Consider the following 57671-nt stretch of genomic DNA (forward strand, 5'->3'; position numbering starts at 1 on the left):
TTCATAAAAGCAAAAAATGGAACAGAATCGTCAAATTATGTCAAAATGCTGCATAATGGGAAATTTGTCGTACACCCGTTCGGAAACCCCGAGGTAGAACCGTCGGGGAATTATTTAGATTTACTTTTTAAGGAAATCCTAAAATAGAAAAGTGTAGGTTCAAGCAAAAAGCGAAACGGATTAATTCAAACTGCTCATAAAAAAATCCTAAAAATTTGAAACAGAGACTAGAATTGTTCCCCTCCAAGGAGGGGAAAGTTACCTAGGGTGTTTTAGTTAAAGAACTTACAACCTGAATTTTATAATTTTTTTTTGCTATTTTCTGGATTGTAAATTATAAAGTTTCTAATATAATTTATTCAACTGAAAACCGATATTCTGAAACCGTATGGTATTTTTCTCCAGGGTTTAAAGTAATTGACGGGAATCCAGGTTGATTGGGTGCATCAGGAAAATGTTGCGTTTCCAAACTAAAGGCTGTCCTGAAATCATCTTTAACGCCCAATTTAAGCGTGTTTTTACTTTGCATGAAATTACCGCTGTAAAATTGCAAACCGGGTTCTTGGGTATAAACATCCATTATTATTCCCGATTTATCGCCTACAACCGTTGCCGCATGATTCATACCATCTGCCTTTTTTCCATTCAGCACATAATCATGGTCGTAACCAAGACCGTTTTTTAATTGTATATTATCGTTCTCTATACGTTCACCTATGGTGTGTGGTTCCAGAAAATCAAACGGTGTGTTTGTTACGTTGTCAAATGTTCCAAACGGGATTAAAGTTTCATCTACAGGTGTATAGGTATCGGCATATATTTGTAACCTATGGTTTAAAATAGTGCCTTCACCATTCAAATTAAAAAAAGAATGGTTGGTTAGGTTTACCACGGTTGGTTGGTCTGTTTCAGCTTCATATTCCATTTTAACGGTTTTTGAATCGGTTAAAGAATAGGTTACTTTAACCTTTAAATTTCCTGGATAGCCCTCTTCCTTATCAGGCGACAAGTAGCTCAACACCAAAGTAGTATCGTTGGGTTGTACGGCGTCCCAAACAACATATTGAAACCCTTTAAAACCTCCGTGCAAGGTATTTTTTCCGTTGTTAAGTGGGATCGAGTATTTTTTACCATTTAAACTAAATTTACCTTTCGCAATACGATTTCCCACGCGACCAATGGTAGCGCCGAAATAAGGTTCAGAAGATTCAATAAAACCTTTCGCACTGTCCATGCCCATAATAACATCGGTCATCTTTCCATTTTTATCGGCTATCCAAAGTCCTACAAATCGACCGCCAAAATTGGTTATGGCCAATTGTATGTCTTTGTTTTTTAACCAATATAATTTTACAGCTTTGCCGTCAATGATGGTGTCAAAAGCAGCATTATTTATAGATGGGGTAAATTCAACGTGTTTAGCTACCGTTGTTTCTTCATTTTGCTGCTCTTTTTTAGTGTTTTGTTTGCAAGAATAAATACCGACTGTTAGTATTAGGATTAAAAATAGATACGACTTCTTCATGGGTTTTATTTTTCAATGTTAATAATTGAGACAACTACAAAACTAATTTTTTGCGATAAATTAGGGTTGTTTTTTCAAACGTTTATGCGAACTTATTAATCTTTGTGAAACTTCTTTATAATTTGTGTGTCTTTGTGTTATAGTTATTTCTCAGAGTTACACAAAGCAAACTCGGAGATGCACAAAGCAAAAAACAATATTAAATAAAAGAGTTTATTACAAATTATTTTAGTACATGACAAAAAAAGATATTTCATTAAAAAAATTATTTAAGTCGACCCCTCCGCCTATCGGCATACCGAAAAATCGGTACAGGCTCTACCCCTTGAAAAAAGGGGAGGAATTATTTAAGGAGTTTTTTTTAATAATTTGATGTTAATAAATTTTTGTCATGTACTTAAACAAATTATATAAAAACATTTTTAAAAAGCATTGCCCTGTTTTAGAATTACTTTGACAACGGATTTTTTATTGCCTCAGTAGTAGGTCCTTCAACTGTAAGAGTACCATCCTCCAATATTTTCATTTCATCAATAAACACCACCCGATTTTCTCCCGTTTTCTTGGTTCGTCCATGATATACACAAAGCATTTTATCGGGGTTTTTAAGAAACAATACCATATTATGCCCCGTACCGCTAACCTCGCCACCTTTGGTCGTGTTTTTTTCTAAGACAGGATTGTTACTAGCTTTTGTATATGGCCCTAGTGGCGATTTACTTGTTGCATACCCAACGGCATAATGTTCGCCACCAAAATGGTTTGCAGAGTACATAATATAATACGTATCGCCATGTTTAAACGTAAAAGAGCCTTCTGTCCATCGGCGGTTTACTTCTTTTGAAGTAACCGACCTGCTTTCCCATTCGGCATTTTTATCATCCATGCTTGTGGGAGGTCTGAGCAATAGAATAGGCTCCCCAATTACGCCTTTAAAATCTGGTTGTAATTTTACACCATATACCCAGCTCTCTTCTATGTCGTCATACAAACCCTCCTTTTTTGCCCAATCGGCAATATCGCTTTCTACGGGATGCTTATAACAGGCCCTGGAGTAATATAAATAATAGTGGCCATCATCATCTTTAAAAACATTGGCATCAATTATGGGATAACCGGGGTCAAAAAGCGGTTTGTTGGTTAAATCTACAAAAGGTCCGGTAGGTTGATCGGCAACCGCTACTCCAATCTTAAAATTTTCCAATTCATTGGTTGGATTTTCCTTCCAGTCTGCACTAAAAAAAAGATAATATTTATTGTTTATTTTATAAACTTCGGGCGCCCAAAAATTGGCTGTGTTCCAAGAGTTTTCGGTATTGCCATAATAAACCTGTCCGTTATATTCCCAGTCGTTAAGGTTGGTAGAAGAATAGGAAGAAAAACCATCTTTTGTACCGCCACCCGTGCCGTACATATAATAGGTGCCATCATTGTTATCTAAAATAAAAGGGTCGCCAAACTTTACATTTAAGGGGTTTTTATAAGCTAATTTATTAGAAGCAGGTACTTTATTTGCAACTTCATTGTTTTTAACCTCTTTACAAGTAGTAAAAAGTAGTGTTAGCATGAATCCAATTAAGACTTGAGTTTTAAAAAAGTGATGGTATTCCATGTTATAATGGTTAATAAAATTTAATGGTTAATTTTCCGAGGTTACTTTTTTTATTAAATTAACTTCGTCTTGTCTGTATGGGGTCCCATCCTTTCTAAAAATATCATGAAACCATTCTACAGGTTCTTCGCCAGATGGTATGGGTGTATCCCATTCATAAATAGTATTGGATTTACCGGCAACCAGCCCCCAATTGATTGCTCCAACATGTTCTTCTTTCAGCAATTGTAAGATGTTGGAAAACCTGCTATTTCTTGTTCGGGCCATATATTCTGTACAAACCAGTGGGCGGCCATGGGTTTTAAGTAAGTTGATGACTTTAAGATGGTCTTCAGGCTCTCCATAATGATGGTACGTGATAACATCGGAATTCAAGGCTTGAATCTCATTGACTTCCTGAAACTTTTTGCTCCACTGCCAAATCCCAGCAGTTAATGGTTGGCTTGGGTTCACTTCTCTTGCCCAGATAAATACTTTTTCCAATAAAGGCACCGAAGCACTGAATTTACCGGAGTTCCCTGGTTCATTATATAAGTCCCACATCAAGACCCTATTATCATTTTTAAATGTGTTGATAATATCTTTTACATACATTTCCAGCTCAGGAAAATTTTTCAACTCTTTTGATGCTGGATCTCCAGGGTCTTGTACCCAACCTGAATTATGGATACCAGGTTTTGGTTCTGGTTGTTTCCCTATTTTTGGCGTTTTACCCCATACATCATCAAAAATGACAAATATGGTTTTAATGCCATGCTTATCTGCTATTTCCAAATATCTGTCCACCCTAGTTTTAAAACCTTTTGGATCAGCCTTATATGCAAGGCTGTGAAGGTAAACACGCATGGTGTTAAATCCAATGCCTTCTGCATAGCCTAATTCCCTATCAATGGTTTCGGGATCAAAAGTGTCTGCCTGCCACATTTCCAATTGATTGATAGCTGTACTTGGATTAAAATTTGCACCTATTATCCAATCATGCATTCCATACCAAGTTTTTGCTTTTTCTAATGGCCACTTTTTGGCGACCAAACTATTGTTTCCTTGTGTGTAGCCAATAGTAAAAACCAGACTAAGTATTGCGGTTAATAATCTATTTTTCATTTTTTATGTTAATGATTAATAATTTGTTCCATTTTTTAACTTACTTATAAAAAACTACCAAGGCTTGTGAACACCTTGGTAGATTTCAACTAAACTAAACTAACTCAAACAATCAACTAAATTGTATCATCAATTATCTTCTTAAATTATATTATTCGCCACTTGGCTTCAATATATCCTTGTTTAAAGGTTCTGGGCTTCCTAAAAGGGGAAAGCCATTACTGTCCCACGAAAACTTTTGCATCCGAACAGATCTATTACCTCCACAACCTTGACCAGGTTGTGGGTTAGCATGATATAAAATCCAATCTTCCTGACCATCCAATGATTTAAAAAAAGAATTGTGCCCAGGACCAAAAGCATTTCCGGTATTATTAGAAACAAATAAGGGGTTATTTGGTAATCGTTTCCATGAATTTACCTCTTTTGGATTTGAGTTAATATCCATATAAATAGCGCCAATAGAATAGCCATCTTTCCAGCAGGCCCCAGCAGAATAGAATATAAACACCTTATCATTTTTTAAGAAAAATTCGGGGCCCTCTGTTACTTCTGGATTTGTGCCATTGGTTTCCCAAGCATTTTCCGGTTTTAAAATATTGACTCGTTGCCCAACAATACTTAATGGGTTTTCCATCTCAGCGATATATATATCCTGTCTTACATTGTTGTCGCCTTCCCAACCTGACCAAGCAAAATAGTACTTACCATTAAATTCAAAAGGCGATCCATCGATTGCCCATTTATCGTCTGGAAGTTTCAATTCACCTTTGTCCAACCAAACTCCTTGAAATGGATCGGTAGATGTGTTTTCCAGCACCCACATTCTGTGTGTATTATTATCGCCATTACTCGCTGCATAATATACATACCAAGCACCATTTATTTTATGTAATTCTGGTGCCCAAATTTCTTTAGAATTCATTCCACTAGCTGGAGGAATCCAAATGATTTTTTTGGTTTCATTTTTTAGATCAGACATTTTATTGGTCCTCACAAGTGTAATATTATTGCCTGTAGTAAAGGTTACAAAATACTCATCGCCGTTTTTAAAAACCCAAGGGTCTGGTCCGGAATCTAAAACAGGGTTTCTAAATGTTGTTGTTTTTATTGGAGGCTCAACATCAATCTGTTGTTCTTCTTTATCAACTGCGTCAGAACCGTTCCCGCATGAAATACACGAAGTTGATACTATACCCAATAAGGAAAAAACCAGATAATAATTAATACTAATCTTTTTTAATTTCTTTTTCATTTTTTAAATATTTAAGGAAAGTTAAAAAAAGTATATTACTCTACCAATTTGGATTTTGATCCATATTCGGGTTAATATCCAAATCACGCTGTGGTATAGGCAATAACTCATGCTTGCCAATTACAAAATTATTAAAGCCAGGATCTTTAACGCTCAATGATGGGCCCAAATCCCCCCATCTTTTTAAATCATTAAAGCGGTGCCCCTCGCCAGTTAATTCTAAAAGGCGCTCGTGTTTTATTTGCGTTAAAAATGCTTGTTGGGATAACCCTGTTGGTAGTGGTGCAAGACCAGCCCTGGATCGAACTCTGTTAACATATTTATAAGCGTCATTAGTGCTACCATTAGCATTTAAGCACTCTGCATACATTAAAAGTACATCTGCAAAACGAATAAACCTGTAATTGTTTATGCCTCTAAAACCTTCAAAATTTCTAGCATGATCGTGGAGGAACTTCCTAAAAAACACGCGATCATTATTGCCATATCTTTGTTGAAATGTTTGTCCATAAACCATAGTTGCCGAAGGACCTGCTTCATTTGTAAAATTATATAGAAATGTTACTGGTAGTCTTGGATCTCTTTGATTAGAAACAGTTCTTTCAATTTCAAACTCCCCTACTACCCATCTCAAGGCCTCGCCATCTGTAAAGCCTACACCTGGAGGTCCATAAAATTGACCTATTGATGTTCCATAGTTATGGTTGGCCGATGCAATGTCATTATCTGTTCCCTCAGTGGGGTTTTCAATATAGCTCCATTCAATAACTGACTCTTTATTAAATTCCGTGGTTATTTTGAAATTGTCATAATAGTCCGTAACCAAATCGTAAACATTAACACCTTCGCCTGTTATAAAATAGTCCAATGCCGTTTTAGCCGATGGATAATCCTGTATTTGCATATAGGCCTTACCTAACAAGGCAAAGGCGCCTCCTTTTGTTATTCTTCCTAAATCGTTGGCGTTAGCATAGTTTTTTGGCAATCTACTTGAAGCTTGGGTTAAATCACTAATAACTTGTGCCCAAACTTCAGGTTCCGGAGTTGTTGGATTGACGTCCGTCGGGCTTGATGGCTTTAATTGTAGCACAACATTACCCCATAAACTTGCTAAATGATAATAGTGCATCCCTCTAAAAAAATAAGCCTCACCCAGTATTCTGGATTTTAAACTTTCGTCCATAGCAATATTTGGCACATTGGCTATTACCTGATTGGCTCTAAAGATTCCAACATAGTTATCAAAGTAAACATCAACAACAGGGCCAAAATTAGAATTAGGCTGTATGAAATTATTTAATGCATTTGCCAATTCGTTCCATGGACTATAACTTGCTCCAACATCTGAACGAAGATCGTATAGCATAGGTTGCCATCTTGTAAATCCTCCACGGTGAAGTGTACTATAACATGAATTAATTCCTTTTATAGCATCTGCTTCATTTTGCCAAAAGCTCTCGTTTGTTACTTCATTTGGGTTTATTATGTCAAGCTCGTTTTCACAAGAGTAAAAACCAAATACGATTACTAATAATATTATTATTTTTTTCATGATATTTTAAATTTTAAAATTCTACGTTTAAACCAAGTGAAAATATTCTGCTTGAAGGCCAATTACCAGCATCTACACCTCTTTCCAATATTCCATTGCCTTGAACATCTGGATCCAACCCTGAATAATTGGTAATTGTAAATAGATTTTGACCACTTGCATATAGTCTTAATGCAGACATTCCTATTTTGTTTAAAAAAGTACCATCAAAATTATATCCTAATTGTATATTTCTTAACCTTACATACGAACCATCTTCTAACCATCTGTCTGAATTGAATCTAGCATTATCTACTAATCCTTGGTCTCCAGTGGCTACACCTATTCTTGGATCATTTGTGTTTGTATTTGTTGGCGTCCATGGACTTATACCACTTCTAAAGTTGGTATTTTGATAAGAGTCCAGTTCCCGTCTAACACTATTGAAAATTTCGTTTCCAAAGATGCCTATAAATTGTAAACTCAAATCGAAGTTTTTATAATTGGCTCCAAACTGTAATCCAGTTTGCAAAGTCGGCCATGGTGAAGAACCACTAAAGGCTCTGTCCTCATCCGTTATACTTCCATTTCCGTCTGTATCAATAAACTTAATATCTCCAGGTTTTGCAAATGGCTGAATAGGATTTCCATTTAATGCATGAGCATCAATTTCTGCCTGATTTTGAAAAATACCATCGGTTTTTAACAGATACCATTGTCCCAAAGACTGTCCCACTTTTGATCTTGTTAAACCTGTTTGTATGTAATCGATCCCCGCACCTCGATTTCCAACTTCTTCCACACGGTTTTTTATGGTTGTCAAATTGAAGGCAACATTCCATTTTACTTGATTATTGATATCCTTATAAGAGGCTTCTAGCTCAAACCCTGAGTTTCTTATCGATCCTGCGTTAACGGGAGGACTTCCTCCTAAATTACCTAAATATAAAGCAATGGGTAAATTGGTTACTAATGCATCTTCTGAAAGTGAACTATAATATGCAAGAGATAGCTTTAGGCTACTGTCAAGCAACGATGTTTCCAATCCGAAATTTTGAGTTTTACGGTTTTCCCATCTTAAATCTGGGTTAACCAGCGAAGCTTGGTAAGAACCTACTTGAGGCACGTTGCCTAAAATAGCTCTTGTATTATTGTTTATTGTGCCTTGCCAATCAAAAGACCCTAAAGTTACTATACCTAATTCTCCATAGGAAGCATTAACTTTTAAATCATTTATCCAAGGGACATTAAAAAAATCTTCTTTACTAATTCTCCAAGACCCAGCTATTGATGGAAAAAAGCCTGTTCTGTTGTCTTTGCTAAAACGGCTATCTTTATCTAACCTTCCTGTTAACGTTACATAATATTTACTATCATAATCGTAATTTATTCTTCCTAAATAACCAAATATTCTGTAATCATCCGTGATAGCCCCTTCACTAGTTGAAGTGCCTGTTGTTGAGTTTATTTCGGTAAAAATTTGATCGCCCAATTCAGTAATGTCACTTCTAATTGCCAGTGAAAAATCCCTTTTTGTTTGTTGGTCTGAAATACCTACAACCCCATTAATATTATGATTTCCAAATTTTTTATTGAAATTAAGGGTATGCTCCATTAAAAAACTTGCATATCTGGATCTATTATCTGCTATAAAACTAGGTCTTTCAGCGGCATTAAATTGTGTAATCCCAATACGTCTTATGCCTTTAGAAAAATCAAAACTGGCTTCAATTCCTGTGTTGAATTTATAGGTAAGCCCTTCTAAAAGATCAACCTTTACAAAAGCGTTACCAACAATTTTTGCGTAATTTATTTTTTCACGTAGCACATCAGTCACAGCTACTTGGTTTTTTGCATAAGTTATTGCATTTACACTCCCAATTCCCCAGCCTCCAGGATTTTGATCATTAATAAACTCGTCACCCCGTACTGGTATAACGGGCAACATGATTGCCATATCGAAAAACGGATTGCCCGTATCAAAAGAACCCAATGGCTGTTTTGTATTAGAATTTGAAAGCAGGATATTTTCTCCAATCGTTACTTTTCCTCTTTTAAATTCTGTATTGATTCTTAACGAGGATCTTTGAAACGAACGTCCAATCAACACGCCTTTATTTTCAAACTGGCTACCAGAAACAAAATATTTTGAATTATCGCCACCTCCAGAGGCTGAAACATTTAAGTCTATGGTATTACCGGTTCTAGTAATTTCATCTTGCCAATCGGTGTTTATATTAGGATTAAAATTTGAACCCACGGACGGAAGAGGTGTTAAACCTGAATTATTATAACTTGTTCTTTGCATTTCGGCAAAAGCGGTATTGTTCATTAAATCCCAAGTTTTTGGAATTTCCTGAATACCGGTTACAGCTGAAACAGACACTTTGAGCGGTCCGCTTTTACCGGATTTAGTGGTAATGATTATAACACCGTTTGCGGCTCTTGAACCATATATGGCAGCAGCAGAACCATCCTTTAAAATTTGTATAGATTCAATATCGTTATTGTTTATAGTTTGGTTGGCATCGGCAATCATGCCATCAATAACATACAAAGGGTTAGAGTTTACAAAACTTGCTGCTCCCCTAATTTCAATTTGGGAATTTTGACCTGGTTGTCCCCCGCTTCTAACTGTTACCCCCGAAGTTAATCCTTGAAGAGATTCGGCCAAAGAGTTGCTGATATTTTTATTGGATGTTTCAGGATCTATTAAAGAAGTTGCTCCAGTTAAATCCCTTTTCTTAATTGTTTGGTAACCAATAACAACAACTTCATCTAATGTAGAAATGTCTTCTGTTAGTACTACATCAATAATCTTTTGTCCGTTAACAGGCACTTCGCGGGGTGTATAACCTATGTAACTGTACACAAGTATGGCCTTAGAAGGCACAGTGATGCCATAAACGCCATTAAAATCGGTTACGGCTCCTGTCTGTGTCCCTTTTATAATAATGTTTACCCCAGGCAAGGGCAATCCGTCTGTAACTGAAGTAACAGTCCCTGTTACCGTTACTTGTTGTTGCGAATACACGCTTTGGAGCATGAAAACACTAAAAAATAAGGTAAATAATGTTAGGTTTGTGGTGTTCTTAAATAGTAGTTGTTTCATTGTTTTTCATATTTTAAGATTAAAAGTTAGTGAGTGGGAAGTTTGTTAAAACTTAAATTAAATTGTAACAAATAAAAAGATTTATATGTGGCTTCAGTTTTTATTTTGTTCCATTATAACAACTAAACTGTTCAAACCACCAAGGTTTGCATAAAAATGGCGACTTTTGAAACAAATTGTAGAATAATGAAATGAATTGTAGATGTTTACTATATCGTATTTCAATAATCAAGGCCTTTCAGAAAAGACTATCCCTAGGATTGGAACCTCTGGCCCCATAAATACACTTTACCTTTTTTTGGTAAATGCCATGTATGATAAAATGATTGAGAACATAAAGAAGCCAGCGCAAAGGCTTTTAAAAAATGGGCTCTTTTATTTATTTTGGTTTTTTTGCTAAGACCAATAGGTCACCATACCTTCCTGCATACCCACTAGCAATGGCAGCGCATGGGCTTTGCCTTCCTGAAATTATTTTTAATATTTGAGAATTAAGTACATGACAAAAATTTATTAACATCAAATTATTAAAAAAATCTCCTTAAATAATTCCTCCCCTTTTTTCAAGGGGAGGTGCCGATAGGCGGAGGGGTCAACTTTAATAGTTGTTTTTATGATGTAAGATTATTTTTGTCATGTACTAATATTTGAGAATTAAAATTTGGGAATTAAAATTTCTATGGGTTCGTTTGAAGATACTCATTTAATACCACCTTCTGGTAAACAAACCAATTAAGGTTTTAATGTCCAATGTTACTTTAAACCTAATTTTATCCCCGTATTTATCCTGGCCCAATTCAAAACCGTTATTGGACGCTATGGGAAGGTATAATTCAAAATAATCATCTACAAGGCTAAGTTTCACTCCAGAATCATAAGCAAAATAAGGGTTAATCCTTTTGTTTTTTAAATAGCCAATATCACCATAAGCATGTATCCAATTCCAAATACTTACTTCTGCATTTACAGAGGCAAGCCATTGATTTGCAAAACGAGTATCTAAAATAGATTTAAAACCACCTTCTGCTGTTATATATTCCTGTGAAACTAATCCGGTGTCTTCAGACCTCCCAAGATAATTATAATCAAACAGATAATCTGAAGGCCTATCTAAAGCGAAATCAAAATACCCATCATCATTTTGGGTTTTGTTTTTTAGAAAAGTTCCGGCATACATACGTAAGCTTACTTGTCTGTTGTTATCAAACAACCTTCTGTAGCTAGTGGTAAATGATACTTTGCTAAAGTTTTTAGACAACTCATAATCTGCTTTAAAACCGATGGAATTTGAGAAATTAGAATTTGAATATCGGTATGTAGCATTTAAAACACTGTAGTCTGGTGTTTCTAATGGCACTAAAGGGTCTTTATCTCTAAAAATGCTGACACTTCTTAAACTGATGTTTTGGAACAGATTGCTTCTTAGGTCTTTACTTCTATAATTTAATTGAATAGATGGCGTGATTGAGTTTGCAAACAAATTAGGTGCATAGCTTGTTCTGTTTCCTGATATTTCAATGTTGTAGGCGTACCATCCAGCTTCTTTAATTTGACTTGTTGAAGATAATAATATAGAACCTAATAGCGCATTGGATTTAAAACCATAAGTTGGTGTGAATTTATAAATAAAGTTTTTTTTAATAATTGTTTTATTATATAGCTTACCTCCAAGTGTTAAACCATCATATATGTTGTTAAACTCAAAAACAGGCATAAAAAATGTTTGATTCTTGCTTGGGTCTTCTACATCCTTAAGAAGTCTTAATTGTAATGGTTTATTAAAAACCCCCTTAAGGTTCCAATAATTGTTTGACCGTTTAACTTCTGGTATGTTTTCATCATAATCAATAATTAAAAGTTCTGCTCCGTTTTTTGGTATAGCGATGCGCTTTTCATCTAAAAAACCCTCTAGCCAAATTTTATTGATTACTGTGTCATTTTTTAAAACATATAGCGATACTGGCATTAAATTATGCCTTCTGTTTTTAAGCGTTATCTGTAATGAATCATTATCCTCTTTAACTGATTTAAATCCAAAATCAATCTTTTCATTGCTGTTTATATAATCATTAAAAAACCAATTTATATTTTTCTTAGAGGAGGATTCAATAATTGATTTTATGTCTTTCGTTCCACTTAATTTAAACTTATAACTGCTATAAAATGTCTTAATGCTATTGCCGATTGTGTTATCATTTAAATAATCGTCTAAATATCTGAATCCTAAACCTGCTTTGTAGGTATTTGCTATATTATAATTGAATTTCAATAATGAATCCCGTGGTGTTGAAAGTGACTGGTCTTTAAAACGCCGTGCCATATTTTTATAGCCCAAATAGTACTGGTCATTAAAATCTAGGTTTACAGCATGAAACCATTTTAAGCCGAATATTTTGGAAAAGTTACCCCCTAGCTTCATTTCTGGATAATATTCATCAATATAATCCATCATTAAATAGATAAGAATCCCATCTGTAATCCACTTTTCCTCTCTAGGGTTTATTATAAAAACTCTTTCTAAAATTTCATTTGTAGTTGTTTTTAATAGTTGCATTTCGTACTGAAAATCATTGGAAAATGGTCGAATCGCCTCAGGAAGTTGATTAAACCCATAAATAGGGTTCTTACGCTCATCTATATTTGATACTAAAAGTCTATCCATTTGAAACGCGCCCAGATGTCCTTCCAAATAGTTTACAATCTTGTTGGCAATCTCCAACTTTTTGCTAGCTCCAATGGATGGACCAACAATGTTTGTAACCATATCAAAATGATTGGTTTTAAGTGTATAATAATCTGTTGCTTTTTGAATATAGACTCTAATGTCCCTGTAATTTTCTCCCTCAAGATGAACCTCATTAAAATTGTTGTTTGTAAATGATGTTTGTTTTAATCCTGATGTTAAGGTATAACTTTTCGGGATTTCAAAGTCAACCTCGTAGGAAGCCAATGGTGCGTAAAAATCCATCAAGTCTTTATTGCTGTAAGTTTCCCATCTGTTGCTATAAACAGCAGGAACTATAAACCATGAACGTAAATAGAAATCATTGTCATGAGTAAATCCGTTTCCCGTAAATTTCTCATGAGGTAGTTTTACACAGTAATTAAATTCAATCTGAACACTTTCAGTAGGCAACAAAGGCTTGTTTAAATAAACCTTCAATATATCTTCTGCGTTGTTATAGCGCACCCAATCCAACAATTTCTTGTTGCTATCCCTAACAGCACCAATACTGGTATAGCCTCTTTCATCTTCATGGGCAAAATGAAAATTACGCTTATAATCTTCTCCAAATCTAATTGCTAATGGTGTTTTTTTATTTGAGTAACTATTTGCCCAATCATGAAAATGTATTTCACTCAAAGTATCATTGGATTGGTTGAGATACTCCACTTTTTGTACAATACTTATTGTTCTGTTATCTGCGTCAAGTTTTGCTTTGATAGAAACAGTGTGCTGACTATTAGCCTTAATTATAAAAGCAAAAAACACCATCCAACAAAACGCCATTTTTTTATTCATAAAATTTTAAAACTTATAGACGATGCCCAACATATACCCACTATTTTCACTCTTGAAAGACACTTCATAATGTTCCTGCTGGTATTCTGTAGTCCCTTCCCCAACCTTAAAGGGTGATACATTTTCTACATTTAAGGAATTTTTCCACCCTTTAGTGAGTGGAAAAAGAAAAATTCAATCTTAATTTTCTTATCCGTTATTCACGTTAATTAGAAACGCCTAAAAACGCACATATTGATGCACTACAAATATTTTAACCGGACAACAATGAAATTTATTACCGAAACCTTAGAAAACTTAACGCCATTACCATTGAACTCATCTTGACTTTTTCTGTTTCCTGAAAAATGGCTGAAATTGGCCCATATTTCGTATATTTTCTTATGCGCAACGATGCTATGCCTCTCAAAAACAGTCTCATCTGAAGATCCCGATATATCGGGATTCGGTTAAAAACAAAAAGTCAAGATGGGTTCATTAAAAGATAACCAATAGGGACTTCTCCTTTAACGAAATGGAAACGGAAGTGTCATGGATCTTTAACATTTCACCATCCATTTGAGATTCAAAAAAATCAGTGTTTTTACTTGAAAGCTTAAGGGCCTTGGTTTGAAAGCACTTTACTTCCTTTAAAAATTCTGGTTTTTTTAAAAGCAAACTCACCCCAAAAAGCAACATTTTTAATTTGTTTAATTTAGGTACAATAATAACATCCAACAATCCATCTTGCAATGATGCCTTTGGTGTTAAACTTAAGTTATAGCCCATTTCGTTAGAGTTCGAGATAAAAATTAAAAATGGATTTACCAATATTTCCAACTCGTTGATTTCAATTGAAATTCCTTCTTTCTTATGAAATTCTTTTAATGATTTTAGAGATGCTTGCATATAGCAAAACAACGTTCTTTTTTGCAAAGCCTCATAATTTTTTATAACGCTGGCAGAAAAACCAAAACCTGTATTACTAAAAAAATAATGTTCATTTACACAGCCCACGTCTATTTTGGTTTGCTGGTTATTTTTAATAACGGCAATGGCTTTTTTTACATTTTGCGAAATTTTAAGATTGGATGCCAAACCATTTCCTGAACCCACTGGAATTATTCCTAACGGGATATTACTATTTACTAAAGTGGACGCGACCTCGTTTATGGTGCCGTCGCCACCGCAAGCAACAATAATATGGGCTTGTTGGTTAATCGATTCTTTTGTTAAATGAATGGCATGACCTTTATAAGAGGAACATTTTACGGTTAAATTATATTGATCCTTATCAAAGTAGTCTTGTAAAAAGGTTTCTGAAAAACCATGGTTTCCTGTCCCTGCAATGGGGTTTACTATAAAATGGATATGTGTCAAACTACTGTGCTTTAATTTTTAATTTTCCGTTACGGTACAAATCGTCTGCTACTTGATAAAATGAAATGCTTCTGTTCTCAAAATCCGTGTCTGATGGTATCACTGTTAAGCTATTATCCAATGGGTTCCAAGAATAGAAACGAGCGTTTTTCTGCTCATCCAAAATCAATATTTTATCATCTTTAAGATACCCCAACTTTCTGTAGTTGCCTATAAATGCTCTTTCGTCATCAGGTTGCATGGATAGAATATCATTTCCGAAGAGATTAGACTTATAATCCCAATGTAAAGCTGAAAACAAGGTTGGAAACACATCAATTTGGGAAGCCAATTTACTTATTTTTTCTAACTGTTGGTATGGTAAATTGAAAATTAATGCTGGAATATGGTAATTTTTCACATCCAGCTCCCAACGCCCTGCACTACTGGCACAATGGTCGCTCATTATTACAAATACGGTATTTTTGAACCAAGCTTTTTCTTTTGCTTTTTTAATGAACTGGCCAATGGCATAATCGGTGTATTTTACAGCGCCTTTTCTACCTGTGCCAGACGGGATATCAATTTTACCCTCGGGATACGTGTATGGTTTATGGTTTGAGGTGGTCATCACGAAGTCGAAAAATGGTCGTCCTGTTTCATGAAATTTATCGGCTTCCTTAAGAACCTTATTGTATATATCCGCATCACAAACGCCCCAAGCATTCTCAAAGGTTACTTCATCATCTTCAATATTGGTGCGTGTTGTGGCAATGTTTTTATCCAAGAGAAACCCTCTACCTCTATCAACAATATTAAATCCGTTTCCGCCAAAATAGGTGTTCATATTATCAAAATAGCCATCGCCACCATAAAAGAAATAGCGGTCATAGCCTTGTTGTTTAAATACTTCGCCAATAGTAAATAAGCCTTGGTTTTCTTTTCGTTTTACAATACTACGCCCTGGGGTTGGGGGAATAGAAAGTGTAACAGCTTCCATGCCTCTAACGGTTCGTGTTCCTGTGGCGTATAGATTTGTAAAAAACAAACTATTATTTGCCAATGAATCCAATGTGGGCGTCAGATTATCAGGATTACCGAATGCCTGTAAAAAGTTTCCGCTTAAACTTTCAACAAAAAGAAAAATCACATTGGGCTTCATTGGTTTTTGAACACGATCTGAATTTACGATTCTTCTATAAATGCTATTTTCATTTGGATTGATAAAAGGAAGGATTGAATCGTAATAGCTTTGTTTTACCATGGCGTAGGCTTGCGCGTTAGGAATGGTTTTATAAAACTCGCTATAAGGCAATTCATTATTTCTAAAAGCCGCAAAAAAGGAATAGATGCCTGTTTTGGCCAACTCATTATTGTACCGGTTATCTGAAAAATCCGCTTGTGCATTCGTAACAAACACACCGCTAGCAATTGCCATTAAGAGCCAAAGAACACCTGCCATAAACCTAGACTTAAATGGGGTATCGCCTCTAAATGTTTGTTTAAAATTGCCTAAACGGTAGGTAATAAAAATACACGTTAAAGTTAAAGCCAACAGCGCTGAAATAAGTATGGGCAACGGGTAAGATTCATTAATGTTCTTAACTACCTCATACGTATAAATAAGATAGTCGACCGCTATAAAATTATAACGTCGTTCAAATTCCTCCCAAAAGGCGATTTCTCCTAAGAAGGAAAAGAACAGAATAAATATGCTTAGTGAAAACCCGGAATAAATAATAATCTTATCTAATATGGAGCCATGCCATTTTTTAGGGATTACAAAAAGATAAATAAGGTAGGGAATTACAAAAAATGAAATAGTGGCTACATCGAACAAAAACCCAATAATAAAGGTGTTTGCCAATGTAAAAAAGTCTTTATCTACTTCGAGGAAACTCAAAACAAAAAAACTTGATCGCACCAAAAATGACAGGAGCAAAAACAAAACAACAAAAGCTTTGAGCAGCGCAAAGCGGGAAGGAAATAATTTAATTGACATTTAATTTAGTTTAATAAAAAACTAAATTAGCCTCCAATTCTAAAGAAATATTAAAGAACCCATCTTGACTTTTTCTATTTCCTGAAAAATGGCTGAAATTGGCCCATATTTCGTCTATTTTCTTATGCGCAGCGATGCTATGCCTCTCAAAAATAGTCTCATCTGAACATCCCGACATATCGGGATTCGGTTAAGAACAAAAAGTCAAGATGGGTTCAAAGTTTAAAAGTATCAGTAATTATGTGATAAAACCATTCCTGACAGATCTTTATTGAGGCTAAAACTTATAGCTATATCCCAAGCGTATTACTTGCGTTTCGGCATAATTACTACTGGTATATTTAAACCCCTGTCCAAAAATATCGGTTTTTACGGTCATGGTATTCAATAGATCGGTAGCGTTTAAAAACAGTTCGCCTTTGCCTTTTTGGATTGATTTTTTAATGCCAAGATCCAACGAAAAGCGCGAATCAATTTTCCCTTGCGGCATAATATCGGGCGCTAAATACACCGCACTCATTTGTGCATCTACCTTTTTGGAAAGTTTTAGCGTATTGTTCAATTTTAAGTTCCCTGAGGTTGCTTTTTGGGTATTGGCTGAAAAGGTATTTGGCGATGGATATAAGTTTAAAACCGTAAAAGCATCAATCTGGTTGCGATAGATGTTTCCATTTAAATTAAGGGAATACCAATCGGTAACATCTTGTTCAAAAATCATTTCAAGCCCAGAGTTATAACTCTTTCCTACATTTTGAAAAATGGCATAGATGATGTTACTAGTGTCATTGGTTGAAGAAATCCTGGTAATGGTACCATGGGCAAAACGATGATAAAGTGCCCCATATAAACTGCCTTTTTCCCAACTTGTTTTATAACCAAGTTCAATGAGATTGGTAAACTGTGGGCGCAACGCTGGATTCCCGACTTTAATAAGTTCAGCGTCGTCATACTTAGGAAAAATACGGATATCCACTTCGTTGGGTCTGTCCACCCGACGATTATAAAACACAGAGATTTTGTTGTTTTCATTGAATTTATATGCAAATCGCATATTAGGGAAAGGCTCGGTATAATTGTAACCATCACTTTTATAGGTGTTGTGGTCTGGGTTTACAAGATAATTTAGATCCACATATTCCATTCGTAAACCCATTTCAGCTTCAACGGTTTCGTTCTCAAAACTGTAATTTCCGTATAAGGCAGGAATTATTTCCTTGTATTCTGCCCATCCACCGGCACCGGCATCTATGGGCGAATTTTGCCCCTGGAAAAATTGCATGTTTATAGGAATGTTGCGCTTTCTTAATTTGATGCCTGTTTCAAACTTTCCGTATTTTAAAGGCCTTACGTAATCCACATTAAAATCATAAACCTGTTCGTCTGAAAGCAATTTAAAAGAATCCAGACCCGTAAAAGTGGGCCGGATATTCTCGAAAAAATATTTTTCATCCTCTCTGTGAAACGTGTAATTAAAACCAATATTCAGTAAACGGCCTGCTTCTTTAAATTTATGCTGATAATTGGCAGTTGCCATGATGGTGGTTTTAACCTCGTCCTCTAAGAATCTCCAAAGATATATGCGTTCGTTATTTTCATCCACAAAAGGCTCATCGCCGTTGTCAATAATAATTTCTCCTCCGTATAAAGCGGATACCGTTAGCGTGTTTTGTTCATCAAAAGTCCAGTCCAACCCAGATTTTAAGGTAATGAATTGGGTGTCTCTGTTTCTTTTGGTCTGCCTGTTGATAATCGTTCCGTCATCATAAACGCGTTTTACAAATTCATTTTTGTTGAGCGTTTCGGTATATAAATAATCGCCCTGAAAAAACACATTTACTTTGTTCTTCCGGTAATTAAGAGCGAGTGACGGATTTATTTTCGGTGTCATGGTATATTGGGGCCGTATGTCCGGTAAATTGGTTCTACGCTCCCATAAAGACCCAAGACCACCTGTAAAACCTACTTTACCATTAAACCCCTGTACTTTGTTTTTTTTATAGATAATATTGATGATACCTGCATTGCCGTTGGCATCATATTTAGAAGATGGGTTGTTTATAATCTCGATTTTTTCAATGGCCGAAGCAGGAATATTATCCAATCCGTTTTGATTTCCAAAACCCGTTATTGCCGTTTGTTTGCCATCAATAAGCACGGTAACCTTGTCGTTACCGCGTAACTGCACTTTACCTTCTTGTATGGTAACACTTGGTAAATTTTGCATAGCCTGTAAAACGGAACCCCCACTTTGACTGATATTATCTTTAAGCGAGTAGGTTTTTTTATCCATTCTGGCACTTACCTCTTCTTGTTCCGTTGTTACCAAAACTTCATTTAAAGAGGTTATATTTTCAGTCAGTAAAATGGTTTTTACATCTAGGAATTTAGAAAGTTCCCCTACAAAAAGGGATTGTTTTTCAGTATTAAACCCAATAACGGAAACCTGTAAAATGTAGTTTCCCGAAGCTATATTTTCGATAGTGAATCGACCTTCTTCATTAGTCGCAGTACCCGTTACAAATACATTGGTGTTTGCTAATTTTAGAATCACATTGGCGTAAGGTATAATCGCTTGCGTTTCCCTTTCTTTTACCATCCCTGAAACGGTAACATCTATTTGAGAGAATGATTTTGAGGAAAATGAGGTTATAATAACCAATAAAATGATTTTTTTTATCATCAACATTTTGTTTTGTACAATACTAATTATAAATTCTTAAGACAAACTTAAGTTAAGAAAATTTTACTCTGATGCTTTTTGGATTTTAATAAAAAAACGCATTGCTATCCGGGGAAAAATCAAGACCGCTTCGCTAATAGTCCCGATAGCTATCGGGAAAAGAACATAGACTAGATTGGATAGGGCGGGCAAAGTGAACCACCTACAGCGGATGAAAGTGAGCATAGCAAAGTAAGTGCTCAAAATCGATTCATTTGTAGTAATTTAATAGTTATATGAGTTAATTAAACACCGTTTAAACGTTTAGTTTTAAACGTAAATTTTATCATTTAAAAGAAAATGGAGGCTTTTGTTTATTCTTATTTATTTTGTGATGAAAATAGATAAAATTACCTTTTTAACGATTTGCATTAAAATTAAACTTTAGAACAAATGATCGACCCGAATGAATATACTTTTGATATTATAAGAATTTTATTTGGTAAATACAACCCGATAATTTACGTGGAAATCACTTTGAGAGTTCTACTCATTTTGATTTATACCATAGTAATTATTAATTGGATTGGCAAACGTGCAGTGGGTGGCTTAGGCAGTGCCGATATTTTAATAATAGTTGCCATGGGCAGTGCCGTTGGCGATGCTATGTTTTATCCTACTGTTCCGCTATCGGTAGCAATAATAGTTATCAGTTTAATTGCTGCCTTGCAGAAGTTGTATGTGCATCTGGGGGTAAAATCGGAATTGGCCAGAAAAGAAATGCATCCAAAAGTGGTAAAGCTTGTGGAACATGGGAAGTTGCTATCTGATAATTTTTCTGATGACCAAATTGATAAATATGAAGTTTATATGCTTTTGAGAGAATCTGGAATACAATTTCTCTCAGAAGTTGAGCATGCTTATTATGAGCAATCGGGTAAGTTGAGCGTCTATAAGTATGAAAATCCAGTATTGGAAAATTCCATTCTTCCAGAGCATATTCGGGACCATGAAGATTCTATATAGTTTTAAGGATCAGATTTGCACAGTTTGAAATAATTTCTACTCATACATACTGTTTTTATAGTTTGCAAATTATGGCTTAATAAGATAGATACCACACGAAAGGATTCGTAAGGTAGCGGGGGGAACGTTACGTAGGGTATTTAAGTTTAAGCAATTTCTTTACAGTTTTCCTTATTACAAATTCTTTTTTACATGCTAAATTTTTATATATGTTTTGTTTTTATTCATGTACCATAACATTAAGTATATGATACCAAAACCTCCAACTGTGGCAAAAGCATTGTAATAAGCTCCTAAATAGTGTTCGAAACCAAAAAGCAGATATTTGGCAACTTCTGGGAAATCTATAACATGCGAAATCACATAAGCCGTAATAGCATTCATGCCAATAACTTTTAATGGAAATCCCCATTTTGTGTAGCCTTTCACATCTATAATCCAATAAAACATAGCCAGTAACAGAAAACATATTCCTGATGATAATAACACAAAAGTGCTATTCCATATTTTCTTGACACTTGGGTGAAATATATTTAGAATTAATCCAACAGCTATAAAAGCGATTCCAATTAAAACAATGTTTCGTGCGGTTTTTTCTCTTGGTAGCTTAGAGCGAAGCATTTCACCTGCAAATAAACCAGAAAGTGTAGTTGCAATAAACCCCAAACCAGATAACAACCACGTGTATTGGTAACCATCATCAAAACGTCCAAAAACATAATGGTCTATATATAAAGCAATGTTTTTATCTGGTAATAACTCACTATTACCAATTCCGGGAACGTTTGCAAATTCCAGCAACAACCCATAAACAATAAGGCAACTTGCAAAAAATACATATCTAGCTTTTTTGCTTAAATGAATATAGGCGATACAAGAAAATAAATAGCCTACAGCTATCGCTTGAAGTGTATTACTAAATATCTTAAATTGATTAATATCTAAAGCAAGTAAATTCCCTTGCACTATCCACCCTAAAATAAATAAGATTATAAAACGCCTGATTAAATGCGGATAAAGTTTCGTTTTATTATCAATGGTCTGTACTCTTTTTTCCATTGAAAATGGAATAACGACTCCAACAACAAAAAGGAAAAGAGGCATGATAATATCATAAAAATGAAACCCAAACCATTCTGGATGCTCAAATTGAGTCGCTAAAAACCCGGTGGTTTCTGTTTGTGCCGCTTCATTTAGATAGGCGAAAAAACGGTCTGCAAAAATAATCATGAGCATATCGAAACCTCTCAAAACGTCAATGGACAAAAGACGATTATTCAAGCTAATAACTGGTTTATTCATTTTTAATTAGGTTTCATTTTTTTTTTAACAATACTATTTTTAAGCTCCATCAACTATTTAGTAATCTTGATTACTTGAGTTCGGAGCGCAGGAATATTAATATATAATTTGTCATTCTTCATTTTTATGGCTTGTTGATTCACTACTTCTATGGCGGAGAATTTTTTGGAAATTTCCAATGCTTGCAAGTCTATCGATATTGTAGATTGAATATTTTCACTTCCATTATTTCTAACCGTAAAAAAAAGCTCGCCATTTGTTCCAAAACGTTCAATTTGTAGTGATTGATTTTCACAAATAGCATAGGTAACAGGTTCCCAACCTGCGCCAGCGATTTGTTTTATTATGGGAATGTATTTTTTGAAGAAGGGGCGTCCATTTTCTACTTTTTTGGTATCCATCCAATACGGATCGCTGGAAGCATCGGTGCTAAAAAAAGACGGAAAGAAACCATAAGCCATTAGTTTCTCAAAATATATTTCGTACCCTTTATAAGGAAAATCGGTAAACGCTTTATCATTTAAACCTTCATTTAAAAGAAAAACGATTGGTTTTTGATAGGAAATGGCCCGTTTAAAATCCAAAGCTTCCGAATTATGGTCGCCAGTAGCATACCAACTTAGTTCTGCCCCAAACAAATCCAGATTACCAGCAGCAAACGGATTCCATCCATGGCCATTGCCCATAACCAGTTTTCCTTGGGAATGCATCTCATCAGCAATTTTTTTCATAAACTCAAATTCTGAAGTGAAATTCCAAATGGCCGGTTTAGCCACATCTTTTGAAAATGATAATGGGTAATCTGTGTACTTAAAATGGTCGCTTCGGTAGTTTAAATCATGGTGCCAGTTCCATTCCATCGAATCAAAATAGATACCATCCACATTCATTTTAACGGCTGGCGTTATTTCGGTTTGTTTTACATATTGATAGCGGTTAACACCTTCTAAATCTGGGTCGCTATTGGTTGTGATGCTCACTGCCCATCCAGAACTGAACCATGGGGTTTGAAGTCGGCGTGTTTGCCATAGGCCGTTTTTATCTTCTGTGGCACTGTTTTCCAAGTATTTTTGATGCGCTTTTGGCACCATTTCGTTTGAAACAAGCGTATTGTAAGGAATGTCTTTTTTAAGAATTGGCAATTGAACATCCCAAGGTTCCGTATATTGGAAACTTAAGACGCCCGTACCTTTATCGGAAGCAATACTGGGTATGCTTTTCCCGTCTTTCTTATCAGAACTATTCCATGACAATTCATGATAAGCGAACCCAAAATCTTCCCAATTTTTAATGGACCGAAGCGGTGTAAAAGGCAGCCAAACACCTTCGGTGGTAACCCGTTTTTTAAAAGATTCAGCATAGATAGAGTAATATGCTTTTAGAGCTGCCCGCATCCCCCAATTGGCATCAAAATTAAAACGGCTTAATTTAAAAAAAGCACGGTCTGGGAATTTGTCTGTTAACGGACTTGTTGCCACATCAAATTCCGCAATCAAACCTTTATTGGTTTTAGCACTTAAGCGATAAATTATTGGAATAGCCATATCAACACCCAAAGCTTCTCCCTTACCATCGATACTTATGGCACTTAAAGGATAAAATGACATGGCACCCTGCCCTATTGGATCGCCATAGCCACCATCAGATAATGTGAGTCCGTTGAAAGCGCCATCAGGAGGGAAAATAGTAGAAACTTTTTTAGTATCAGAATAAGTTGCATCCTTTTTCATGGCATCGGTTTTTTCCAAACCGCTATACCATTGCCACTTTGTAGCGCTTAAAGGAAGGATGATTCGAAGTGTTACACAAGAATTCCCTTCTAAAAGGTATTCTAGTTCCCCATTTATTTCGGTATAATTTTCCCTATCAATTTCATTGATTACAACTTGATATAGGTTGTTTTTAAATCTTGTGATTTTTGCATTGGCCGTTATATTTTCATCATACTTTAAAAGTTCTGTGAACATGCCTTTATCATTGCCCAGTTGAAGATACTCTACATGAATTGAGGTCGCATATTTTTTCTGCGCAGAGGTATATTTTTTACCTTTTTTATGAAAAAAACTTCCAATTTTCTTCCGTTTGTGTGACAAAAAATTTTGCCCGTCATTATGAGTCTTTTCTGGGGTTATTAGTGCTGAATCTGTGTTGTATAAATATGTATGCTCTTTTGCATTTATGCTGTTACAGGTCATGATTAAACCAATAATCAATGATTTAATTATTAAAATACAGTTATTCCGCATGATGATTTTTTTAAACAAATTAATTATTCATAATTTTTGAATTGAGCCAATTATTGGTTTGCTCAACAGAATTTGGGCGCAACATTATTTTTAAATCTTTATCCAATAAAAAATAGGCTGGGGTGGCAAAAACATGATAGTCCTTTACTGCCTGTGTATTCCAGCCCATAAAATCACAGTCTGTTTTCCACGGTACATTTTTATAAGTATTTTCAAAATCAGCTTTATTGGTATCAATAGAAATGTAAATAACATCTACTCCTTTTTGTTTCCAATCAGTATAATAATTGCTCAATTTAGAAAGGTCTTCTTCACATTTTGGACACCATGATGCGCCAAAAACCAACAGTTTGGTGGATATAATACTACTTAGTGTTATTCCATCAGAAAAAACAATATCTGGAGCTGTATTTCCTATTTTAAATTTTCTATATGCTTCCAGTTTGTTTGCCAATTTATCTTCCAGTTGGCAGCTATTTTGGGATAATAACTGAACCGCTAAATATTCTGAACTTTTAAACAAACTTCTTCCTTCAAAATAATTAAATAGATAATCGCCAACGTCATTCAGTAAACTTTCATTATCTTTTAAATTGTTTAAAAGATAATCGGTACTTCTATTCATTTGAGTATAAATACTATCTGTAGATTTTCCTGAATTTTCCAATAGCATATAGTACCCGTCTATGAGTTCTTTTAAAAGTCCGCTGGTTTTAAATTTAGGATTGTTAAAATCAATACTTCTAAACTGTTTGATAACTTCAGGGATTTTTTCTGTGTGATATCTTACCATAATTGGCATATCGCTTACCAACTTTTTTAATGGTAAATACCAAGATACGTAGGTTGTTTTTTCTAATGCTTTTAGGAAATTGGCATCTTCAGTTTCAATACGAACCAACTCATTTTTTATAGTGCTTAAAGCTGATTTTTGTTTTTTGAAGATTGCTTCCTTTTGGTATTTATCTTTTAAATAATACCACGCAGAAGCAGCACTTTGGCGTTGACTGTACGCCTTAAAATATTGAATAAACACTTTGTTTTCAATACTATTTTCAAATACCAAACTATCTTTTTCATTGAGGCTAGTTCCTGAAATTTTTAAGTCTTTTTCGGTTAAAATAAAAGCCAAAGACGATTTATCTTTGGCTTTTAAAATAGCCATACCTTTGTAGCTATTTGGATATATTAATGTAAAGTTCCCTAAACTATCTACGTTGGTAACGCTTAATATGTCAGACTTAAAGTTATCATATCCAGAAAGTTCCAATTCTTGACCAGCAAGTAATTTAAAATTTCCTTTTATTTGAGCTTGTAACGTAGCTATAAAAAGCAAAAAAATTAGCAAGAATATCCTTTTCATCTTTTTATTTTTATTGCTTTTTATCGGTCATATGTAACATTCATTTAAACATTTCAATGGGTAACTAAATTTATAGCTATGAATGTTTCATCTTTTTACTTTTTAATAGATACAATAGTTTTAAATATTACTTGATGATTAATTCTTTAACCACAGTCGCTTCATTATCCAATACAAATTTTACCAAATACAAGCCTTTTGATGCGCCAGTTAAATTAATGGTTCTGGTGTTATTGTCTTGCTTAAATATCTCTTTACCAGTAACATCATAAACAAAAACCTTTACATTTTTAACACTTTGTGATAAACTGAAATTTATTTCGGCACCACCTGTAGTAGGGTTTGGGTACATATTAAAGCCTAATACCTCTTTTTTTGATGTACTTAAAGAAGCATCGTAAATACAACGTACTGCCTTACCATGTGAGCGCCAATCAGCCCAATCATTATTTCCCATATCATAAAAATATTTATGGATAGCTGGCGCACTACTAGTCCAATAATAACTTGTAGTGGCTACATCATAAATGGCTCCATCACCAGTAGATCGAAATCCTGTATGCGGTAATTTAAGGAAACTTGCAAAAGCATCAACATCAGTAAAAGTTGTAACAAGAAATTCTGCTACCCATTCAGCAGTTGTTGGCACTCTAAAACCAGCACCTTGTGATGTACATGGGTTATGTGCTCCACCTGTATTGGACCAACGTGTATCATCAGCAGAAGCAGCATCTAACCAATTGTTCTGAGTATATCCAGTATATATGAAATTAGAACCTTCAGTTCCAGCTGTTACACCAGCAGGAGCAGAAATGGCAGTGCTAGTTCTAAGTTGGTGACCATCTGTGTTTCTTCCCCATTGGTATAAACCGCCCATGGCATCAACGTCATCTATTGAGGTAGCTACTTGGGTAGCTCCTAAATTTTTATCTGACCATATCCTACTTGTAACAGGAGAGGTAACTGTTTGCGCATAACTAAATACGCCGCTTGCTATAAAAATAGCACTTAGTAATGTTGTTTTCATTTTATTTATGTTTTTAAGTTAATACCAAAACTTATTTTAAATAGGGTTAAGTTTTTAGGTTTGAAATAGGGCAATACACATCTGAATACGATTTAAAGAATCACAGAATATTTTTAATGAAAAAATTTTTAGTACATGACAAAAACAGTTCGTTGATATTTAAATAACTTCTATCGTTGACCCCTCCGCCTATCGGCATACCGAAAATTCGGCACAAGCTATCCCCTTAAAAAAGGGGAGAAATTATTAAGGAGCTCATTTTTAATAATTTGAACTTCTTATTTAAAATTTTGTCATGTACTTAAAAAAATGTTAATTGTGAACATATCCAGCTATTACAGAAATAGCTGGATGTATTAATATTCTATAATTACTGGCAAAGCGCTAAAGTTTCTTTTGGAAGCACATAAGTTACATATTTGCTTGTTGCCGTTACTGTTGGAAAATTACCAACAGCTGCCCATCCACTTGTTAGTTCAGAAAAGGCAAAACCGATAGTACTACCAAGTGAACCCAATTGCGTTTTTGGAATGGCAAATTCAATAGCATTGGTATTGGCGTCAACACTTTTAATTCCGGAAGAAAATATATTTGCTCCAGAACCGGCTAAAAAAGCCCATCCCCAGCCACCTGCTGGATCTGTATGTTGATAAAAACCACCCCATGAATTACTTAATAATGGTCCTTCAAACAAAAAGTCGCCTCCAGAACCTGATGGCCATTGCCAGCTTAAAAACCCTGTCGATGAATTGCCATCAGCGTTAATATACATATCAACCAATTCCATTTTCATTTTTTTATTGCCTTCCAGATAAACATTTACATAATCCCCTTTGCCCCAAATTTTTATTTTCTGCATAGATACCGCATTTGGTTCTTGGTACAAATAATCTATAATTTCCCAGTCATCAAACTTACCATCTATGGTAATACTGGCTAAAATAACTTCTGGTGCCGAAATAGTTTTGGTCACAGATGCTTTTTGTCCAGATTCGCTCGTAACCGTAAGCGTTACTTTAATTTCGCCACCTACTGTTGTATAAGTATAAGTGGGGTTTTCTTTTTCACAATAAAAATAAAGATCACCAAAATCCCATTTATAGGTAGTTGCTCCCTTAGAAAGGTTAGTAAAAGCAAAAGTGCTTTCATCGTTTGTAAAAGAAAAGTCTGCAACGATGCCGTTGTCAGATTCTGAAACACCGTCAGTTCCGCATCCTGCAAGAAGCGTAACAGCAATTAAACAGTAGAAAAATTTTAGTTTTTTCATAATTAATTTATTTTAGAGATTAAATTTTAGTTTATTATTAGTTTATGTGATAATTTATTAAGACCTGTTGTAGTTTCCCAAGCGTCTTTATTTGCTAATTGAATGGCGTACTCTGATCGGTCTGATAATGATGCTGAAGCATCTTCAATCTTTAATAACAAATCATAACTTCCGGCTGGAATACCAGCAGTACTAACAGATTCTTTTAGTTCATAATCTACCCCAGGCAACACTTTTCTTATATCAAAGCTTAGTTCTTTTTTATAGATAGTAGCATTTGCGGTAGAACGAAATATTAAAAATGTTTTTTTAGTGTTATAAACTGGTGCATACCCAGTATTACTTAAAATGGTATTCAATTCAAAAGACCCATTGGTATTAATTTCTTTTTTTAAGGTTGAAGATTTCAATGCAATTCGGTATCCTAGCCTTTTCTGAAAATCTTTAAAGCAACTATTTGTCCTCCAAACTTGTAGTACGGGCCCATAATAATCAAGATTAAGATACGTCCATTTCAAAAGTGCCATTTCCCCTCCAGCAGTGGCACAACTGGCCGTAGGTATCCCACTTGGTGGACAGGTTTCCCCGCCTGTTGGAACATAAAAAGCTTCTTTACTAATGTAACTTTTCTCGGCAGTTACATTTTGGTAAGTTCCATAATCATCTGCGCTAGCTAAAAAGCAATCATTATGAAATCCCACTCTTGCAATATCTGAAGTACCATAACCAACACTGGCGTCGATGGCCGTGGAATAATTAAAAACTTGTTGTTTGTAAAGAGGCGTTCTCAACTGAATTTTCACTTCTTTTGGTAATACTTCCAACAATTTATCAACCACGGCTTTTTTATTTGCCAAGGTTGTTAAGCCATTGGTTGTATAATACCATTCGCCCCATGCGCCAATAAAACCTGCCTGTACAAAAGCAATAATATCTGCATTATCAGTGAACAATGGCTTAAGTTGATCTAAATGTCTTTGAATAATATTTAGCGGAGCATCCGTATCATTTTGGTTTTCATTATATGCGAAACGCAATATGCATTTTATTCCTGCAGTTCGCAGATTTTGGAAATCTGTACTGATTAAAGCTAACTGAGCTGCACTTAAATCAGAATTTTTAAAAGATGCTAAGTTGTAAAGACGCAAAATTATTGTTACGTTTTCATTTTTTAAACTTTGTAACGTTACTAAGTTGATAGGTGCACCCTCTGAAGCAACGCTCCATGAATGCATAAAACCGCGCTCTGGGTTAGAGATCACATCGGTTGAGGCTTGATAGGTAATTTCACTAACCGTATCATCAACAACCTCTTTGTCTGGCTCGTTGTTGCTACTGCAACTTATGAGTAAGACAATAAAAAAAAGTAATATTAATTGATTTTTCATAATTTTATTTTTTTTTTGATTAACAAATGATTTATTTAATAATCATTTTTAATCCAATTATAAGGTTTTCTTTTTACCCATTGACCTCTTGTGAAATCCGGGAAATCCTGGGGTTCTCCATTATTTTCTATAGAGGCTTCAGAGAGTGGCGTTATGGCACTCCAAGCGGCCGCATCATAGGCATCTAATGGTGGTGCTACTTTTAGTTTAGCAGCTTCAACAAAGGCATGAATTACGAAAAAATCCATGCCGCCATGGCCTGCGCCATTAGCTAGATCACCGTATTTTTGCCATAATGGATGGTCGTATTTCTTTAACCAATCATCCGCCACATCCCATTGATGTGGTTCAGTTTTACCTTCAATGTGAATTCTATTTCCGTCATCTTCCCATAAACCATAAGCGCCTTGAACTCTAAAGCCCAATGAGTATGGTCTTGGTAAATTAGTGTCGTGCGAGATAATAATGGTTTCACCATTTGCAGTTTCTACAGTAGAAGTTACCACATCACCAAGCTTAAATTTTAATTTTGCATTTGGATGGTTCTCGCCCCCTACCTTAACAATATAGTTGTGCAATCCTACAGCTTTACTGGCATTAGATGTTAATGACAGAAAACGGTTTCCTCGGTTAATATCGCACATAGTGGCTATGGGTCCCACACCATGGGTTGGGTATATATCGGCATTTCTTAACAAGGAATGTTGTGTTCTCCATTTTGCTTCGGAAACACCTTTGTCTCCAAATTCGGCTCCTATATTTTCTGGGTTCACGCCATCATTAAATTTAATATGGCGTAAATCATGCTGGTAACCACATCTAAAATGGACCAATTCACCAAAAACATTTTGCTTAACCATATTTAGCACCGCCATAATATCCCGTCGGTAGTTTACATTTTCCAAAATCATTAAGTGCGTGCCCGTTTCTTCATGGGTATTTACCAAATCCCAACACTCTTCCATGGTGTTGGCTGCGGACACCTCTACGCCTGTATATTTTCCGGCTCTCATGGCGTCTTTTGCCATACGTGTATGCCATAACCAAGGTGTTGAAATAATAATGGCATCTACATTGTCCAGGGCCAGAAGATTTTTATAATCGTAATCATTTTTACCAAAAACAAGCGGTTTTTTATTTCCTTTTTGAGTAATCTTTTCTACAGCTAAAGATGTTCTTGCAGGGTCTATATCGCAAATGGCGGTAATAGTAACATCATTTCTCAACAATAAGTTATTCAAATGGTTAGTGCCACGTAAACCAACACCTATCAAACCGATTTTCAATTTTTCGGCAGTACCATTTATACTGTTCAATCCTAAACTAAAATTTGGCAGTAACGAGATGCCTGTACCTACAATGGCTGTTTTCTTTATGAAGTTTCTTCTAGATTCCATTATTTTAATTTTTCTTATATGTTTTTGAGTTTGAAAATAAAAGGGTTGCTTTTTTACGCTTTCAAAGATAAAACCAACCCTTTTCAACTAAACCAAACTAATTATAACCAGGATTTTGTAAAAATTTCCCTTTACCCTCGCTTATACGCGCTAAAGAAAATGGAAATAAGGCTTTGTAAGGAGCACTTTGACTTGCAACCCCATTTAAAGCGTTTGCATATTCGGTGTACTTGCCGTGTCTTATTAAATCTGCACGGTATTGACCGTTTTCGCACCAATATTCGTGAGACCTTTCTAAAAGAATCATCTTGTTAAAGGTGTCAATATCAGCATAATTGGCTAATAAAATTGGATTTAGTTTAGCTCGTTCTCTTACTAAATTTACCAAATCTATAGCTTCTTGATTAGGAACATTTGTTTTATTGGCAAGTGCTTCGGCTTTAGACAGCAACACATCAGCATATCTATAAATGATCATATCAACGGTGGTCAATCCAGAATTTCTATCGGCATCGGCATCAATTTTTAATGGAATAGGCCCCAACTGCATGACTGTACCAGGATTAGATCTATTATAGGTAATGCCATCTGTACCCACATATTCTGCAATGAGGTTTGTTTTACGAACATCATTAGCTTCAAAAGAATCATAGAATTTCCAAGAACTTTGTATGGTACTCCAACCCCCACGAACTGGGTAGTTTGATGGTAAAACCATGAGTTGCCATTGGTTTTCACTAGTGCCCGCATAATCTGCAGGTACAACAAACATAATTTCTTTATTATCTACTTGTGCTACTTTACTAAACATCCCTACATAATCTGGGGCTAATTGATAATAATTCATAGCCATAATAGCATTGGATTGCGTTTCAACATCTGCCCATCTTTTTTCATGAAGGTATAGCCTTATTAGCATCATTCTTGCCGTACCTTGACTAAATCTTCCATAGGCAGCATTGCCTGGCGCAGGTAAATTTACCGCAGCATCCAGCAAGTCATTTTCAATAAAAGATACCATTTCGTTATATTCCATCCTAGCTAATGGTGTTTCGGTTAAAGGATTTTTTAACACCTCTAATGGCGCTACCACTAATGGCCCGAACATATCAAACAATTCATAAGCCAAAAACCCTCTGGCACATTTTATTTCTGCAATCCCCAGTTTTTTTAAGTTTTCATTGACACTGGAATTTTCAATTCGATCTATACTTAAGGTATGACTGCTAATTTTGTTATAAAAATCATCATAGTAACGGGTAAAAGTAGACGACGCTTGGTTGTAACTATGTAAGGTTGCTTCCTGTTGTTGACCATAAGCGCCCTGCAAAATTTCTGTTGTCGCATCTAAGGTAAACATCACTCCTCTTTCTGAGGTAGAGTGAATACCGTTTGCCCACGAACCTCTTAAGGGATAATATGCTGCTACAACCAAAGCTTCTATATCTGCCTCTGATTGCGGAAAAATCGCTGGATTAATTTCATCGTAGTTTATGGACTCAAGTTCTGGACTACATGCCACGGACAGTGTAACCAGCAATCCCATTAAATAAATTTTAATAGTTTTCATATTTTATTTTTTTAAAATTTTAAATCTATACCTATCGTATATGTTTTAACGTTTGGATATGCGGCTACATACGCATCTGTTTCTGGGTCAACACCATCATAAGGTGTAATTACAAAAAGGTTTTGGGCATCTAACCTAAGTGCGGCATTGGTTATAAATTTACCCATCCATTCTGTTGGCAAATTGTATGACAATGACAGGTTTTGAAGCCTAACAAACCAAGCGTCCTGCAAAAAGAAATCGCCTGAACCATATCTCGTGAATCCAAAATGGGATGCCGGTCTTGTATTTGTTGGGTTATCTGGTGTCCATCTATTATAAACGTTTCTTAACGCATTACGCCCGTTTGTTGCAACTCCAATAGCAGTAACACCCAAAGCAAAATCCGTTTGATCTACTATTTGTCTTCCAAACATCCCATTAAAATGGAAGTTTAGTTTGAAGTTTTTATAGCTAATAGAGTTACTGAAACCTGCAATAAAATCTGGATCTGAGGATCCAAGCAATACAATATCGGCCTCATCAATAATACCATCTGGGGCACCGGTTGGTATAAATCTACCATCTGCATCAACTACTGGGTCTCCAGAACCATCTCTTTCAAATCCGTTGACATCTTTTAGTTTTATTTGCCCTGGAAATAAATCTGGCTGAGCAGGTACCACTTCGCCTATTTGCATCACACCATCTGATAAATAGGAGTATTGTGCACGAATAGGATCGTCCACATTTTGATATATTGCCGGTTTCCAATCTGGAGCCCTTTCTTTCCATCTATCTTTAAATTTAGAGAACGTAAAAGTACTCTCCCATTTAAAGTTTTCAGCATCTACATTAATTGTATTTAAAGTAAGCTCAATTCCCCTACTTTGGGTCGATCCAATATTTGCCCAAACGGTATTTATTTCGTTATAAGAATTAATGGGTTTTATTTGTAGTAAATCTGAAATTACCTTATTGTAAACTTCAAGAGATCCTGATAATTTACCTTTAAAAAACTCAAAGTCAAGACCAATATTTGTTTCCCTGGTAGTTTCCCATTTTAAATCTGGGTTTTCCAGTCTTGAAGGAAATACCCCAATCAGTATAGATTCATCTGGGTTCAAATAAGCTGGTTGTGCAAAATAGGCTGCAAAAGCGTTTGAGCCGATATCGGCATTACCGGTTTCACCATAACCTACCCTAAGCTTTAATTGCGATATATTATCGTTTAAGTTTTGCATGAAAGGTTCTCCGGCTATATCCCAACCAACAGCAACTGATGGGAAAATGGCGAACTTATTATTTTTAGAAAAAACACTGGAACCATCTCTACGTATGGTGGACGTCAAAATATATCTATCTTTAAAAACATAATTTAACCTTCCAAAATAAGATACTAAATTGTCTTCTTGTTTTGTTGAGCCTATCACTTTAGTACCTGCTCCAGCATTTAAATTATTCCATAAAAACGCATCGGTTATAAAATCACTATTTCCAGAGTTAGCACTTTCAGATCTGTATTTTTGTCTGGAATAGCCAACTAATAAATTAATATTATGGACATCATTTATTATTTTAGAATAGTTTAAAGTAAAATCAAACAACTCATCATTTTTTTTCTGATTCGCTATGGTTGCTTTACCATTTTCCAAAGCTCCCCAAAGTGTTGTTCTTGGTAAATAGGTGTTTCTACTGGTGTAACCTTGGTCTATGCCTACTTGTAACCTAGCCACTAAACCCTGCAATGGCTTAACTTCCATAAAAAAGTTACTAAGCGTTCTATCGATAACACCTTTATCTGTTATAGTAAGTAATGAAAATGGATTGGGTTCGAGTGCATTATCTGGATTTATTGGATAATTACCAAACTCATCAATAGCTTGTATGTGTGGGCCGTATTGTAAGGCTGATCTAATAAGACCTGAATTTTCAAATTGATTGCCCCCCAATTGGCTGTTTTCATTATTAATTCTACTCATGGTGAGATTCATACCAAAACTCACATAATCATTAAGTTTCTGGTCTAAATTGAATCGTAAAGAAGCTCTATCAAATGCTGAATTTTTCAAAATCCCTTTTTGCTCAAATAAGTTACCGGACAGATAATATTTAGTAGTTTCCGTTCCACCTCTTAACGACAGGTTATGCTGTAAAATACTTCCATCTCTGGTTACTAAATCAAGCCAATTAGTACCTTGTCCGGCATTATTAATTTGATCGTCTGAATAAAATCTTGAAAAAGGAATACCATTAACAGGGTCGGCAATAGCTTCTTCAAGTGTTCTGCTACTATAAGGAGATACTCTGTTTGTAAATTCCCAATTTTCTCTGGCAGCATCATTTCTTAATTGCATCCATTCTGGCAAGCTTAAAACATCAAAACTATTGTTATAGGCTTGGTATGAATATGATGAAGAATAATCAACTTGAACTTTTCCGGTTTTTCCTTTTTTAGTAGTAAGCAAAATAACCCCATTTGCGGCTCTTGCTCCATAAATGGATGTGGCACTGGCATCTTTCAATACTGATATTGACTCAATATCATTGGGGTTGAATGAATTTAAAATACTTTGAGTGCCCCCATCATATCTGTTTCCTGTACCTGGTTGTTGAAACTCAGTAGTAGGAAAACCATCAATAACTATTAAAGGCTGGTTACTGGCATTAATAGATCCAGCTCCTCTTATCTGGATATCTAAACCACCTCCAGGTTGTGCACTATTCTGAACAATTTGCAAACCTGAAACCTTACCTCTAAGGACATCGCCTACGGACGGTGAAGATGACAATATTAATTCCTCCGTCTTTACAGTCGAAATAGCACCTGCAACATCTTTTCTTCTTTGGGTGCCATAGCCAACCACAACAACCTCATCTAAACCTGTATTGTCTGTTACTAAAGTTACATTTATGGTTGACTTCCCTGCAATTGCTATATCTTGTGTAACAAAACCTACATAAGAAAACACTAAAGTGGATGCTCCACTTGAAACGGTAATTTTATAACCACCATCAAAATCCGTTGAGACACCATTGGTTGTTCCTTTAACCAAAACTGAAGCCCCCGGAAGTGGTATGCCTGATTCATCGGTAACTTTACCTGTAACCGTAATTTGTTGATTATTACCTTTCTCTATTTCTAAAGAATTATTTGAGTTCGACGCATAGGCATTCGCATTGACTTTTAATAAAAAGACAAGCAGTACCAATACACTTAACTTCATATTTAAAGCAAGTTTTAGTCCGTTCCTCTCTTTGCTGAGTAGCTTTATGATTTTTTTCATATTTTTGTTTGTGATTTATTAATTAGAGATTAAATTGAGTCACTTATTATAACCGGAAAATGCTGCAACATTTTTCGGTTTTTAAGTTAAGGTCTGTTAGAGTTAATGTTGTTTCATATGTTCATATTTATTGCTTTTTATTGGTCATCCCGGATAGCTATCGGGACTGTTCGCTATTAATCATTTCGTTGGGTGATAATGCTTTTAACATGCTCGTTTCATCATTCATTTTAGAGTTGTTTTTAGTTAATTTATTTTTGAGTTTTTTAAAATTAGATTTCCAGATTAAAAATTCTTTTTCTTTTATTCAATGACCAACCCAAACATGTAGCTTTATCGATCAGGTTGCTGATCATGGATAATCCCTTTTTCTATATCCATTTGTTGTTATTCATTAAAACTCCCATCTAACAAATGCTTCCATGGCAGCATAATGTGACAATCCTAGTTGATCATATAATTGGGCAGTTTCTTTGTTTCTGTCCTCGGCACGTTGCCAGAACTCCCTGCTGTCCGCTCCCTGAAAAACAACGCCGTCCTTTTGCGATTGATGCTTGAAAATCCCTTTTCGTTTTTCAAGTACTTGGTCCGGTCCCATGGGTACTGCCATTTCAATCTCATCAATGCCCCATTCTTTCCAAGCACCTCTGTACAACCATACCCAACAGTCTTTCATAAAGGGTTTGGTCTTTAATCTTTTTACCGCTTCAAAAACGGCATCCAAACATACTTTGTGCGTGCCGTGTGGATCAGCCAAATCGCCTGCAGCATATATCTGGTGTGGTTTTATTGCCTCAATAAGGGCCATGGTTATTTTAATATCTGCTTCTCCCAAAGGTTTCTTGTCAATGGTTCCTGTTTCATAAAAAGGCAACTCCATAAAATGGATTTGGTTTTCTGGCACACCAACAAAACGACAGGCAGCTTGTGCTTCCCCTTTTCTAATCAATCCTTTTATAAATCTTACTTGAGGAATATCTATCTCACTTGTTTTTTTGTTTTCAAGAAACTTTATGGCTTTTTTATAAATGGTTTCTGCTTCTTTACTTTCTATTCCGAACTTGTCATTATAATCACAAACAAAACTTGCAAATCGCAATGCCTCACTATCATCAACGGCAATATTACCCGAAGTTTGATAACCCACATGTACTTCGTGCCCTTGTTCTTGTAATCGTTTAAAAGTGCCACCCATACTAATGATGTCATCATCTGGATGCGGACTAAAAATCAGCACGCGCTTTTTTGCAGGTTCTGCACGCTCGGGTCTCTTGCTATCATCTGCATTCGGTTTTCCCCCTGGCCATCCTGTAATGGTGTGCTGTACCTTATTGAAAATTTTAATGTTTATATCGTATGCAGGACCGGAATCGGCAAGCAATCCGCTCATGCCGTTTTCAATATAATCGGCATCAGTAAGCATTAAAATTGGTTTGTTTAAATGAAGTGCCAATCCCAATACTGCTTTTCTGATCATTTTATCTGTCCACACAATTTCTTCAACCAACCATGGGGTATTGATTCTTGTCAATTTTGAAGAGGCTTCTTTGTCAAGGACGAAAGTGGCGTTGTTATGTTCCTGCAAAAACGAAGCAGGTACTTGGTTGGTAACCGGTCCTTCTGCTGATGCTTTAATAATATTGGCCTTTCCTTCTCCCCAAGCCATCAAGATGACCCGTTTGGCTTGCATTATTTTTTTAATACCTAAAGTAATGGCAGTTCTAGGAGTGCTGCTCAACCCTCCAAAATCGCCACTAGCAGCTACCCTTGTAATATGGTCCAAAGCTACCAAACGTGTTTTTGAATTTTGTAAAGATCCTGATTCGTTAAACCCAATATGCCCATTACCGCCAATACCCAATATCTGTAAATCGATACCGCCAACGGCTTTAATTTTGGCTTCATATTGGTCACAATAATTAGCTATCTCTTCTTTTGGCAAGGTCCCGTCTGGAATATGTATATTTTCTGGCAATATATCAATGTGGTTGAATAGCAACTCCTTCATAAAACGCACATAACTATTCACGGAATCTGGTTCCATAGGGTAATATTCATCTAAATTAAAAGACACCACGTTTTTAAAACTCAAACCTTCCTGTTTGTGCATACGCACCAATTCAGCATATAGGCTTTTTGGGGAAGAACCCGTTGCCAACCCTAATATACACGGTTGCTTTTGGGCTTGTTTAACCCTTATAAGATCTGCAATTTCTTTTGCAACCGCTTTTGATGCCGTAGATGAATTTTCGAAAACAACCGTTTCGATGTTCTCGAACCGTTTTTCAAAACCTGTAGCTTTATCAATGGTACTTTTTAACATTACTTTTATTAGTTTTTTTTATAAAATAGTTGACTTGATTTTATTCCATGTTAGTTTCAATAAATAGCCCGAAACTATCGCCACAAGCGTTAATGATATGGCATAGTTGTAATCGCCATAAATCCAATAGCCCGTTGCGAACATACAGCTGTATATTAGTACACAACCAAGAAGCATTGCCAATATTCCTGAAGGTACACTCCATGAAGCTTCAGAGTCTTTTATGGTAATATTACCAGCTTTCGCTTCATTAATAACCTTGGTCCATCCTGGGCCACCAGGTTGTATTTTTTTGTAAAAACCTTGCAATACTACTTTGCTTTCCGGTTGTGTGATATAGGTCGCTATTAACCATATAATTGTTGTTGTAAAAACGACTAAAGGATACTGCCAATAATCTTCGAAAACACCTGTTCCAGAATGAAATAGATAAGCACCCAGTGGTGTTAATTTCAATAAGATTGAAATAATGCCCGAGGCAAACATGGCAGTGATTTCACTCCAAGCATTGATGCGCCACCAGAACCAACGTAAAATAAAGATAAGGCCCGTTCCCGCTCCAAACACCAATAAAAGCTCGAACAATTGCAAGGCGTTCTGTAACCACAATGCCAATACGGCACTGAATACCATCAGGATCACCGTTGATAGCCTACCAACGGCTACCAATTGTTTTTCGGAGGCGTTTGGATTGATTTGTTGCTTATAAAAATCATACACAATATAAGATGAGCCCCAGTTAAGTTGGGTTGAAATAGTACTCATGTAAGCAGCAACCAACGATGCCAATACCAACCCGAGCAAACCACTAGGCAATTTGGTAAGCATGGCAGAATACGCTAAATCGTGCCCCAGTTTATCATTCGCTATGTTAGGAAATGCGTCTTGAATACTTGCTAAATCTGGAAACACCACCAATGACGCCAAGGCAACCAAAATCCATGGCCAAGGGCGTAAAGCATAGTGCATGATGTTGAAAAAGAAAGTCGCTCCGATAGCATGGTTTTCATCTTTTGCTGCCAACATACGTTGTGCAATATAACCCCCGCCTCCAGGTTCCGCCCCTGGATACCAAGAACTCCACCATTGTACCGACAATGGAATAATAAATAAGGTTATCAGTGCTTGTTTATCACTAAAATCGGGTAATATAGATAGTTTACCAGCTACATTTTCATTAGCCATAATGGCTTCAATACCACCAACTTCTGGTATATTTACCAAGTAATAAGCAGCACCAATGGCACCACCCATAGCCACAAAAAACAATACAAAATCGGTATAAACCACGCCTTTAAAACCACCTAATGCACTAAACACTACGGTAATCAATCCTGCACTTACCACTGTTACCCAAGGTTCAAGCCCGAGCATGATACCACCTATTTTAATAGCCGCCAATGTAACTGCAGCCATGGTAATAACATTAAAAATAACACCTAAATAAATAGCCCTAAATTTTCTTAAGAACTTTGCAGGTTGGCCGCCATATCTAAATTCGTAAAACTCAATATCAGTATTCACGTTAGATTTTCTCCAAAGCTTAGCATACACAAAAACAGTTAATAACCCAGTAAGTAAAAATGCCCACCAGACCCAGTTACCTGAAACACCGTGTGTTCTTACGATGTCTGTTACTAAATTGGGCGTATCGGTGGAGAATGTGGTTGCGACCATTGATACACCTAATAACCACCATGGCATGGTACGTCCAGAAAGGAAAAACTCTGAGGTGTCTTTGCCCGACTTTTTAGAAACATAGATGCCAATAGACAGCGTTACTGTAAAAAACAGTATTATCAATGTGTAATCCAATGTGCTTAAAGACACCATGCTCCTATTGTTTTATCGCTATAATTAAATGGTAAACTCTTTTGTTTGTCCGACTTTATTCCAATCCAATTCCGAATAATGTTTTTTCAAATAGGCTTTAACTTCCACTATATCTTCCTTTGCCGTTAAATCTGGCACATGTTCTGAAAAAGGAATTCCCAATGTTGTTTTTGGGTAGTCGCTAATCATATTCAAAAGCACCGTTGGTAATTCCTTTTCATCTCTTTCTGGGTGCACGGGACAATTTTTTAAATATGGATACAAGACTTCTCCATTAAATTTAAAGGCATTCATGCTTACGCGTATTTTACCTTCAACATCTTTAGATTTGCTTACTTCTTCTTCTGAAGGTTTTTCAACAATATCCAACAGGTAATTTGCGTCATCTAATTTCGCAACAGCAAAACGGGAAATTCGTTCCTCAGGGAATTCCAAAGAATCGCGATCATAACTTATAAAAGCATTAGGGCTTTTGGTTGACCTTAAAGCAAACAAGGCTTTAGAAGAATATAAATTATCGCTATTGCATACCGAATAAAACTGGGTGTTCAATTCCGGGTACTGCTCCACAGCTTGGAACAATGCGTCAGCGGTACCAAAAGGTTTTACTCTATTGTTTGGAATATATTGAATGGCAAACGAAATGTTTAAACCATTAAAGTCGTTGTCTTTTTTCTTGTTACCATAGAACTCTTGGAAGAGCGTTCCTTTCTCACTGATAATGATATAAATGTTCTTATAACCAGCTTCTTTGGCATTATAAAGCAAATAATCCAATAAAGGTCTCCCATGGGGACCAACCCCAATAAGCCCTTTGCTTCTTTCATTGGCTTGTGCTATTTCAGCTTCCGTTAAATTATTGGCATGCGTTTCCTTCTTCATTCTAGATGAAGCACCACCTGCCAATATTATTAAATTACTATGCATATTATGAAACGTTTACTGTTTTTAATGTACTCACTATCCTTGCACCGGGATCTACAGATACTTGATAAGCATCTTTTGCTCCTGATTTTTTAATATGGTCTATAATTTGCTGTTCTTTTCCTAGTGGCGCTAAAACCACAATGCTTCCGCCGCCTCCCGAACCAACTATTTTAGCCCCTAATGCTCCTGCATTTAAGGCAGCGTCTATCATATCATCAATTTTTGGAACCGTTATTTTCAATAAATTTTTTAATACGTTATGATGGGCACTCATTAATGTTCCTATTTTTTTTATATCCGGGGAAGGCTTTTTAAATTCCAAATAGGCTTTTTTTGTGATTTCATGATTTAGAACTGCCGCCGAAAAGTAGTTTTGAAGACTGTCTGGAACATAATTTAGATAGTTTTTCAAATCACTTTCTTGCGCATATTTTATATCGAAATCTTTTAGCTCTTTTTTTACTGAATGGATGGCAAGCCATGTTTTTTCTTTTAATTCTTTTAAAAGCCCAACGGTTTCTTTGGGAATGCCAGATTCACCAATTATGATGCCATGTAAAGGTGTGTTTATGGTATCATAGGAGAAATTGTCGCCAGTTTCTAAATAAAGAATATTGCCTAAACCTATACTGTATTGGTCCATTTTACCTCCAGGTGCCCCTTGCTCCACAACTTCAGCTTCATAAGCTATTTGCGAAATAAATTCCGGGGTCACTTTTACATTAATACCAAAAGCTTCTATTAAAAACTGAACCCAAGAAACCACTAAAGCTGATGAACTTGATGTCCCTGCGTTAATTGGCAAATTACCCGAAATTCTAATGTCATATCCTTTATTTGGAATGCATCCATATCGTTTTAAAACTCTTAAAGCAAATAATAGATGATCGCCTTTTTCTATGTGATAAATTTCTTTGTCTATGTCGAAAACTCTTTTTTCATTGATATCCGGTTTGTCGATATTTAAAACCCTCGACCCGTTTTCAACAGCCTCCAGTTTAATATTTCGGCTAATGGCACAAGCGATAATAGGAAGCCCTAAATAATCTTGGTGATCGCCAAACAGACATGTTCTTCCGGGTGCTATCGATATAATTTTCTTCATAAAAAACAAAAAGTATAATTATCTTAAAATCAGAGTTTTAAAATCATTTTTTTAATGAAATTTATACTCATGTTAAATTTAAGTTAAGCGAATATATTCTTTTTTTTTAAATAAAAAAAGAGAATATACAAAAAATGTGTTCGAGAACACTAATATTTTGTTCTCGAACACATTTTTTAGGGAATTTGTCTATAAGTTTTATATATTTGTTCCTTATGAAAATATACACCATAAAAGATATTGCAAAACTTGCCGGAGTTTCAAAAGGAACGGTGGATAGAGTATTGCACAAGCGAGGTAAAGTATCTGAAAAAGCTTTAGAAAAAGTAAATAAAATACTTGAAAAAATTGACTATCAGCCCAATCCAATAGCAAGAAACTTAAAAAACAACAAAATCTATCAAATATGTGTCATACTTCCAAATCCAAATGAAGACGCTTTTTGGAGCCCCTGTGTTGAAGGTGTTAATGAAGCTATTGAAGAATTTAAAGCTTTTGGGGTTTCGATAACTCTATATTTTTACAGTCCCACTAGTACAAAATCTTTTTTTGATATTAATAAAGAAATATTAAAAACCAGTCCAGATGCCGTTTTGTTAACACCTCTGTTTCACAAGGAAAGCATTGAGGTGTCTAAAAAATATGCTGAAGCCAATATCATAGTTAGCACTTTCAACAATAAAATTGAATCCAATCAAATTGGAAGTTTTGTTGGACAGGATTTATTTCAAAGTGGTCGTGTTGCAGCTAACTTGATGCACATGGTTGTTCAACCCCAATCAAAAATTGTTATTGTACACATTGATGAGGTATTCAATAATGCCATACACATGCAAGAAAAGGAAAAAGGCTTTAGAAATTATTTTGAAGAATTGCTTGGTGCAAAATATGACGTATTAACGCTTAACGTAGTTCAATCAGAATTGGGCAAATTGCTTCCAGAATTTTTAAACTCACAAAAAAATGTTTCAGGTATATTTGTTACCACTTCCAAGGCTTATAAAATTGTAGAGACACTTCAGTACATTGATTATAAAAACGTGAAAGTTATAGGTTATGATTTGCTGTCGAAAAATATTGGCTTTATGAAAAATAAAAAAATTGATTTTTTAATCCATCAAAATCCAAAAACCCAAACGTATCTTAGTTTAACTTATTTGGTTGAATACTTTCTATTTAGTAAAGACATACCTAAACAAAAATTATTACCAATTGATATTGTAAATTCTGAAAACTTAAGTTCCCATATACAAAATTAAATAGATTCTAATTTTAGAATCCCAAAAGATGACGGTGTATGAAAATTTGGTGTTTCTGTTTTAGGGTCTACCCAAGTTATCCAAACGGGGCTATAAGTCGAGTTTTTTGTTTTATAATATTTTGCTCTAAAAATTCCTGTTTCAATTTTTCCGTTGTTCAATAAATTTAAATTCTTTAAAGAAACGATACTTATTTTGCCTTCAACGGTAAACCCTTTTTTGTTAATATGTGATTTTACCAGTAAATCTGGTTTTGGCCACTTCCAATCGAGGTCAAAATTTTTATTGGGAAAAGCTTTAAAATCCATGATTCTAGGTGTGGGATCCATTTCTAAACAATAATATGGACTTATATTAGCATCGGTTCTAAAAAAAAGTTCTACCCTGTCTGAAATATCTATGCTTTTAAAACCGGTATCTGTATTATCTATATGCATAGTATCGTCAAAAACATGAAAACAAAAATATAAATAGTCTTTATCCCATAGAGCTTTAAACTCCGTTTTAGTATCTGGCATCACTTCCCAAGGTGAAGAGAAATCAGTTAAAATATTAGCTTTATTCCAAAGAATGGAATCGTCTTTACCATTAATAGTAAGTTTTTTAGTTGGAATTAAGGCTACTTTATAAATTTTCATTAGGCAAATTATAAATTATTTGATAGGAATAGGAAACCCATTACTAAATAAAATAATTAATAATTTAATTCGCAATGATTTTCTAATAAATATATTCTCAATCATTGTTGTCCAGTAAAAGAATCAATAACGCTACGCTAGAATATAGAATCAAGACTTGTTTTTAACTAACTGATAATCAATTTAAAATAGTTTTATAATTTCAGAAATCCTATATATATATATATTGTTTTTTCTGAAAGCAACGGGTGCATCTTAAAAAAATATTTAAATCTATACCCAATCTATAGTTCGGATTGTTTTACAAATTTAAACCGGACACTATTGATTCTCAATCTTAGTTTTGCATAGAATATGAAGCCATGTGGTTTTGGATTTAGATTGAATAAATGGGTTGAAATAAAGTATTACAGACTAGAAAATTATATTTTATGAGATTGGTTTATAATATAGAGGTATGCCTCCTATGCTAAGTTGTCAATTAATACTCCTTTATACCACAAAAAAGTCCGTTATCTACTTTTGGCGATTGCAAAAAAGGTGTTAACCAAATGCCTTTAACCCCTCAGTTTTGAATATAATCCAACTTGGATATCAATCCTATAAAATCACTATAACCATCACCATTGCTATCTTTATAACTGGGCATATAAATTTCATAGAATACGGTTTCTTTCCATCAGGTTTTTTCCAGATCTATAGTTTTTTTATTAGTACAGGAAAACAACATAAATACAAATAAAATGAATAGGATAGGTTTAAGTAACATCATTAATGTGTTGATTTTCAAAAATTATTTGTAATAAAAAATGTATTTCTATTTTTTAAAGTCAGGATCCATTTCTGGTGTACGCAAACCTACAACTTCATTTGCCATGAGTATAAACACGTTCCAACTTAAGCCTCGTGTTGATTCCCACCAAGAATCAGTTGTTGTCCATTTTGTCGGAATAAATTCTTTACTATAAGGCCAGCTCGGATTAAGATTAATTTCTGCCCATGCCCGATTTTCCATCAACGGTTTTGCCTTTTTCCATCCATGTTTTAGTCCAACTACATACCCAGAGTATTCTGCACGCAACCAGCTTCCGCCATTGTAATAAAAGCCATCTCTTGCGCCATCTTTATAGTTAGCCTCCCCAAATTCCCTGAAAGGCTGATAATTAGAAGTTAAATAGGAGTAGCCTTTTTCATCGTCTGTTAATTTGATAATTATTGGTGCCGTTGTGCCATATTCCGGATGGGGTGAGTTTGGCACTTTATTTAATATGGGCATTTGCTCCAAATGATTGATCACCATGTCATCAGTTAGCATGGGTTCACTAAATAACCATAACGAAAAAAATTCCGGTTCTAAATCGGTCATCGTAATCACATCCGGGAAGTCTCTATCGAATACTAAATGTTTGCGTTTGACATCATAAAAATCGAGATATCCCGCTATAGCTTTTTGGATATAGGTCTCTGAGATATCATATCCAAGTTCCTGAATGGTTTTTAACGCAATGGCAAATATCCCTTGATTTACTGCCAGTTTATCTGTTTTAGGCTCATATTTATTAATATCGATTTGACTCAATGTGAAATGGGATTTACAGATACCATCTCTATCTTCGTCAAATTCATTTAACACATAGGCAACTGCTTTATCTATCTTCTCTTTTGGCAGCGTAACACCAAAACGTCTTTTATTCAGCATGGCCCAAATTAAAAACTCAATGGTAGCCTCATTATCTTTAGCTTCAATAGTCCCCATATATGGTGTTATGATAGTAGCTATTGCCCCTTTATTATTTTGAGTCTTCGCCCATTGTTCCCAAATTTTTAGATTTAATTCTTTATTGTAACTTGAAACTATAGAGAAAAACGAATCCCGATTGTACATATCAGGTGCATAGTTCATATTAGGCACATTCAAAGGCGTAAAATCATTTATAGAAGTAATCCATGTTAACATGTTGAAATTTGCATACAACATTTTTTCAATCAATGTTCCTTTAAACCCTTTTCCTTCAGCTAAACGTGATTGAGAAGACATCACAAAATCGTGATGATTTGTCCAAGGCTCAACAAATATATAGGTTGTTTTTGTTGCCTTTTCACCCATATTCATTTTATTATATGGCTGTTTTTCAGGTTGGTGTTCAACAATTTGCAAATCCTTAATTTGAATACTACATTTTTTTCCGGATTGTGATCCAACAAACATAGAGACACTATCATGCTCTATATACGGAACCATAATACTTCCTTTAAAAAGTGTCCATTCATTTTCGTTTATGGGAAATTGATCAATATACTTGATTCCATGTTCCAGTTCCACAGTTTTTACACCGTTTTTATTTCTAAAAAGTTTTACAGCAGTTGGAGAATTTCCTTTGGCAAGAAAGGACACTGTATATATTTTTTGATCTGTTAACGGCGTTACAAATTCAATTCCAGTACGGCTGGACGGTTCACATTTAAGAGTCATTAGCCCATATTGCTTTTCAATATCTACTTTGCCAACTTTTTGAAGAATATCGTCTAGTTTTAAAACTGTTTCTTTCCCAGCATCCAAATTGTACATTTCACCGAATGTTTGTTGGATATATTCTTTTCCGTTAGCTCTATCCGCCAAGGTAGCAACAGAAACCAATTCTGGATCAGGAAGTTTTCTCATGCCTACAAAGCCACCTCCATGACCATTAAAACGACGACGCGTCGTTCTGGTATAATGGTTTTTATAACCGGCATCCATTAAAAAACCAACTAATACATTATTTGAGGTTACAAAACCCGCAGAAGGATACATTTCATGAGAGAAACCTCCTGGAAAATTATCGTGTTCAAACGTCACATATTTTGAAGGAGTTTCAGCTGGTTTTGAAGTTTCTTTTATTGTAAAATATAAAGTTGGCATCCCCGACTGAAATAAATCAACCGTTTTTTTAATTACATGTTGATTTATCACCTGGTATGTGACCGTAATAAATATGTTCAAATCAAAATCTGATAAATAAGTTTCTCTTGATAATTTTACAAGATTTTCATTACCTGTCCACTCAGAACCTTTCCAAGCAGCAATTTCAGAGATTTCACTTAAATCTAGATTTGCTGCTTTCAATGAAAGTTCTTCCGTATTATGAATCAATAATTGGCTGCCACTATAGATATCTACACTAAAACCTTGATCCGTATTTCCAACTACCTTTAGATTGATATTTTGACTAAAGATGCTGGTTCCAATGAAAAAAAACAAAAGATAAATTTTACACTTGATATTTTTAATCCGCATTTTTATTCTTTTTTTTATGAGATTAGAGCACCTCAACTTAATTACAACTTTTTAATCTGTGCTGGAATATCTGTAATCAATAATTATATTATTGGCATATAATTTTCCGTCTTTTTCTAAAATTTCAGCATTCTGAGGCACTAAAATCAATAAAGAAGAATTTTCCTTTTCAACCTTGAAAGTAAAACTACCTGATACTTTTTTAGCAATAAAAGCCCTTTGAACAGCATCATAAATCTTTAATTCTTGTTCTCCTGTTGAAATTGTTACTTCCTTAATTTCTGGGTTTGGATTGTAAAATAAATACGATGGATAGGCTTTATTTTTATAAAAATCAGTCGCTAACAAATCCAATTGCAAGATATTATCAACGTTGGTTTTTGATATAATGGCACCGGCAATTCCCACATGCCCACTTCCATAAACACTGAACTGGGACACTTTGGGGTTGTCTTTGTTCCAGTGCATGCCGTCGCCTATGGCAATTGGCGCTTTTAAATCTAAATATAACCCTTCCGCTTCATAATGGGAACTTTTTATAAGACCTTCATAGGCAATAACACCTTTGGTATGTTCTTTTTCCTCAGGAATGGTTTGATGCTCATCGGGAATTTCATAGGGGTAAAATAACCGTGATGCATTGGCGGCGTTCAACATCCATTTTCCAATGGCATTTGCATAGCGTTGGTCGTATCTAACCATGGGCACCAATGGCCACATGGTATCATAGGTATTCATTAAAAACCCAAAACCACCGTGATCAACAGTACTTCCAACAATTCCAGAAACATCGTAACCGTTCCAATTGCCAACTAGAACTCCCCAACCTTCACGACAAACTGAAGTGCCATCAAAAGTCCAATTTAATATTTTTGAAATGTCATAGTTGGTTCCTTGTTCTGCATTCATTCTTGCGCCAACATAGGCCCCAAAAGGCATCAATATTTCATAAAACCTATTCTCTTTCTGATTTAACAGGGCTTCTAATGATGATTTGGCCCCTTCTAAATATTTTGGTTCCTGAAATTTTTGATAAGCAGAATACAACACATAGGCATGACCCGCAGCAACATCTTGTTGGGCACAAATCCAATTTTTTGTGGGCTCCATAGTGGCATAGTTAAAAAAGGAGTAGTCATAATCTCCATTTAATACCAAATTAGCCTCATAAAATTTATCCGCAACAGAATGAAGAATTGGTTCGTAGCCTGTTTCATTTGGATAGAAATCAGCAACGGCATAAAACATCACATTTGGATACACATCATACCACCAGTCTCTGGCATACCCGCCTCCTAATTGCGCTACTTCAGGAGAGGTATTATTCATGATGATATTCCATTTTGTCTCGGAATTAAAATAATTTTTTAGCATACCCACATAATCTTCGCCGTTCTGGTTCGATTTGTCTATGCCTACCAAACTGGCTCCCAACACAGAGCCAATGCTCGCCAAAGATTCATGGAAAATACCGTCGTAATGCTCTATTCCCTGCCTTACATCGCCCATTGCTGTATAAATTCCGTATGTTTCTTGATCAAAATTTTTTCGGGAATTGTCTTTCCAGATCAAAGGCCAATATTTTCCGGTTTGGTTTGGGTCGTACACCAAGCTATCATAATCCTTTGCCATCTGGTTGAAATCGATAATTTTAAATGGTTTTGGTAAATTGGGCATGGAATCAATCCGGCTTAAATGAAGTTGATCGACCGGATGCTCTATGATAAATTTTGATGGTTCGGTTTTACATGAATAAAAACCCAAACCAATCAATAAAACTATGATGTATTTCATTATTCTCATCTGTTAACCTGCTTTTTATTGGACTGTTGTAACCTCTATGGCATCTATATTTTGAGTGCTAATGCTTTTAGTCGCCAATGTTTCACTTTCTAATGTGTCTTGTTGTTTTAAAAGTTGTTTGGCAATAACTATGGAAAGCAATTGAAATATTCCTATAATCAATAAAGCATATCTTAAAGCGATATCCGTGTTTATAAAAAACGCAATAACCAAAAAAGTACCGGCACCGATAAAACGACCTACAAATAGTCCGAATTCATGGTTCAAAATATATGAAAATTCATTTCTGTTTTCAATTTTTGACAACACATCGATGACCTTTAACTGAATAGGGAAATAGGCAATATCCAAAACTGGTCTGGCAATTAACAACAAGAACATAAATAAAATGACACCGGTTGTATTGAACAACAAACCATTAAAAAAAGAAGCAAGGAAAAAACATATCAATCCAACACTAAAAATAATTAAGCGGTGTTTAGGCTTTGAATATTTACCCAAAAGGAGCATGATTACGGCCGCAATAACAGCTCCTATGGAAATAGCAGACCCTAAAGCGCCTTCAGAATTAAAAAATTTCATCATCAACATGGCAGGTGCCGTAACTATAAAACCTTGTGCCAACCCTTTTAACACTGCCAATTGAAGCATTTTTTTCCAAAGTCTGTGGAATTTAAAATATAAGAACTTTTCACTCTTTGGTTTTTCATAGGTTCCAAAATGGAATACGATAGATGCTAATATGGTGATTCCAAAAACAACCATGGTTATTACCCTATATGCTGAGTTAATACCCTCATTTGCCAGATCCCCTTCCCCTTCTCCGCTTATTAAAAACCATCCGATAAGAACAGGGACTGTTGATGCTATAATGGTATAAATAAACGTTTCCAGACCATAATAAAAGTTCCGGGTTCGGTCTTTTGTGGTTGCCAATACCAAATAATCCCTGTTTGCCCAATACAGCCCAAAAGACATGCCCATAATCAAACCTGCTCCTATCAATCCAAAATAATTGATTTCATCCAAAGACATCATAAACACCATGGAAACGCCACTGAGCAGCATGCCCAAAGAGAACAATCTTTTGATATTTATTTTATTCAATAAATAACCATTGATAAAAAATGTAATGGGAATACCCACATAAATGGCCAATTGATATAAAATAACCTTGGAAGGGTCGTTTGAATTTCGCATGATATATGATGCCACGAAAATATCTATGACGGGTAATACAAAAGCATAAATGGTATTGGTGATTATTAATATTTTTGCACTCCTTGTAAAATCCTTTAACCCTACTTTTGCTAAATCTATCATTATTGTCCCAGTGATTTTAATATGTCATTAATTGAAAAGTTGGCCAAACACATATGTTCATCTGATGCTCCATAATACATTTTGATGGTGTCACCATCAACGATGTGGCCGTTGGTAAAAACTACGTTCCCGAAAAAACCCGTTTTTTCGTATGTTGCAATAGGCTCCATAATAGGTGCCTCTGAACGTGCAACTACTATTGAAGGATCTGCTAAATCCAATAAAATAGCACCTAAGCAGTACCGATTGGCTTCTGTAGCACCATGATAAATTTCCAACCACCCTTTTTCAGTTTTAATAGGAGCCGCACCAGCACCTAACCGTTTACTATCAAACTTTCCTTTTCTTGTCTTTGCTATACATTTATGATTGCCCCAATGCACACTGTCTGGTGATTCTGAAATCCAGATATAATTCCCTCCTAATTCTGGGCTGCTCGGTCTATGCAAAGCGTAGTATTTTCCATTTATTTTTTCTTCAAAAATGGCGCAATCCTTATTGTGTGGACTGAAGATCATGCCCTTCTTTTCAAAATTTTTCCAATCTTTGGTAGTCCTTAACCCAACGCCTACGCCATTTGGGGACACCATGGTATAGGTTAAATAATAGGTGTCTTCAATTTGTGAAACCCTACAATCTTCAATCCCATAACTTTCATAGTCGCCTTCTCCAAAAAGTGACGGGTAATTTTTGTCTTCTTTGAATGTTATTCCATCATCGCTAAAAAGCAAACTAAGGTGGGATATGGTTGTTAAATAATCTCTGCCATCATAACTGATAACCCTGGCATCGGACGCATCCAGTTTTGGGTCATTCAACTTAAAATCCAAAATTTCCACTTTACCAGAATCATTGTAAATGGGCACGGACATGACACCTTCTTTTTGCACCGTGCGTTCTGCCACCCTTACCAAAAGTCCTGTTTTTCCATTAAATTCAAACACGCCCGGATTCAGCAAACATTCAATAATCATGTTTTCAGTACTGGGTTCTAAATCTTTGGGAGACAATAAGGGGTTTTGTTTATATCGAATTGCAATATCTGGCATATCTTATTTAATTTAATATTTAAGGATAAAAAGAACATCGTTTTTTTAGGGCTTGTTAAGAAATAACCTATACATTTTGACTTGCTCTTTTGCACATTAAGGTCGTTAAAAAGCCTCGTTGTAGCTAAGGCTATGGCTGTGTTTTTCGCCTAGCTAATACACAAAATAGCGGCGTCAATTCTGCACACTTTATTTCTTAACAAGCCCTTAGCAACCATAAAAAAGAGAAGTAGCAATTATTAAAACAACTACTTCTCTACAAACTAAACTAAACTAAACTCAAACTAAACTAAAATCTTTTAAAAATTTCTAATATCCCGGGTTTTGGGTAATAGTTCCTCCAGATTTATCAACTTCTCCTTGAGGAATTGGATACACATAATTATGGTCCTGAAAATTTCTACCTAGAGCTGTAAGTACTGTTTTTGCAGTTCCCCATCTTTTTAAATCGTTAAATCTTTGAGATTCAAATCCTAATTCAACTCTTCTCTCAGACATTAACCAACCTTTTATTTGAGATGTATCAGTTGAACTTGGCCTGTCCAATAAAGTTCCAACAGGAGTTATTGAACCGTCTGCAGTGGTAGTAGTTCTTGCTCTTGTTCTTACTTGATTTATAATTGCAATAGCTCCTGGATAGTCTCCTGTTTCGTTCAATGCCTCCGCTTTCCAAAGTAAAACGTCAGCATATCTTATAAAAATTTTATTGCTTGGAGCATCGTCATTTCCTTTAAAATCACCAATAGTATTCCCTAATAATTTTGAAACATTCTGATTGGGAACATCAACAGTATACAATAGTCTTGGGTCATTTGCTTCAAAAGAATTAATAAAATCAGCACTAGGAGCTATAAAACCCCAACCAACTAGAGCACAAAGTCCGTTACCGTTTCTAGGATTTTGATCAGAAATATGATCATATGCAAAAATAACTTCGTTATCTGCAAATTCCTTAGTGACATCAAAACTATCAAAATAATTAGCATTTAGACTATAAAAACCAAGTGCATCAAGTTCTGAAATTGAACTAAGTACTGTGCTCCAATCTTCATTAAATAAAGCTACTTTAGCTTCTAAAGCAATCACCGCCCCTTTTGATACTCTCCATTTCTCAGCTGGATCAGCATATTTAACATTTGGCAACAAAGTTTTAGCTTGAGATAAATCTGATTTTATTTGAGTAGTAATATCTGTTTTAGGCACTCTTACTGCTACATCAAAAGCGTCTTCAAAGGATAATAGCGGATTAAGTAATAATGGCACATCACCAAAATTATTTGTTAAATCAAAGTAGTAAAAGGCTCTTAAAAAATAGGCTTCCCCTAGTAATTGATTTTTACGCGCATCGCTTATTCCAACTGCTTGTGTTGTTTCGGGATTCGTTAGATAACTAATAGCTAGATTAATTCTGTTTATACCTTCATAATCATAAAGCCATATGCCATTAAAGCCTCCGTTAGCAGCTGTAAAACTAAAATCACTAAATTCATCCATCCAGGCCTGATCACCATCCGGATTCCATTTCTTATTCATATCATTAGAAGCAATGTCATGTAAAATAAAATCATTTCTAAGTACTGTTCCATCATCCCATCCCCATTCACCGATAAGGTTTAAGGTACTAGCTAGAAGCTGGTATGAAGATTTTACGGAGGATTCTAATGTGTTTATTGTTGGACTTGCATCAATTTGATCTAATGTTAGAAGCCCTATTGGATCTTTTGTTAATTCATCATTACAACTTACAAAGGCTGTAATAGTGAATATAAAAATAATACTTTTATATATTGTTTTCATAACTAGTGTTTTTTTAATATTAAAACTTAACATTTACTCCGAATAAAACTGATTTTGACGACGGATAAGTTCCTCTATCCATTAAATCTGTAGATTCTGGGTCTAAACCGGTATAGTCTGTTGACGTAAATAAATTTTGTCCAGATACATAAAGACGTATATTTTGAATTCCTTTTAGTGAATTTATATTATACCCTAGTTCAACATTTTTAAGACGTAAATAAGATGCGTCTTCTACAAAAATACTAGACACTTTACTGCTTCCATTGTCCTCAAAAGCAACTCTTGGTATGGTATTGCTGCTTCCTGCACCATCCCATGCACCTAAAATATTTGTGGTATAATTAAATGGACGTGTGTCATAATCCAGAATTTGTTTTCCATCATTATATCTATCTACACCTTCAACACCTTGAAAAAGGAAAGAAAAGTCGAAATTTTTATAAGATGATGAAAATGAAAATCCGTAGGTGAGATCTGGTATTGAGCTACCAAGAAATTTTCTGTCATCAGAATTTATTATACCATCATTATTTATATCGTCAAATTTAATGTCCCCTGGTTTTACGCTCGGATTTAAAGTACCACTTAAATAACTATCTATTTCTGCTTGAGTTTGGTATATCCCAATCATTTTATAACCATAGTAAGCGTTTAATGGTTGACCAACTTCAGTTCTTGTAACTTGCCCAATAAGATTTGGTACATTTGGATGCAACTTTTCAACTTTATTAATTAACGTTCCCATGTTTGCATTTATACCATATTTGAATTCGTTATCTGAATTTCTATAGTTTACAGAAAGCTCAAATCCTTTATTACTGACTTTACCGGCATTTACAATTGTGGGAGCAACATCACCAACGATACTTGGTAAACCAATAGGCAATAAAATATCTGATGTGTTTTTTACAAAATATTCTGCTGATATGGCTAGTTTATTATTAAAAAAGCCCATGTCAACTCCAATGTTTGTTGATTCAGAGCTTTCCCATTTTAAATCCTCATTCCCATATCGATTCACAACAACTTTTCCATCTGTTTGACTAATTAAAGTTAAATACGCATAATTGTCAATCTCTTGATTTCCTAATTTTCCCCAACCGGCTCTTAATTTTAAATTAGATAACCATGTAAGATCTTTTAAAAAATCTTCATCAGAAATTTTCCAACCTGCAGAAATAGAAGGAAAATATCCCCAACGGTTCTTTTCGGAGAAACGTGAAGAAGCATCCGCTCTCAAGTTTGCCGTTACCATATATTTACTGTCAAATACATAAGATCCTGAACCAAATAGAGAAAACAAGGTCCATTCTGAAGCACTTCCGCTATTCCATAAATCAACTGGTCCTGTACCTCCATAATCCAAATATCTAAATGTATCATCCGTTATATCAAAACGCGATCTACTTGCACCAATTGAAGATGCGTAGTTACTAATAAACTCCGTACCAACCAATGCGCTTATATCATGCTTGTTATTTATAGTTTTATTATAATTTAAGGTATTATTAAAAGTAATGGTTCTAGCTTCCCCTCTTTCTTCATTCAAATTATTTGGTCTGTTTTGTCTGCCCAACCCTTGGTCTGTAGCATTGCCTCCACCGTCATCATCACCAAAATTTTTACCAAATGTTTTGTTGTGAATAAAAGATAAATCCACGCCAACATTTGTTCTAAATTTCAGCTCTTTATTCTTTAAGAAGGCATATTCGGCATATACATTTCCAAAGGTCCTAAAATCTTTTCTTACATCATCTGTAAAATAGGCAAGTGCAATAGGATTTGAAGACCATTCATATTTATCGCTTTCCCAGCCACCATTGTCTCTATCATTATTTAGGTAAAATGGCAAATCTGTAAAAGGATCTCTTTCAGAATAGGTTGGATCATTAACGTCTTTATAAACAGGAATAACAGGTGGTCTTATTAACGCATGTCTAATAATTCCTGGTGCGTCTCCTTTTGAAGACAGTTTATCTTGTGTGGCATAAGATAATTGAAGATTGGTTCCTATTTTTAATCTATCAGTTAAATCAGCATTGATATTGGTTCTGTAATTTATTTTTTTGTATTTGTCGTTGTCAAATATTACAATTCCATCTTGACCATAATACCCTAATGACATTAAAAATTGAACTTTATCGCTTCCTCCACTAGCTGTAAATTGTAAGTTTTGCGATCTTCCTGTTTCAAATAATTCATCAAGCCAATTTGTATCAGCAAAATCCGACCTGCCTTTATCTGCAGTATAAGGATTAGTCCCTGTTCTATCTGAATTGTTCCATGCCTTTTCCACCGTATTCATATATTGTTCGGCATTTAACATCTTAGGAAGATTAGCAGCATTGTGAATTCCTGTCCAGTATTCTATATCAAAACTTGTTTTCCCAATAGCTCCACTCTTGGTTGTAATTAATACAACCCCTCCAGATGCTCTTGAACCGTATATTGCGGCGGCGGATGCGTCTTTAAGAACTGTTATTGTTTTAATATCGGCTTGGTTTAAAAAATTAATATCTCGTGAAGGGATACCATCAACTACATATAAAGGATTATTGTTTCCAATAGTTCCTTCTCCACGAATACGAACTTCAACGGGATCTCCCGGCGCTCCTGTACTTGATGTTACCTGAACCCCTGCTATTTGACCTTGTAATGCCTGTGTAACATTTGTGACCCTTGTTTTTTCCATATCTGACATATTTACAATAGAAACCGCTCCTGTTAGAGTCGATTTTTTTCTTGATGAATATCCAACAAGCACCACTTCATCTAAAGCCTGGGAGTCTTCAACCAATACAACATCAACCACAGTCTTTCCGTTAACGGAAACTTCTTTGGTTGTATATCCCAAAAAGCTAAACACCAAAATAGCGTTTGGATCTACATTATCGATGGCGTAGTTACCATCAAAATCGGTCACAGTTCCTTTTGAGGTGTTTTTTACAATAATATTGACCCCTGGAATGGCACCATTACTATCCGAAACGTTACCTGTGATCGTTTGGGCAAACATGGTTCCACCCAATAGTACTGTACCTATTAGTAATAGGTTATGATAAATATGTTTTTTCATAATAAGAGGGTTTTTAATGGATTCATAATTTGAGTAGTTTTTTTCATAATTCTAAATTGAGTGAATTGAGTTAGTTAATGCTTTTTATATGATTATGTGATTAAAAAATCATTTGATAAAGGTATCTAGGAGACATAGCAAACAGTGTACACTATTTCATCAAAAGTGTACACTAACCACTAATTACCCTGTTTTAAGGCGGTTAAAATGTGTTATTCGTGAATTATTCTTGAATTATTTGTGATTTGATAATTTTTGGGGGTACTGCCATACATTTTTTTAAACTCCCTGTAAAAATAAGATCTGTTATTAAAACCTGATTTATAACACACCTCTGAGACTGTAAAATTACTTTTTCGTAATAATTCGGCAGCATACTTTAGCCTTATGGTCCGAATTAAATCTCCAGGAGAAAAACCAAAACTCTGTTTAATCTTTCTATATAATTGTGAATTGCTAATTCCTAAATGTTCTTCAATAAATAGGCTTTGCAAGTTTTCATTATCTATATTATTGCGAATTAACTTGATAATATTTCGCAACAATTCTTTATCGTCATTATTAACCGGAAGGTCTTTAATATGCTCTATAAATGTGTCTTGGGATAGATGTTTTAAAATAAGTTCCCTTTCTTCCAGAAGTTTTTGCACCCTAACAAGAATATGGTCTGGGTGGAACGGTTTTGGAATGTACGAGTTCGCACCACTCTCCAAGCCTTCAATGCGGTGTTGCACGGAACTTTTTGCGGTAAGCATGATGACAGGAATATGGCATGTATTATTATCGTTTTTAACTTTTTTACAAAGCTCTATACCATCCATTATCGGCATCATAACGTCTGTAATGATGAGGTCTGGAATCTCGATTTTCATCTTCTCTAGGGCCTCAACACCATTGTTGGCTATGATGATTTTATATTTTTCTTTTAACAATTCGTTCAAAAACAGTTGGATTTCCCGTTCGTCCTCAACAATCAGTACCACTTTACGCTTTTCTAAAAATGCTTCCAGCGATGACATTTTACTGAATTTATCTTCAGATTCATGGGGCGTTTCTTCAAGGATATTTTTTAGATAATCAGAAATAAAAATTTGTGTTCCCTCTAAATCAAGTTCATTTTCCTTAAATGACTGTTTGCTGCATGGGAGATTGATTGTGAAAACCGTAACTTTATTTGACCCGCTGGAAACATCAATTTCACCCCTCAGCACGGTTACTAATTTTTTAATATATGCCAGTCCAATACCTGTTCTAAACAAGTCTGTTTCGGATTTATCTTTGTTGTCAGTCAAGAAAAACCTATCAAATAAGGATTCGAGTTTTTCTTTGGAAATTCCCTTACCGGAATTGGACACTTTAATGTGAAGTGTTTTTGAAACTTCGTCTTGAATACTAAACTCTAGTTTAATGTTTCCATTTTTTGGCGTGTATTTAAACGCATTGGACAATAGATTGAAAATAATTTTTTCGATTTTATCCTTATCAAACCAGCCTACCAATTCGGGTGGCAACTCAACATGGTAATCAATATTTTTATCTAAAGCCCATTCATCAAACAGTTCGCCTATTTGTTCAATCAAATCCACCAAGTCAAATTGTTTGACAGCGACTTCTAAATAATCATACTCAGCCTTTCTAAATTCGAGCAACTGTTGTGTTAAGAAAAGGAGCCTTGAAGAATTTCGTTGTATCATATTTATGAATTTCTTACTTTTTTCTCCCAAATTTTCAGATTCCGCAAGTTT

34 protein-coding genes (1 of these 34 running past the window's edge) are annotated in these 57671 nt (G+C 35.1%); 2 read left to right on the forward strand and 32 right to left on the reverse strand.

Features of this window, described 5'->3' with window-relative positions; genetic code table 11:
• Positions 1–355: 355 nt before the first annotated feature.
• From ACU1LP_RS09120 to ACU1LP_RS09165, 10 genes are all read right to left on the reverse strand, one after another.
• Complete coding sequence (locus ACU1LP_RS09120; protein ID WP_445736106.1) at positions 356–1525, reverse strand: aldose epimerase family protein; 1170 nt, start codon at positions 1523–1525, stop codon at positions 356–358.
• Positions 1526–1973: 448 nt separating this feature from the next.
• Positions 1974–3092: a glycoside hydrolase family 43 protein gene (locus ACU1LP_RS09125; RefSeq protein WP_445730909.1), complete on the reverse strand. Its 1119-nt coding sequence runs from the start codon at positions 3090–3092 to the stop codon at positions 1974–1976.
• Between the two features lie 72 nt (positions 3093–3164).
• Positions 3165–4241 (reverse strand): cellulase family glycosylhydrolase, encoded by a 1077-nt coding sequence (locus tag ACU1LP_RS09130; protein ID WP_445730910.1) that lies wholly within the window; start codon positions 4239–4241, stop codon positions 3165–3167.
• 151 nt (positions 4242–4392) lie between these two features.
• The gene (locus tag ACU1LP_RS09135; RefSeq protein ID WP_445736107.1) at positions 4393–5496 is read right to left on the reverse strand and encodes a glycoside hydrolase family 43 protein; all 1104 of its coding nucleotides are present in this window, start codon (positions 5494–5496) and stop codon (positions 4393–4395) included.
• Positions 5497–5536: 40 nt separating this feature from the next.
• Complete coding sequence (locus tag ACU1LP_RS09140) at positions 5537–7048, reverse strand: RagB/SusD family nutrient uptake outer membrane protein (protein ID WP_445736108.1); 1512 nt, start codon at positions 7046–7048, stop codon at positions 5537–5539.
• 13 nt (positions 7049–7061) lie between these two features.
• Positions 7062–10139, reverse strand: coding sequence for a SusC/RagA family TonB-linked outer membrane protein (locus ACU1LP_RS09145; protein WP_445736109.1), 3078 nt, complete (start codon positions 10137–10139; stop codon positions 7062–7064).
• A 703-nt stretch (positions 10140–10842) separates the two neighbouring features.
• Positions 10843–13662, reverse strand: coding sequence for a hypothetical protein (locus ACU1LP_RS09150; RefSeq protein ID WP_445730935.1), 2820 nt, complete (start codon positions 13660–13662; stop codon positions 10843–10845).
• Positions 13663–14139: 477 nt separating this feature from the next.
• A complete protein-coding gene (locus ACU1LP_RS09155) occupies positions 14140–15021 on the reverse strand; it encodes a diacylglycerol/lipid kinase family protein (protein WP_445730934.1) in 882 nt (293 codons plus the stop codon).
• A gap of 1 nt (position 15022) precedes the next feature.
• On the reverse strand, positions 15023–17002 hold the full coding sequence (locus tag ACU1LP_RS09160) for an LTA synthase family protein (protein ID WP_445730933.1): 1980 nt from the start codon (positions 17000–17002) through the stop codon (positions 15023–15025).
• A gap of 277 nt (positions 17003–17279) precedes the next feature.
• Positions 17280–19682, reverse strand: a complete 2403-nt coding sequence (locus tag ACU1LP_RS09165; protein WP_445736110.1) for an outer membrane beta-barrel protein — start codon at positions 19680–19682, stop codon at positions 17280–17282.
• Positions 19683–20114: 432 nt separating this feature from the next.
• Between ACU1LP_RS09165 and ACU1LP_RS09170 the strand changes: the two genes are divergently transcribed.
• On the forward strand, positions 20115–20687 hold the full coding sequence (locus ACU1LP_RS09170; protein ID WP_445730931.1) for a DUF421 domain-containing protein: 573 nt from the start codon (positions 20115–20117) through the stop codon (positions 20685–20687).
• Positions 20688–20882: 195 nt separating this feature from the next.
• Here the strand turns inward: ACU1LP_RS09170 and ACU1LP_RS09175 are convergent, their stop codons facing one another.
• The 13 genes from ACU1LP_RS09175 to ACU1LP_RS09235 form a co-directional block, all read right to left on the reverse strand.
• Entirely contained in the window at positions 20883–21989 is a 1107-nt protein-coding gene (locus ACU1LP_RS09175) for an acyltransferase family protein (RefSeq protein WP_445730930.1), read from the reverse strand.
• A gap of 53 nt (positions 21990–22042) precedes the next feature.
• Positions 22043–24235 carry a hypothetical protein gene (locus ACU1LP_RS09180; protein ID WP_445736111.1) on the reverse strand — a complete coding sequence of 731 codons (2193 nt, stop codon included), beginning with the start codon at positions 24233–24235 and terminating at the stop codon, positions 22043–22045.
• 19 nt (positions 24236–24254) lie between these two features.
• Complete coding sequence (locus tag ACU1LP_RS09185) at positions 24255–25598, reverse strand: TlpA family protein disulfide reductase (protein WP_445736112.1); 1344 nt, start codon at positions 25596–25598, stop codon at positions 24255–24257.
• A 127-nt stretch (positions 25599–25725) separates the two neighbouring features.
• Positions 25726–26625 carry a T9SS type A sorting domain-containing protein gene (locus ACU1LP_RS09190; RefSeq protein WP_445736113.1) on the reverse strand — a complete coding sequence of 300 codons (900 nt, stop codon included), beginning with the start codon at positions 26623–26625 and terminating at the stop codon, positions 25726–25728.
• A gap of 370 nt (positions 26626–26995) precedes the next feature.
• Positions 26996–27892: a PKD domain-containing protein gene (locus ACU1LP_RS09195; protein ID WP_445730926.1), complete on the reverse strand. Its 897-nt coding sequence runs from the start codon at positions 27890–27892 to the stop codon at positions 26996–26998.
• Positions 27893–27918: 26 nt separating this feature from the next.
• A complete protein-coding gene (locus tag ACU1LP_RS09200; protein ID WP_445736114.1) occupies positions 27919–29280 on the reverse strand; it encodes a DUF4832 domain-containing protein in 1362 nt (453 codons plus the stop codon).
• A gap of 35 nt (positions 29281–29315) precedes the next feature.
• A complete protein-coding gene (locus tag ACU1LP_RS09205) occupies positions 29316–30677 on the reverse strand; it encodes a Gfo/Idh/MocA family protein (protein ID WP_445730924.1) in 1362 nt (453 codons plus the stop codon).
• 97 nt (positions 30678–30774) lie between these two features.
• A complete protein-coding gene (locus ACU1LP_RS09210; protein ID WP_445736115.1) occupies positions 30775–32247 on the reverse strand; it encodes a RagB/SusD family nutrient uptake outer membrane protein in 1473 nt (490 codons plus the stop codon).
• Between the two features lie 11 nt (positions 32248–32258).
• On the reverse strand, positions 32259–35513 hold the full coding sequence (locus ACU1LP_RS09215) for a SusC/RagA family TonB-linked outer membrane protein (protein WP_445736116.1): 3255 nt from the start codon (positions 35511–35513) through the stop codon (positions 32259–32261).
• Positions 35514–35907: 394 nt separating this feature from the next.
• Positions 35908–37836 (reverse strand): glucosamine-6-phosphate deaminase, encoded by a 1929-nt coding sequence (nagB, locus tag ACU1LP_RS09220; RefSeq protein ID WP_445730921.1) that lies wholly within the window; start codon positions 37834–37836, stop codon positions 35908–35910.
• Positions 37837–37854: 18 nt separating this feature from the next.
• The gene (locus ACU1LP_RS09225) at positions 37855–39669 is read right to left on the reverse strand and encodes a sodium:solute symporter family protein (protein ID WP_445736117.1); all 1815 of its coding nucleotides are present in this window, start codon (positions 39667–39669) and stop codon (positions 37855–37857) included.
• 24 nt (positions 39670–39693) lie between these two features.
• Positions 39694–40596: a sugar phosphate nucleotidyltransferase gene (locus ACU1LP_RS09230; protein ID WP_445734741.1), complete on the reverse strand. Its 903-nt coding sequence runs from the start codon at positions 40594–40596 to the stop codon at positions 39694–39696.
• A gap of 1 nt (position 40597) precedes the next feature.
• Positions 40598–41701: a mevalonate kinase family protein gene (locus tag ACU1LP_RS09235; RefSeq protein WP_445730918.1), complete on the reverse strand. Its 1104-nt coding sequence runs from the start codon at positions 41699–41701 to the stop codon at positions 40598–40600.
• Between the two features lie 215 nt (positions 41702–41916).
• Here ACU1LP_RS09235 and ACU1LP_RS09240 point away from each other — a divergent pair, with 215 nt between their 5' ends.
• Positions 41917–42960, forward strand: coding sequence for a LacI family DNA-binding transcriptional regulator (locus tag ACU1LP_RS09240; protein ID WP_445736118.1), 1044 nt, complete (start codon positions 41917–41919; stop codon positions 42958–42960).
• On the opposite strand, the gene ACU1LP_RS09245 is transcribed toward ACU1LP_RS09240, so the two are convergent.
• The 9 genes from ACU1LP_RS09245 to ACU1LP_RS09285 all read right to left on the reverse strand — a co-directional run.
• Positions 42957–43598, reverse strand: coding sequence for a carbohydrate-binding family 9-like protein (locus ACU1LP_RS09245; protein ID WP_445730916.1), 642 nt, complete (start codon positions 43596–43598; stop codon positions 42957–42959). The genes ACU1LP_RS09240 and ACU1LP_RS09245 overlap by 4 nt on opposite strands.
• Before the next feature lie 565 nt (positions 43599–44163).
• Positions 44164–44247 carry a hypothetical protein gene (locus tag ACU1LP_RS09250; protein WP_445736132.1) on the reverse strand — a complete coding sequence of 28 codons (84 nt, stop codon included), beginning with the start codon at positions 44245–44247 and terminating at the stop codon, positions 44164–44166.
• A gap of 168 nt (positions 44248–44415) precedes the next feature.
• Positions 44416–46839, reverse strand: a complete 2424-nt coding sequence (locus ACU1LP_RS09255) for a hypothetical protein (protein WP_445736119.1) — start codon at positions 46837–46839, stop codon at positions 44416–44418.
• Positions 46840–46926: 87 nt separating this feature from the next.
• Positions 46927–48669 (reverse strand): hypothetical protein, encoded by a 1743-nt coding sequence (locus tag ACU1LP_RS09260; RefSeq protein ID WP_445736120.1) that lies wholly within the window; start codon positions 48667–48669, stop codon positions 46927–46929.
• 24 nt (positions 48670–48693) lie between these two features.
• Positions 48694–50001, reverse strand: a complete 1308-nt coding sequence (locus ACU1LP_RS09265; protein ID WP_445736121.1) for an MFS transporter — start codon at positions 49999–50001, stop codon at positions 48694–48696.
• Positions 50001–51050, reverse strand: a complete 1050-nt coding sequence (locus tag ACU1LP_RS09270) for a glycoside hydrolase family 130 protein (RefSeq protein ID WP_445736122.1) — start codon at positions 51048–51050, stop codon at positions 50001–50003. The genes ACU1LP_RS09265 and ACU1LP_RS09270 overlap by 1 nt, the downstream gene beginning before the upstream one ends.
• A gap of 309 nt (positions 51051–51359) precedes the next feature.
• On the reverse strand, positions 51360–52847 hold the full coding sequence (locus ACU1LP_RS09275) for a RagB/SusD family nutrient uptake outer membrane protein (RefSeq protein ID WP_445736123.1): 1488 nt from the start codon (positions 52845–52847) through the stop codon (positions 51360–51362).
• A 19-nt stretch (positions 52848–52866) separates the two neighbouring features.
• Entirely contained in the window at positions 52867–55926 is a 3060-nt protein-coding gene (locus ACU1LP_RS09280) for a SusC/RagA family TonB-linked outer membrane protein (protein WP_445736124.1), read from the reverse strand.
• Positions 55927–56138: 212 nt separating this feature from the next.
• Positions 56139–57671: the 3' portion of a hybrid sensor histidine kinase/response regulator transcription factor gene (locus ACU1LP_RS09285; RefSeq protein ID WP_445736125.1), read on the reverse strand. 2700 nt of this gene lie beyond the right edge of the window; the window shows 1533 of its 4233 coding nt (coding positions 2701–4233); its start codon lies off the right edge, out of view — the gene reads right to left on this strand; it ends in the stop codon at positions 56139–56141.

The sequence above is a fragment of the Mariniflexile sp. genome (assembly GCF_052728615.1).

Coding starts and splice junctions, on each gene's coding strand:
- ACU1LP_RS09230 (WP_445734741.1), bottom strand. CDS start 40,596: ATGCATAGTAATTTAATAATATTGGCAGGTGGTGCTTCATCTAGAATG.
- ACU1LP_RS09140 (WP_445736108.1), bottom strand. CDS start 7,048: ATGAAAAAAATAATAATATTATTAGTAATCGTATTTGGTTTTTACTCT.
- ACU1LP_RS09260 (WP_445736120.1), bottom strand. CDS start 48,669: ATGAAATACATCATAGTTTTATTGATTGGTTTGGGTTTTTATTCATGT.
- ACU1LP_RS09235 (WP_445730918.1), bottom strand. CDS start 41,701: ATGAAGAAAATTATATCGATAGCACCCGGAAGAACATGTCTGTTTGGC.
- ACU1LP_RS09135 (WP_445736107.1), bottom strand. CDS start 5,496: ATGAAAAAGAAATTAAAAAAGATTAGTATTAATTATTATCTGGTTTTT.
- ACU1LP_RS09265 (WP_445736121.1), bottom strand. CDS start 50,001: ATGATAGATTTAGCAAAAGTAGGGTTAAAGGATTTTACAAGGAGTGCA.
- ACU1LP_RS09145 (WP_445736109.1), bottom strand. CDS start 10,139: ATGAAACAACTACTATTTAAGAACACCACAAACCTAACATTATTTACC.
- nagB (WP_445730921.1), bottom strand. CDS start 37,836: ATGTTAAAAAGTACCATTGATAAAGCTACAGGTTTTGAAAAACGGTTC.
- ACU1LP_RS09280 (WP_445736124.1), bottom strand. CDS start 55,926: ATGAAAAAACATATTTATCATAACCTATTACTAATAGGTACAGTACTA.
- ACU1LP_RS09150 (WP_445730935.1), bottom strand. CDS start 13,662: ATGAATAAAAAAATGGCGTTTTGTTGGATGGTGTTTTTTGCTTTTATA.
- ACU1LP_RS09225 (WP_445736117.1), bottom strand. CDS start 39,669: ATGGTGTCTTTAAGCACATTGGATTACACATTGATAATACTGTTTTTT.
- ACU1LP_RS09200 (WP_445736114.1), bottom strand. CDS start 29,280: ATGAAAAATCAATTAATATTACTTTTTTTTATTGTCTTACTCATAAGT.
- ACU1LP_RS09180 (WP_445736111.1), bottom strand. CDS start 24,235: ATGCGGAATAACTGTATTTTAATAATTAAATCATTGATTATTGGTTTA.
- ACU1LP_RS09240 (WP_445736118.1), top strand. CDS start 41,917: ATGAAAATATACACCATAAAAGATATTGCAAAACTTGCCGGAGTTTCA.
- ACU1LP_RS09215 (WP_445736116.1), bottom strand. CDS start 35,513: ATGAAAAAAATCATAAAGCTACTCAGCAAAGAGAGGAACGGACTAAAA.
- ACU1LP_RS09245 (WP_445730916.1), bottom strand. CDS start 43,598: ATGAAAATTTATAAAGTAGCCTTAATTCCAACTAAAAAACTTACTATT.
- ACU1LP_RS09275 (WP_445736123.1), bottom strand. CDS start 52,847: ATGAAAACAATATATAAAAGTATTATTTTTATATTCACTATTACAGCC.
- ACU1LP_RS09210 (WP_445736115.1), bottom strand. CDS start 32,247: ATGAAAACTATTAAAATTTATTTAATGGGATTGCTGGTTACACTGTCC.
- ACU1LP_RS09195 (WP_445730926.1), bottom strand. CDS start 27,892: ATGAAAAAACTAAAATTTTTCTACTGTTTAATTGCTGTTACGCTTCTT.
- ACU1LP_RS09165 (WP_445736110.1), bottom strand. CDS start 19,682: ATGATAAAAAAAATCATTTTATTGGTTATTATAACCTCATTTTCCTCA.
- ACU1LP_RS09130 (WP_445730910.1), bottom strand. CDS start 4,241: ATGAAAAATAGATTATTAACCGCAATACTTAGTCTGGTTTTTACTATT.
- ACU1LP_RS09250 (WP_445736132.1), bottom strand. CDS start 44,247: ATGCCCAGTTATAAAGATAGCAATGGTGATGGTTATAGTGATTTTATA.
- ACU1LP_RS09125 (WP_445730909.1), bottom strand. CDS start 3,092: ATGCTAACACTACTTTTTACTACTTGTAAAGAGGTTAAAAACAATGAA.
- ACU1LP_RS09185 (WP_445736112.1), bottom strand. CDS start 25,598: ATGAAAAGGATATTCTTGCTAATTTTTTTGCTTTTTATAGCTACGTTA.
- ACU1LP_RS09270 (WP_445736122.1), bottom strand. CDS start 51,050: ATGCCAGATATTGCAATTCGATATAAACAAAACCCCTTATTGTCTCCC.
- ACU1LP_RS09175 (WP_445730930.1), bottom strand. CDS start 21,989: ATGAATAAACCAGTTATTAGCTTGAATAATCGTCTTTTGTCCATTGAC.
- ACU1LP_RS09170 (WP_445730931.1), top strand. CDS start 20,115: ATGATCGACCCGAATGAATATACTTTTGATATTATAAGAATTTTATTT.
- ACU1LP_RS09190 (WP_445736113.1), bottom strand. CDS start 26,625: ATGAAAACAACATTACTAAGTGCTATTTTTATAGCAAGCGGCGTATTT.
- ACU1LP_RS09120 (WP_445736106.1), bottom strand. CDS start 1,525: ATGAAGAAGTCGTATCTATTTTTAATCCTAATACTAACAGTCGGTATT.
- ACU1LP_RS09160 (WP_445730933.1), bottom strand. CDS start 17,002: ATGTCAATTAAATTATTTCCTTCCCGCTTTGCGCTGCTCAAAGCTTTT.
- ACU1LP_RS09205 (WP_445730924.1), bottom strand. CDS start 30,677: ATGGAATCTAGAAGAAACTTCATAAAGAAAACAGCCATTGTAGGTACA.